General features: G+C 43.9%; 60 protein-coding genes and 1 tRNA gene (2 of these 61 only partly in view). 26 read left to right on the top strand and 35 right to left on the bottom strand.

From position 1 onward, the window contains the following. Together pepQ and BM528_RS02790 are read right to left on the bottom strand one after the other, a co-directional pair. On the bottom strand, positions 1-522 hold the beginning of the coding sequence (gene pepQ / locus BM528_RS02795) for a Xaa-Pro dipeptidase (protein WP_071978565.1). It extends 798 nt beyond the left edge of the window; only the first 522 of its 1320 coding nucleotides appear in the window; it begins with the start codon at positions 520-522; its stop codon lies off the left edge, out of view. A gap of 288 nt (positions 523-810) precedes the next feature. Beyond that, complete coding sequence (locus tag BM528_RS02790) at positions 811-2847, bottom strand: transglycosylase SLT domain-containing protein (RefSeq protein ID WP_232230559.1); 2037 nt, start codon at positions 2845-2847, stop codon at positions 811-813. 516 nt (positions 2848-3363) lie between these two features. Between BM528_RS02790 and fadB the strand changes: the two genes are divergently transcribed. After that, positions 3364-5514 carry a fatty acid oxidation complex subunit alpha FadB gene (gene fadB, locus BM528_RS02785; RefSeq protein WP_071978564.1) on the top strand — a complete coding sequence of 717 codons (2151 nt, stop codon included), beginning with the start codon at positions 3364-3366 and terminating at the stop codon, positions 5512-5514. 18 nt (positions 5515-5532) lie between these two features. Then, on the top strand, positions 5533-6696 hold the full coding sequence (gene fadA, locus BM528_RS02780) for an acetyl-CoA C-acyltransferase FadA (RefSeq protein ID WP_071978563.1): 1164 nt from the start codon (positions 5533-5535) through the stop codon (positions 6694-6696). Positions 6697-6785: 89 nt separating this feature from the next. Here fadA and BM528_RS02775 read toward each other — a convergent pair whose 3' ends face one another. Next, positions 6786-7754, bottom strand: a complete 969-nt coding sequence (locus tag BM528_RS02775; RefSeq protein WP_071978562.1) for an integron integrase — start codon at positions 7752-7754, stop codon at positions 6786-6788. Between the two features lie 266 nt (positions 7755-8020). Beyond that, a complete protein-coding gene (locus BM528_RS02770) occupies positions 8021-8215 on the bottom strand; it encodes a hypothetical protein (protein WP_071978561.1) in 195 nt (64 codons plus the stop codon). A 2151-nt stretch (positions 8216-10366) separates the two neighbouring features. On the opposite strand from BM528_RS02770, the gene BM528_RS02760 reads away from it, so the two are divergent. The 5 genes from BM528_RS02760 to BM528_RS02740 all read left to right on the top strand — a co-directional run bounded on the left by BM528_RS02760 (position 10367) and on the right by BM528_RS02740 (position 12749). Beyond that, the gene (locus BM528_RS02760) at positions 10367-10768 is read left to right on the top strand and encodes a hypothetical protein (RefSeq protein ID WP_071981120.1); all 402 of its coding nucleotides are present in this window, start codon (positions 10367-10369) and stop codon (positions 10766-10768) included. A gap of 107 nt (positions 10769-10875) precedes the next feature. Further along, positions 10876-11226 (top strand): hypothetical protein, encoded by a 351-nt coding sequence (locus tag BM528_RS02755; protein ID WP_071978559.1) that lies wholly within the window; start codon positions 10876-10878, stop codon positions 11224-11226. 151 nt (positions 11227-11377) lie between these two features. Next, entirely contained in the window at positions 11378-11872 is a 495-nt protein-coding gene (locus BM528_RS02750; protein WP_071978558.1) for a GNAT family N-acetyltransferase, read from the top strand. A gap of 393 nt (positions 11873-12265) precedes the next feature. Then, the gene (locus BM528_RS02745) at positions 12266-12499 is read left to right on the top strand and encodes a ribbon-helix-helix domain-containing protein (RefSeq protein ID WP_012517122.1); all 234 of its coding nucleotides are present in this window, start codon (positions 12266-12268) and stop codon (positions 12497-12499) included. Then, a complete protein-coding gene (locus BM528_RS02740; RefSeq protein WP_071978557.1) occupies positions 12486-12749 on the top strand; it encodes a type II toxin-antitoxin system RelE family toxin in 264 nt (87 codons plus the stop codon). Before BM528_RS02745 ends, BM528_RS02740 begins: the two co-directional genes overlap by 14 nt. 96 nt (positions 12750-12845) lie before the next feature. Here BM528_RS02740 and BM528_RS02735 read toward each other — a convergent pair whose 3' ends face one another. Next, positions 12846-13067: a toxin-antitoxin system HicB family antitoxin gene (locus BM528_RS02735; protein WP_012517112.1), complete on the bottom strand. Its 222-nt coding sequence runs from the start codon at positions 13065-13067 to the stop codon at positions 12846-12848. A gap of 1 nt (position 13068) precedes the next feature. Further along, positions 13069-13491: a putative toxin-antitoxin system toxin component, PIN family gene (locus BM528_RS02730; protein WP_071978556.1), complete on the bottom strand. Its 423-nt coding sequence runs from the start codon at positions 13489-13491 to the stop codon at positions 13069-13071. 196 nt (positions 13492-13687) lie between these two features. Here BM528_RS02730 and BM528_RS02725 point away from each other — a divergent pair, with 196 nt between their 5' ends. Next, positions 13688-13924: a DUF4160 domain-containing protein gene (locus BM528_RS02725; protein ID WP_071978555.1), complete on the top strand. Its 237-nt coding sequence runs from the start codon at positions 13688-13690 to the stop codon at positions 13922-13924. Next, positions 13905-14159: a DUF2442 domain-containing protein gene (locus tag BM528_RS02720; protein WP_071978554.1), complete on the top strand. Its 255-nt coding sequence runs from the start codon at positions 13905-13907 to the stop codon at positions 14157-14159. Before BM528_RS02725 ends, BM528_RS02720 begins: the two co-directional genes overlap by 20 nt. A gap of 77 nt (positions 14160-14236) precedes the next feature. Here the strand turns inward: BM528_RS02720 and BM528_RS02715 are convergent, their stop codons facing one another. The 4 genes from BM528_RS02715 to BM528_RS02700 all read right to left on the bottom strand — a co-directional run bounded on the left by BM528_RS02715 (position 14237) and on the right by BM528_RS02700 (position 15470). Beyond that, complete coding sequence (locus BM528_RS02715) at positions 14237-14539, bottom strand: type II toxin-antitoxin system RelE/ParE family toxin (RefSeq protein WP_071978553.1); 303 nt, start codon at positions 14537-14539, stop codon at positions 14237-14239. Continuing rightward, positions 14536-14778, bottom strand: coding sequence for a type II toxin-antitoxin system ParD family antitoxin (locus tag BM528_RS02710; RefSeq protein WP_020745298.1), 243 nt, complete (start codon positions 14776-14778; stop codon positions 14536-14538). Before BM528_RS02710 ends, BM528_RS02715 begins: the two co-directional genes overlap by 4 nt. 187 nt (positions 14779-14965) lie before the next feature. Then, the gene (locus BM528_RS02705) at positions 14966-15256 is read right to left on the bottom strand and encodes a type II toxin-antitoxin system RelE/ParE family toxin (protein WP_071978552.1); all 291 of its coding nucleotides are present in this window, start codon (positions 15254-15256) and stop codon (positions 14966-14968) included. Further along, on the bottom strand, positions 15249-15470 hold the full coding sequence (locus BM528_RS02700; RefSeq protein WP_071978551.1) for a TA system antitoxin ParD family protein: 222 nt from the start codon (positions 15468-15470) through the stop codon (positions 15249-15251). Before BM528_RS02700 ends, BM528_RS02705 begins: the two co-directional genes overlap by 8 nt. Before the next feature lie 203 nt (positions 15471-15673). Between BM528_RS02700 and BM528_RS02695 the strand changes: the two genes are divergently transcribed. Continuing rightward, entirely contained in the window at positions 15674-16333 is a 660-nt protein-coding gene (locus tag BM528_RS02695) for a hypothetical protein (RefSeq protein WP_071978550.1), read from the top strand. Between the two features lie 103 nt (positions 16334-16436). On the opposite strand, the gene BM528_RS02690 is transcribed toward BM528_RS02695, so the two are convergent. From BM528_RS02690 to BM528_RS02680, 3 genes are all read right to left on the bottom strand, one after another. Beyond that, a complete protein-coding gene (locus BM528_RS02690; RefSeq protein ID WP_071978549.1) occupies positions 16437-16754 on the bottom strand; it encodes a CcdB family protein in 318 nt (105 codons plus the stop codon). Continuing rightward, positions 16754-16999 (bottom strand): type II toxin-antitoxin system CcdA family antitoxin, encoded by a 246-nt coding sequence (locus BM528_RS02685; RefSeq protein ID WP_071817742.1) that lies wholly within the window; start codon positions 16997-16999, stop codon positions 16754-16756. The genes BM528_RS02690 and BM528_RS02685 overlap by 1 nt, the downstream gene beginning before the upstream one ends. Before the next feature lie 485 nt (positions 17000-17484). Further along, positions 17485-18639 carry an IS110 family transposase gene (locus BM528_RS02680; RefSeq protein WP_071978548.1) on the bottom strand — a complete coding sequence of 385 codons (1155 nt, stop codon included), beginning with the start codon at positions 18637-18639 and terminating at the stop codon, positions 17485-17487. Positions 18640-18897: 258 nt separating this feature from the next. Between BM528_RS02680 and BM528_RS02675 the strand changes: the two genes are divergently transcribed. The 7 genes from BM528_RS02675 (at position 18898) to BM528_RS02645 (ending at position 23299) form a co-directional block, all read left to right on the top strand. Next, complete coding sequence (locus tag BM528_RS02675) at positions 18898-19494, top strand: glutathione S-transferase family protein (protein ID WP_071978547.1); 597 nt, start codon at positions 18898-18900, stop codon at positions 19492-19494. A 400-nt stretch (positions 19495-19894) separates the two neighbouring features. Next, positions 19895-20068 (top strand): hypothetical protein, encoded by a 174-nt coding sequence (locus tag BM528_RS18740; protein WP_232230558.1) that lies wholly within the window; start codon positions 19895-19897, stop codon positions 20066-20068. 52 nt (positions 20069-20120) lie between these two features. Next, positions 20121-20492 (top strand): DUF3703 domain-containing protein, encoded by a 372-nt coding sequence (locus tag BM528_RS02665; protein WP_071978546.1) that lies wholly within the window; start codon positions 20121-20123, stop codon positions 20490-20492. A 42-nt stretch (positions 20493-20534) separates the two neighbouring features. Then, complete coding sequence (locus BM528_RS02660; protein ID WP_071978545.1) at positions 20535-20834, top strand: YciI-like protein; 300 nt, start codon at positions 20535-20537, stop codon at positions 20832-20834. Then, positions 20831-21379 (top strand): histidine phosphatase family protein, encoded by a 549-nt coding sequence (locus BM528_RS02655; RefSeq protein ID WP_071978544.1) that lies wholly within the window; start codon positions 20831-20833, stop codon positions 21377-21379. Before BM528_RS02660 ends, BM528_RS02655 begins: the two co-directional genes overlap by 4 nt. Positions 21380-21517: 138 nt before the next feature. Further along, the gene (locus BM528_RS02650) at positions 21518-21697 is read left to right on the top strand and encodes a hypothetical protein (protein ID WP_071978543.1); all 180 of its coding nucleotides are present in this window, start codon (positions 21518-21520) and stop codon (positions 21695-21697) included. A 123-nt stretch (positions 21698-21820) separates the two neighbouring features. After that, entirely contained in the window at positions 21821-23299 is a 1479-nt protein-coding gene (locus BM528_RS02645; RefSeq protein ID WP_071978542.1) for a hypothetical protein, read from the top strand. A 49-nt stretch (positions 23300-23348) separates the two neighbouring features. On the opposite strand, the gene BM528_RS02640 is transcribed toward BM528_RS02645, so the two are convergent. The 5 genes from BM528_RS02640 to BM528_RS18730 form a co-directional block, all read right to left on the bottom strand. Further along, positions 23349-24638, bottom strand: coding sequence for an NRAMP family divalent metal transporter (locus BM528_RS02640; RefSeq protein WP_071978541.1), 1290 nt, complete (start codon positions 24636-24638; stop codon positions 23349-23351). A 58-nt stretch (positions 24639-24696) separates the two neighbouring features. After that, positions 24697-26127 carry an alginate export family protein gene (locus BM528_RS02635; RefSeq protein ID WP_071978540.1) on the bottom strand — a complete coding sequence of 477 codons (1431 nt, stop codon included), beginning with the start codon at positions 26125-26127 and terminating at the stop codon, positions 24697-24699. A gap of 200 nt (positions 26128-26327) precedes the next feature. Then, positions 26328-27125: a substrate-binding periplasmic protein gene (locus BM528_RS02630; RefSeq protein WP_071978539.1), complete on the bottom strand. Its 798-nt coding sequence runs from the start codon at positions 27123-27125 to the stop codon at positions 26328-26330. A gap of 18 nt (positions 27126-27143) precedes the next feature. Next, complete coding sequence (locus tag BM528_RS18735) at positions 27144-27596, bottom strand: hypothetical protein (RefSeq protein WP_232230556.1); 453 nt, start codon at positions 27594-27596, stop codon at positions 27144-27146. A gap of 20 nt (positions 27597-27616) precedes the next feature. Continuing rightward, positions 27617-28264, bottom strand: a complete 648-nt coding sequence (locus tag BM528_RS18730) for a hypothetical protein (RefSeq protein WP_232230555.1) — start codon at positions 28262-28264, stop codon at positions 27617-27619. A gap of 394 nt (positions 28265-28658) precedes the next feature. On the opposite strand from BM528_RS18730, the gene BM528_RS02620 reads away from it, so the two are divergent. Further along, the gene (locus BM528_RS02620; protein WP_071978538.1) at positions 28659-28970 is read left to right on the top strand and encodes a hypothetical protein; all 312 of its coding nucleotides are present in this window, start codon (positions 28659-28661) and stop codon (positions 28968-28970) included. 189 nt (positions 28971-29159) lie between these two features. Further along, a complete protein-coding gene (locus BM528_RS02615) occupies positions 29160-29864 on the top strand; it encodes a YitT family protein (protein WP_071978537.1) in 705 nt (234 codons plus the stop codon). A gap of 395 nt (positions 29865-30259) precedes the next feature. On the opposite strand, the gene alr is transcribed toward BM528_RS02615, so the two are convergent. Continuing rightward, complete coding sequence (gene alr / locus BM528_RS02610; protein WP_071978536.1) at positions 30260-31357, bottom strand: alanine racemase; 1098 nt, start codon at positions 31355-31357, stop codon at positions 30260-30262. A 205-nt stretch (positions 31358-31562) separates the two neighbouring features. Between alr and murQ the strand changes: the two genes are divergently transcribed. Both murQ and BM528_RS02600 read left to right on the top strand, forming a co-directional pair. Beyond that, complete coding sequence (murQ, locus tag BM528_RS02605) at positions 31563-32513, top strand: N-acetylmuramic acid 6-phosphate etherase (protein WP_071978535.1); 951 nt, start codon at positions 31563-31565, stop codon at positions 32511-32513. Continuing rightward, a complete protein-coding gene (locus BM528_RS02600) occupies positions 32497-33834 on the top strand; it encodes an exo-beta-N-acetylmuramidase NamZ family protein (protein WP_083595178.1) in 1338 nt (445 codons plus the stop codon). The genes murQ and BM528_RS02600 overlap by 17 nt, the downstream gene beginning before the upstream one ends. A 262-nt stretch (positions 33835-34096) precedes the next feature. Here the strand turns inward: BM528_RS02600 and BM528_RS02595 are convergent, their stop codons facing one another. Continuing rightward, complete coding sequence (locus BM528_RS02595) at positions 34097-36151, bottom strand: glycoside hydrolase family 3 N-terminal domain-containing protein (RefSeq protein ID WP_071978534.1); 2055 nt, start codon at positions 36149-36151, stop codon at positions 34097-34099. 176 nt (positions 36152-36327) lie between these two features. Here BM528_RS02595 and BM528_RS02590 point away from each other — a divergent pair, with 176 nt between their 5' ends. Both BM528_RS02590 and ggt read left to right on the top strand, forming a co-directional pair. Beyond that, positions 36328-37704, top strand: coding sequence for a Na+/H+ antiporter NhaC family protein (locus tag BM528_RS02590; protein ID WP_071978533.1), 1377 nt, complete (start codon positions 36328-36330; stop codon positions 37702-37704). A 41-nt stretch (positions 37705-37745) separates the two neighbouring features. Continuing rightward, positions 37746-39461 carry a gamma-glutamyltransferase gene (gene ggt, locus BM528_RS02585; protein WP_071978532.1) on the top strand — a complete coding sequence of 572 codons (1716 nt, stop codon included), beginning with the start codon at positions 37746-37748 and terminating at the stop codon, positions 39459-39461. A gap of 54 nt (positions 39462-39515) precedes the next feature. On the opposite strand, the gene BM528_RS02580 is transcribed toward ggt, so the two are convergent. The 6 genes from BM528_RS02580 to BM528_RS02555 form a co-directional block, all read right to left on the bottom strand. Beyond that, positions 39516-39986, bottom strand: coding sequence for a LabA-like NYN domain-containing protein (locus BM528_RS02580; protein WP_071978531.1), 471 nt, complete (start codon positions 39984-39986; stop codon positions 39516-39518). Positions 39987-40090: 104 nt separating this feature from the next. Beyond that, positions 40091-40507 (bottom strand): VOC family protein, encoded by a 417-nt coding sequence (locus BM528_RS02575; protein WP_071978530.1) that lies wholly within the window; start codon positions 40505-40507, stop codon positions 40091-40093. Positions 40508-40519: 12 nt separating this feature from the next. Then, the gene (locus BM528_RS02570) at positions 40520-41926 is read right to left on the bottom strand and encodes an aldehyde dehydrogenase family protein (protein WP_071978529.1); all 1407 of its coding nucleotides are present in this window, start codon (positions 41924-41926) and stop codon (positions 40520-40522) included. A 223-nt stretch (positions 41927-42149) separates the two neighbouring features. After that, the gene (locus tag BM528_RS02565) at positions 42150-43448 is read right to left on the bottom strand and encodes an adenylosuccinate synthase (protein WP_071978528.1); all 1299 of its coding nucleotides are present in this window, start codon (positions 43446-43448) and stop codon (positions 42150-42152) included. A gap of 258 nt (positions 43449-43706) precedes the next feature. Continuing rightward, positions 43707-43889: a DUF2065 domain-containing protein gene (locus BM528_RS02560; RefSeq protein ID WP_071978527.1), complete on the bottom strand. Its 183-nt coding sequence runs from the start codon at positions 43887-43889 to the stop codon at positions 43707-43709. A gap of 52 nt (positions 43890-43941) precedes the next feature. Next, complete coding sequence (locus BM528_RS02555; protein WP_071978526.1) at positions 43942-45117, bottom strand: aminotransferase class V-fold PLP-dependent enzyme; 1176 nt, start codon at positions 45115-45117, stop codon at positions 43942-43944. A 217-nt stretch (positions 45118-45334) separates the two neighbouring features. On the opposite strand from BM528_RS02555, the gene BM528_RS02550 reads away from it, so the two are divergent. Continuing rightward, the gene (locus BM528_RS02550; RefSeq protein WP_071978525.1) at positions 45335-45766 is read left to right on the top strand and encodes a hypothetical protein; all 432 of its coding nucleotides are present in this window, start codon (positions 45335-45337) and stop codon (positions 45764-45766) included. A 131-nt stretch (positions 45767-45897) separates the two neighbouring features. Here the strand turns inward: BM528_RS02550 and trxA are convergent, their stop codons facing one another. Then, positions 45898-46767, bottom strand: a complete 870-nt coding sequence (trxA, locus tag BM528_RS02545; RefSeq protein WP_071978524.1) for a thioredoxin — start codon at positions 46765-46767, stop codon at positions 45898-45900. Between the two features lie 208 nt (positions 46768-46975). On the opposite strand from trxA, the gene BM528_RS02540 reads away from it, so the two are divergent. Both BM528_RS02540 and BM528_RS02535 read left to right on the top strand, forming a co-directional pair. Then, the gene (locus tag BM528_RS02540) at positions 46976-47305 is read left to right on the top strand and encodes a DUF962 domain-containing protein (RefSeq protein ID WP_071978523.1); all 330 of its coding nucleotides are present in this window, start codon (positions 46976-46978) and stop codon (positions 47303-47305) included. Positions 47306-47581: 276 nt separating this feature from the next. Beyond that, positions 47582-49615, top strand: a complete 2034-nt coding sequence (locus BM528_RS02535; protein ID WP_232230627.1) for a S9 family peptidase — start codon at positions 47582-47584, stop codon at positions 49613-49615. Between the two features lie 157 nt (positions 49616-49772). Here the strand turns inward: BM528_RS02535 and BM528_RS02530 are convergent, their stop codons facing one another. From BM528_RS02530 to BM528_RS02495, 8 genes are all read right to left on the bottom strand, one after another. Continuing rightward, a complete protein-coding gene (locus BM528_RS02530; protein ID WP_071981117.1) occupies positions 49773-50903 on the bottom strand; it encodes a PQQ-dependent sugar dehydrogenase in 1131 nt (376 codons plus the stop codon). Positions 50904-51181: 278 nt separating this feature from the next. After that, a complete protein-coding gene (locus tag BM528_RS02525; protein ID WP_071978522.1) occupies positions 51182-51655 on the bottom strand; it encodes a Dps family protein in 474 nt (157 codons plus the stop codon). A gap of 160 nt (positions 51656-51815) precedes the next feature. Beyond that, on the bottom strand, positions 51816-52346 hold the full coding sequence (locus BM528_RS02520; RefSeq protein WP_083595176.1) for a copper chaperone PCu(A)C: 531 nt from the start codon (positions 52344-52346) through the stop codon (positions 51816-51818). Between the two features lie 67 nt (positions 52347-52413). Next, positions 52414-52489, bottom strand: a tRNA-Thr gene (locus tag BM528_RS02515). 61 nt (positions 52490-52550) lie between these two features. After that, the gene (locus BM528_RS02510; protein ID WP_071978521.1) at positions 52551-53687 is read right to left on the bottom strand and encodes a 5-(carboxyamino)imidazole ribonucleotide synthase; all 1137 of its coding nucleotides are present in this window, start codon (positions 53685-53687) and stop codon (positions 52551-52553) included. Beyond that, a complete protein-coding gene (gene purE / locus BM528_RS02505; protein ID WP_071978520.1) occupies positions 53684-54178 on the bottom strand; it encodes a 5-(carboxyamino)imidazole ribonucleotide mutase in 495 nt (164 codons plus the stop codon). Before purE ends, BM528_RS02510 begins: the two co-directional genes overlap by 4 nt. A 178-nt stretch (positions 54179-54356) precedes the next feature. Further along, positions 54357-57167: a hybrid sensor histidine kinase/response regulator gene (locus BM528_RS02500; RefSeq protein ID WP_071978519.1), complete on the bottom strand. Its 2811-nt coding sequence runs from the start codon at positions 57165-57167 to the stop codon at positions 54357-54359. A gap of 20 nt (positions 57168-57187) precedes the next feature. Continuing rightward, positions 57188-57671: the 3' end of an amidohydrolase gene (locus tag BM528_RS02495; RefSeq protein ID WP_071978518.1), read on the bottom strand. It continues 833 nt past the right edge of the window; 484 of the gene's 1317 nt are visible here — the last part of the coding sequence; its start codon lies beyond the right edge, outside the window; it ends in the stop codon at positions 57188-57190.

Here is a 57671-nt window from a genome sequence, read left to right as displayed (position 1 = left end):
CAGCTTATTTGCCTCACGCATGCAGTCGAGTTCGTAGTCTGTTTTGTAAGCACGCTGATAGTGCAAATAGTGTAGTACTCTATCTGGGTTTACATTGTCGAACCCGAGCGCTTTAGCAACTTCAATATACTCGCCAATATAGGCCATGCGCGACTTATCGTAAGGAAGGTGTTTTTCAACTGCATCAGCTTGTTTAAGCAGGATGATATTAAAACTGTCTGTCCAGAAATCGTTAGGCTCTGGTGGTACTTTGTGCCAAAAGTCTTCAGGACGATAAAAGATAAGTGTGGGCTTGTCTTCGCCGTTGACTACCAGCCAACAGTTGGGGTTGTCGATGACCGGCACCCACGCTTTGAATTGCGGGTTCACCTTAAAAGGATAGTGATTGTCATCTAAAAATAGTCGTTTTCCCTGACCCGAATGAATAACCAAGCCATCGAGCCCTTCACGCTGCAAAGCCTCGCGAGTTCTCGCCTGTAATTCTTCTATATGCTGTTCGTAGGTTGCTTTATGGTGCGACATAGCCCCTCTTATCTTTCTCGTTAATTGTTCTATTTGCGTTGCTTTTCTATTTGTACTTTCCACTCGACGTTAAGTATAACATGAGCCGTTGCGCATATTTATCCTGCCACGATAAACTGCAGTTTTGAGATGCCAACTTGCTTAAAATCTCTCTGCATTGATGGCTCTCAAAGTACTTATTTTTGAATCTCAAATTTCTAATATGCACATAAAACACGCCTATTACTCACCTTAAATAAGCGTCAACTCGCAGTAAATTAAGTGCTATTTTAAATGATACTAACTAGGCTACTTTGGTGCCAACTGCACTATGCCTGTTACAGGGTGTGTACTTACAGCCTCTGCCGAGGGGATCAGATCGGAAGTAAGTTGGGGAAATATATTATTATTACCCCCTAATTGTTGTTCGTATATATGTTGATATGCCATTACAGCTTTCACATAAGCTCGGGTTTCTTTGTAAGGTATATTCTCAATCCAAATATCGACAGGAAGGGCTTCATTTTCTGGTAGCCATTCCAGCACTTTTCTCCAACCAGCATTGTAAGATGCAGAAACCAACACCGGATTGTTATTCAGTTTATCCATAAGGTAACGAAGGTACTGGACGCCAAATTCAACGTTTTCGTTAACATTGAAAAGTTGGCTTTGACTCACTTTGGTTTGCGCAACGTATTTTGCAGTACCTGGCATAAGCTGCATTAACCCCGCCGCGCCTACCGGTGAAATGGCATCGCTTCTAAATGAGCTTTCTCTTCGAGCAATGGCCATTGCGAAAGAGGTAGGAATATTATGCAGCTGCGCTTTTTCACTAAATACCTCGTTAAACGCAAGTGGGAAGCGTCTTCCTACATCGTCCCTGTAGCCACTGCGAGCAAAGCTACTGATTGCTTGGTCGTAAAGCCCCCATTCATAGGCCAAAATTCCCGCGTCGGTAACCTGTTCATTCGGAATATGCGTGAGTAAGTAGTACCACTCCCTCCTCGCCTCGGTAGCACGGTTTAAACGAAAAAACTCAACCGCCCTAAGTGTGGCTGGTGTGGTTGCTAACTTCGCGATTGTGGCAACATCTTTGGGTGCAGGGTTATTTTTAAGAGAAGGAAAGGCGTTAATACGAGCACTTGCCATAAAACCATAGTAGTGGCGCTCTTGTGCTAACTGACGATACAACACGGTGGCCTGCATAGGTTGGCCAGTTTGTTCTAGCGCCCTGGCCAACCAATAACGATAGTTTGCTTTGTTTTTCAGAGACACGGGCGCCTGCTCGATAATGCGAATGACCTCATCGAACTGCTGTGTGCGCAACAGGTGAGAAACATGCCATAGCTTTATATCGTCACTGGCACCCGGTATGTCGGCGTATTCTAACCACTCATGCGCCTGCGGAAGCTTTTCAAGGGTAAAGCTAAGTGCAATAGCTCGATTGATAGCGTGGCGCTGTGCATCAGAAAATACGCCTTGGCGCTGATATCTTTGATAAACCTTTTCTGCCAAAGCGGGCTTTTGCCAGGCCAATTTTTCAAGAGCCCAAACCATTGCTTCTACTTCACTTGGTTTGTTTTTTAACGGGAATAACCCTCTTTTCTGCACATTGCTAACGTTGCGAGTAACGGCTAACCAGATATCTGCAATATATTGATATTTAGCGGGTAACTGGCGCTTTAGGTAGTGAATAATACGGCGATTCTTTTCTTTCGCTGCAATTTCAATGCGCTTTATCACCATGGTAGATGTCATTAGGCCAGCTTTCTTCCACTTAGAGAAAAGCGGGTCGCACTCATCGGGTTGAGACTGCCCGCTTAGCCACAGCGCATCAACCTCTCGCAGTACTTTAGCCACTGGCTCTGCTCCTTGCAGGCGGTAGTTAAGTGCAACACAAGTGAGCCTTGCCCCCATTCCGCTGCGGTAGCTATCTAAAAATGCGTTTCGGTGATTATGCTTCGCCAAATAACTAAGCCATTTGTAACGTAACCCATAGCTCACAGGCTGACCGCGGTAGTCCTCTAAAAATTGATTCACTTCGCGCTTAGTAGCAATTGACATTGTGCGCTCTAATTTCAAACGCAAAAGGTAGGGGTATAGTGGGTAGTCGGCTAACGCATATATTTCACCATCAAAGTCATTCACGCGACGTCGAGAATAAGTGCGTAACTTCTCTTCTAAATTAAGAAAATGCTGACGCTCCTGTGCATATTCATCTTGAGGAAGCGTTAATGTATGGCCTGGAAGTGGCTGAGCGACGGTATGGGGTATTACCACTACTGAGAATAATAGATAAACTAACAATGCTGGTGCATGTTTAGATAAATGAATGGCTTTAGACACAAAAAGTCTCCTACCCTTTATTGAATTCAAACTGGCCGATGACTTACTCGACCGCCTGAATTGCTTATTGTATATCGCCAATATAGACGACATATTTTGCTGTTTAGGCTCTCACAATGTGAACGTACAGCTTGGCTCCGTGCCAATGAAGATGTTGTGTCGACCGCTATAAACTGTGTACTAATACGGTAGTGAAACTCTAACCGTTAGATATGCGTTACAGCTAAAACAGCCTTATTGCTTATTATTCGTATATTGGATTGGCGCTTTGCGCTAATAATGCTCATTATACAACCACCAATACCGAAATGAAGCTTGAATTCGATATTTGCACTTGAATTTAAGTCATCGGACCACTACCTTAGACAAATTGAAACGCTTGTTTGATTTTTTGTTGAAATTTTGTGTGGCTTTGTAAAGAATCTAGCCACCCTAACGCGTTAGTGAATGCATACGACCCTACAAATTAGTTGGATTACTTCACTAACATCCTGGCCAATGCCGAAGGAGATGATAATGATATACACAGGCAAAAGTCTTTCCGTCAGCCTGTTAGATGACGGCTTTGCTGAGCTGGTATTCGACGCCGAAGGTTCAGTAAACAAGTTCGACCGCCAAACAGTGAGCGAACTTGACGAAGCAACCCAAGCCCTACTTGCTAAAGGCGATGTAAAAGGCTTATTAGTACGCAGTGCAAAACCTGCATTTATCGTAGGTGCAGATATCACCGAGTTCACTGGTCTTTTCACTATGGACGATGCTGAAGTACTACAGTGGGTTGCCAATACTTCTCAAGTATTCGACCGCTTCGAAGACTTACCTTTTCCTACTATAGCTGCAGTTAACGGCTTTGCCCTAGGCGGTGGTTGTGAAATGACATTGGCATGTGACATGCGTATTGCAGACACCACAGCGGCTATTGGCTTACCAGAAGTTAAACTAGGCCTTATGCCTGGATTTGGTGGTACGGTTCGCCTACCTCGCCTAATTGGTGCAGATAACGCCCTTGAGTGGATGACCACTGGTCGCGACAGAAAAGGTGCAAAAGCCCTTGCTGAAGGCGCAGTTGATGCAGTAGTAGCACCAGAAGCACTTATTGAAGGTGCGCTTTCAATGGTGAAAGACGCAGCTGACGGTAAGCTTGACTGGCAAGCACGTCGTGCGGTTAAGAAAGCTCCACTACAGCTAAACAAAAACGAAGCTATGATGAGCTTCTCTACTGCTCAAGCCATGGTATTTGCACAAGCTGGTAAACATTACCCAGCACCGCACAAAATGGTTGAGACAGTACAAAAAGCAGCGGGTCTAGACCGTGACGGCGCACTTAAGCTTGAAAACGAAGGCTTTGTAGCGCTAGCGAAAACCGACGCTGCGAAAGCACAAATTGGTATCTTCCTTGCCGACCAGCTAGTTAAGAGCAAAGGTAAGAAGCAAGCGAAAGCGGCAACTAAGCAGTCTAAGCTTAACGCTGTACTAGGTGCAGGCATCATGGGTGGCGGTATTGCATACCAAAGCGCTGTGAAAGGCACACCGGTAGTCATGAAAGACATTAACCAAGGTGCACTAGACCTTGGCCTTTCAGAAGCAGCGAAAATTCTTGGCAAAGGTATGAAGCGCGGTAAAGTTGATGCGACTAAAATGGCGCAAACGCTTAACGCGATTACACCTACCCTTGAGTACAGCACACTTAAAGATGCAGACCTTGTAATTGAAGCGGTTGTAGAAAACCCGAAAGTGAAAGGTATTGTACTTAAAGAAGTAGAAGACAATGTAGCAGACGACGCTATCATCACTTCAAACACTTCGACTATCTCTATCAACCAGCTAGCTGAAAGCTTAGACAAGCCTGAGCGCTTCTGTGGTATGCACTTCTTCAACCCAGTGCATCGCATGCCGCTTGTTGAGATTATTCGTGGCGAAAAAACGTCAGAAGAGACCATCAATGCAGTAGTAGCCGCTACCCTTAAAATGGGCAAAACCCCTATTGTGGTTAACGACTGCCCAGGGTTCTTAGTAAACCGCGTATTGTTCCCATACTTTGCGGGCTTCAGTAAGCTACTTATCGACGGCGCAGACTTTGTTGCGGTTGATAAAGTAATGGAAAAAATCTTCGGCTGGCCAATGGGCCCAGCTTACCTAATGGACGTTGTAGGTATCGACACGGGCGACCACGCAGCAGACGTTATGGCAGCAGGTATTCCAGAGCGTATGGCTCGCCTAGACAACGACCCTGTAACCTTGTTCTACAAAGAAGAGCGTTTAGGTCAGAAGAACGGTAAAGGTTTCTACAACTACGGTGTTGATAAGCGCGGTAAGCCGTCTAAAACACCTGCTGAAGAAGCATACGCACTAATGGCGCCGCACGTAGCTGACAAGACAGACTTTGAAGCAGACGACATTATTGCACGCCTCATGATCCCTATGGCAAACGAAGCAATTCGCTGCCTAGAAGAAGGCATTGTAGATAGCGCAGCTGAAGCAGATATGGCGCTACTTTACGGCTTAGGTTTCCCTCCATTCCGCGGTGGTATTTTCCGTTGGATTGAAACCATTGGCTTGGCGAACTTCGTTGCTATGGCAGACAAGTACGCTGAACTTGGTCCAATTTATCAGATCTCAGACGGCGTTCGTGAAATGGCCGCTGCTGGTAAATCCTATTTCGCATAAGACCCGGAGGAAAATCTAATGAAAGAAGTGGTCGTAATCGATTGCGTACGTACCCCTATGGGTCGTTCAAAAAACGGTGTTTTCAGAAATGTGCGTGCAGAAGACCTATCTGCAGCGCTAATGACCGCGCTACTAGAGCGTAACCCTGGCGTAAACCCAGCGGAAATTGAAGACATCATTTGGGGCTGTGTTCAGCAAACTAAAGAACAAGGCTTCAACGTTGCACGTAACGCGCAACTATTAACACAAATTCCACGCACAACTGGCGCGGTAACGGTAAACCGTTTATGTGGTTCATCAATGCAGGCCCTTCACGATGCAACAAGCGGCATCATGAGCGGCCGTGGTGACATTTACATGATTGGTGGTGTTGAGCACATGGGTCACGTACCGATGAACTACAACATAGACTTCCACCCAGGCCTTGCTAAATACACAGCAAAAGCGTCGGGTATGATGGGTATGACAGCTGAGCTGCTTGGCCGCCAAAACGGTATTACTCGTGAGCAACAAGATGCCTTTGGCGCGCGCTCGCACCAGCTAGCGCACAAAGCACACCTTGAAGGCCGCTGGGCTAACGAGATTGTGCCTGTTGAAGGTCACGATGAAAACGGCGTATTAAAGCTTATTGACTATGATGAAGTTGTACGCCCAGAAAGCACTGCTGAGAGCATGGCGGCACTTCGCCCAGTGTTTGACCCAGTAAACGGCACGGTTACTGCGGGTACGTCTTCTGCGCTGTCTGACGGTGCATCGGCTATGGTGCTTATGTCGGCAGACCGTGCGAAAGAGCTTGGCCTAACACCACGTGCGAAAATTCGCTCGATGGCTGTGGCTGGTTGTGATGCAGCAATTATGGGTTACGGCCCAGTGCCAGCCACACAAAAAGCCCTTAAGCGCGCAGGCCTTACTATGGACGACATTGAACTTGCTGAGTTTAACGAAGCGTTTGCAGCACAGGCCCTCTCGTGCATTAAGCAACTAGGTTGGATGGACCACCTTGATACTAAGATTAATCTTAACGGTGGTGCAATTGCACTTGGTCACCCACTAGGTTGTTCTGGTTCACGTATCTCAGGTACGCTTATCAATCTAATGGAATCACAAGACGTAAGCCTAGGCTTAGCAACAATGTGTATTGGTTTAGGCCAAGGTATTGCTACTGTATTTGAGCGTGTGTAAGCGTTTAAATAAAAGCTTGAATTAGCGCTTGAACAGATAAGTTTTGAAAAGGGCCTTCGGGCCCTTTTTTGTTTCTTTGACGATAAAGCTTAAAACGCTAAATTAGAAAGCGGACTGACTACCCCATTTGCTCCTTGCTGAAGTATGTGTGTATATATTTGAGTAGTTCTAACATCGGCATGCCCTAATTGGTCTTGCACCGTTCTAATGTCTGCACCTGATTGCAACAAATGCGTGGCAAATGAATGACGCAGTGTGTGAGGTGTAACATGCTTAATTATTCCAGCATCAGATGAAGCCCGACTTACAGCCCGCTGTATTTGCTTCTCATCGATGTGGTGTCGTCGTAACAATTTGCTTTCTGGGTCAATACTTAGTTTTGATGCGGGGAATAAATACTGCCATTCCAGCGTTTTATTACGCTGTTGATATTTTTTCCTCAACCCATGTGGAATCCAAGCTCCAGCAAAGTCTGATACCATCAAATCTCGTTGCAAAAGCTTTTCACTTTCACTGATATGGTTCTTCAAAAGTGGAATTAGTGATTCTGATAACGTAACTACACGGTGCTTTCCACCTTTTCCAAACCAAATCCGCACACACTTATAATCAAAATCTATATCTCCCGTTCTAAGACGAACGCACTCCATTAATCGAAGACCACTTCCATAAAGAAGCGCTACCGCCAAATAATGATGGGTAGGCACTCTTCCAAGTAATGTCTTTACTTCTAACCGAGTAAGCACCACCGGCAGTTTTCTTTCTCTGCCGCTCCCCACAAAATTCATGTCGGAAGGTAACGGCTGATCTAAATATTTATTGTAAAGAAAAACTAAAGCATTTAGCGCGGTAGCTTGTGTAGCGCGAGCATTTTTACGCTTAATAGATAAATGCGTAAGGTATGCTTCAACGTGCAGAACATCGAGGTCTTTCGGGTGCTGGAATTTGTAAAAGCGAATGTAATCTGAAATCCAGTTTATATAGGTTTGTATAGTGCGTTTTGCATAGCGTTTGAGCATCATGTGCTCGTATAGGGATTTAATAAACTGAGACTTCATGTTCGACTCCGAAATAAAAGAAGTCTATTTAAAAAATCACAAAGAAATAACTGAATTTAGTACCTGTTTTATTGCAAAGCTATTCACGAAATACCCCAAATTCACCTGCAACCCGATTTGGTATTTTTAGCTTTTGAGCAAAATACACCAAAAACGTATTTTACTAATTCTAACGATAGGTTATGGTTTAACCATATTTAAAACCTAACGGACAAAAACCCCGTTCTGGTTCGTTAAATCGCCCCGTTTAGGGAACGATTAAATTGTTATGCCCTTTTCATTCCACTTAAAACGTCAAGCTGTCTAGCGTGCTCTTGTCTTTGGTCGCTCTGCCCCTGCCACCCAGCAACACAGCAAGCTATAAGCTCATCCCTTGTCATTTCTTCAATAGGCACACCGAAAAACAACGAGCCTTTTGCTTTCTCTAAATTACTTTCTACAAAACTTTTAGGTATAGCCATAATCTTTGCCCTCCAAAGGCATAACAAATATATCAAGCGGATTGCTTACGCAACGCGCTTATAAAGGGGTTATAAGGCGTCAGCCTAAACTCCGTTTGGCTTTATAAAAATCCCAGTACAACTACCCTCACCTGTTTTCATTAACATCGCTCTAGCTTGTGGTAGGTGAAAATCCGCCGCTTTCAATTCAAAGGTGGTGTAATAGGCGCTTTATCGCCAAGTGCTTATTTTAAGTCAGTAAGCGCCATTACACTCGATAGCTCGGATGGCGGCTAGCTTCTGTCAAATCAAAAACATCGCTGCACAGTCGTTTTTCTTGTTTGTGTTAACAATCAATCGTATGCTGGCTTCAACAGTTTTTAAAAAGACCAAAGGAACTGGCTCTGCTTATAACAAGGCGCTTAAGACCACTCCCTTCGGTCGCTCGGACGCATTTACGCGGGGCGGCTTCGCCATTATGCCCCACGCAACTGCGCCGCTTAGCTTAATGTTAGGCGTCATTTACTTACAGCACTAAAAAGTGGGTTCAACCGTGACATTCCAGCATCAAGGTTGTTTCTCTAGGCTGTCTTTACGGCTTACTTTTTTCGGTTGTTTCAACGGCTTTAGCAACGCGCTTTTCATCAACATCGCAACGCCAACATTCAACATCACCAGCTTTCTAAACTCGCTCTTTTATCCACCAATGCCGTTAACATCTGGCTTTTCGCACAGGGTTGTTTTATCTTAAATTCAATAATTTAAACAAGCTGGCTAATTGGTTAGTGGTGGCAGCAAAGCTGCGTACTTTCAGTTGTACGCCTAACAAAACGCTCAAGCCACTCCCTCCGGTCGCTGGGACGCTAACATGTGGGCTGACTCACTTCGTTCGGATTTTAGCCCACATGCTAGCGCCCCTTAGCTTAAAGTTAGGCGTCATTTACTTACAGCACTAAAAAGTGGGTTCAACCGTGACATTCCAGCATCAAGGTTGTTTCGCTAGGTTGTCTTTACGGCTTACTTTTCGGTAGTTTCAACGGCATTAGCAACGCGCTTTTCCTCAGTATCGTAACGCCAACATCCAACATCACCAGCTTTCTAAACTCGCTCTTTTATCCAGCATTAACGTTAACATCTGGCATTTCGCACAGGGTTGTTTTATCTTAAATTCAACAATTTAAACACGCGGTCTAATTGGCTAGTGGTGGCAGCAAAGCTGCGTACTTTCAGTTGTACGCCTAACAATACGCTGTTGGCACTCCCTTCGGTCGCTGGGACGCTAACATGGGGCCGCTTCGCGATTATAGCCCCATGCTAGCGCCCCAAAGCTTAGTGTTAGGCGTCATTTACTTACAGCATAAAAAGGTGGGTTTAACCGTGACATTACAGCATCAAGGTTGTTTCGCTAGGTTGTCTTTACAGCTTGCTTTTTCTGTAGTTTCGACGGCTTTAGCAACGCGCTTTTTATCAAAAAAAGCAACGCCAACATTTAACATCATCCGTATTCTAAACTCGCTCTTTTATCCAGCATTACCGTTAACATCTGGCTTTTCGCACAGGGTTGTTTTATCTTAAATTCAATAATTTAAACACGCGATCTAATTGGCTAGTGGTAGCAGCAAAGCTGCGTACATTTCGGTGTACGCCTAACAAAACGCTGTTGGCACTCCCTTCGGTCGCTGGGACGCTAACACGGGGCCGCTTCGCGATTATAGCCCCATGTTAGCGCCCCAAAGCTTAGTGTTAGGCGTCATTTACTTACAGCATTAAAATGTGGGTTCAAACGTGACATTCCAGCATCAAGGTTGTTTCGCTAGGTCGTGTTCGCGGCTAGCTTTCTCGGTTGTTTCAACGGCTTTAGCAACGGGCTTTTCATCAACATCGCAACGCCAACATTCAACATCACCAGCTTTCTAAACTCGCTCTTTTATCCAGCAATGCCGTTAACATCTGGCTTTTCGCACAGGGTTGTTTTATCTTATTTTCAATAATTTAAACAAGCTGGCTAATCGGCTAGTGGTGGCAGCAAAGCTGCGTACTTTCAGTTGTACGCCTAACAAAACGCTCAAGCCACTCCCTTCGGTCGCTGGGACGCTAACATGTAGGCTGACTCACTTCGTTCGGATTTTAGCCCACATGCTAGCGCCCCTTAGCTTAAAGTTATACCTTCTTATGAATTATTTGAATTTATTGGTTTTAATTCTTGGTTTAAGCGCATGCTCCTATGGTGAAGTAGAAGCCCCGTCCTTAAATTTTGATTACGCAAAAGAGCCAATTAAATTCGTCGAGTATGTTAATGGAAACTGGGATAAAGTTTGTTTTCTCGGCCCTTACTCCAATAATGAAGCTGCAAGTGAATTGCTCGGCTTTGAATGGCCATTAGAATCATTAACGTCAGTGTGGATTAATGACGGAGTAACCTTATTGGTATTCGTTGAAAATGAGTCAGTGCTATCTTACTACGAGGTTTCTAGAGCACCATATGATTTCAACGTTTTTTCAAATTCTTGTGTTAGCCGTGCTTTAAGCTCATTTATAAAAAGCGGTTCCAAGGTTGTAGAAACACAGGTATAACAAACAAATTAAGTTCGCCCGCTGGCGCAGGCTGGGACGCAAACACATGGGCGGCTTCGCCATTATCGCCCACGTGTCTGCGCCCCTTATTTGGAAGTTATGTGCTAATGAATATTCGAACATTTTTAGTTTTAATTTTACTTGGCGGCTGTTCAAGCATAGACAACAAGATTGGCTATGGAGTGAACTTCGAAGTACCAATTGAGGCAGCATGTCTTGTAAGTGTGGTAGCAGAATATGAGCCTTTTAGTCCTGTTACAGTTCTGAATTCATCTCTGGAATTCACACATTTTGAAAACAGTATTATCTTAAGTCTTCATTCTCAAAACTTAATCGGCGGTTATCAGCTAACCATAGACGGCATGTTTCTGGGCAAGAGTTACCAGCAGTTTGTTCAAGAGGCTGAGCAAACCTCTAAAATGGTTCAACGTATCATAAATCAGGGTTGTTCAAAGTGAACGCACATAACAAAAAAATAAAGTCGCCTGCTGCGCAGGCTGGGACGCATACACGTGGGCTGCTTCGCATTTTAGCCCACGCGCCTGCGCCCCTTATTTAAAAGTTAGATTCTTTGGAAACTTATTTATTCTGAACAGCAAAAGGACTTACATGGTTTCTCTTCGAGACTTCACGGAAAATGATGTCGATAGCATTGTTACTATTTTAAATAACGACTCCGTTACACAGTTTCTGTCTACTAAAATCCCTACTCCGTACACGCTAGAAGACGCCAAATGGTGGGTAAGCGAAGGAAGTAAAGGCGATTTAATTAAAGCCATATCAGTTAATGGTCAATTGGCCGGCTGTATTGGCGTTACCCGTGGGGATTTCGAATATCAAAAGTCTGGAGAAATCGGATATTGGATTGCACAAAAGTTCTGGCGTAAAGGTGTCGCGTCTTCAGCTTTAGACCAAATGTCAGAATACGTTTTTTCAAACACCGATATTGTTCGCCTTTTTGCCTCTGTTTTTTCTAGCAATGCTGCATCAATGGGCTTACTTTTAAAATATGGCTTTACTCAAGAAGCAATATTGCAAAAGGCCATATTTAAGAACGGACAGTTCTACGATAATCATATCTTCGCTAAACTGAGGTCGTTTTAGAGTGCGAGAAAAATCTAATCGGGTAGCCGGAGGTATCTAGCCTCCAGCCCCCACAACACCCTGCATGCGGCTCCGCACAGGGCGTTTCATTTAGGATAGTGAAGCGCAACCCACTAGTAGTTCGCGTTGAATAACAGTGTGTTAAACAACGGTGATCTTCCTACAGAGGACTTTCACCTCATTAGTTCATGCCCATGCTGGGCGTACACAAAACGCTGTTGGCACTCCCTTCGGTCGCTGGGACGCTAACACGTGGGCTGGCTCGCTTCGCTCGGATTTTAGCCCACGTGCTAGCGCCCCAAAGCTTAGCGTTACGTACTCTTGAGTAAAAATTAGCCCAACTGACATTTTAACGCTATAATGTTTTAATGTTACATAAATGGAGGCTTATTCATGAGTACTTTATCAAAACGATCTACCGTCTACTTCGAACCAGCAATTCATAATGCTTTGAAACTGCGGGCGGCATCATCAGATACCTCAATATCAGAACTGATTGATGAAGCAGTAAGACTCCTTATGAAAGAAGATCAAGAAGATTTGGCTGCGGTAAGACAAAGGGCCAAAGAGCCCGAAATCTCCTATGAGGACTTGCTAAACACTTTGGAAGCTGATGGAAAAATATAGCGTCACTTTCAAGAAGTCAGTAGCAAAAGATTTTAGGGCAATTCCCAAGTCGGACGTTAAAAAGATCCTCGCCAAAATTGACTTATTAGCTGAAAACCCACGAAGGGATGGAGCAATTAAACTTAGTGGACTCGACTTGTATCGTATCCGACAAGGTCTTTATAGAATAATTTATGAAATCCGAGAAAACGAGCTTGTTGTACAGGTGATAAAAGTCGGGCATCGCTCCGATGTTTATAGACGTACCTAATAACCCAATTAACACACTCACTGCGTTCGCTGGGACGCATACACGCGGCGCGGCTTCGCCATTATGCCCCACATGTCTGCGCCCGTTATTGGAAAGTTAGCTGCCAAAGTGTGAATCAAGCTTATCTAGAAGTTCCAAACCTTTCTTTTTGTCTCCAGTAGCAGCAATCGCCTTAAATCTTACCTCAGTATCAAATTCAGCTATCGCTTGCGTAGACAATTCTTCTATCAATTTATTTAAGCTCAACTTTTTATGCGCAGCCAAAGCCTTCAATCGATTATGCTTATCGTCTGGTAGACGTACAGTTAAAGTGGACATATTAAACTCCTCTCAAATAATCTTCAGGCGCTAACACTTTCAAACCAGCAAATTGTAATTCCGCATTTTTCAGGTCTTTTAGGTTATTCGTAATAATGCTCTCGGCATTTCCTGCCACTGCAAGCTCTATAAGAAAGTTATCGCCTTCATCTTTTAAATTTGGCCGCCACAAATAATGTATCTGAACCCATTCGCAAACACTAAAAAATGCTGCTAGCAACTCGCTCACTTCGCCCTCGGTAAGCGGGCACAATTCTTTAATTTTGTCTCGCTTGCTTACTGCTTCGTACTCCAAGAATAAGGTCGTGCTAATCAGCGGCTTTAAATCCCCCATCAAGCATTGCCTTATCACTTCTCGGGCGGGGCCTGTTTTGCCAATCAGAGCGCTAATAAGTACACTGGTGTCAATAACTACTTTATTCATACTTTATATGCTAGCGTATATGCTATCACTTTTCAATTTGACAATGGCAGCTAACAACCCAATCAACATACTCACTGCGTTCGCTGGAACGCATACACGCGGGGCGGCTTCGCCATTATGCCCCACATGTCTGCGCCCGTTATTGGAAAGTTATCTTCTCGTTGGCATTCCCGCACTTTTCATATAACCTTTCAGCATTCCAACAGTATTAAAAATTGGGCCATATCGCTTTTTCTTTTACAGTAACGAAAATGGTGATCCGGCCCACATTCATATTCAACGCGAAAGAATGCCAGCTAAATTCTGGCTTCGTCCTGTCGCGTTAGCAAGTTCAACTCGCTTTGCTCCAAAAGAACTTAGAACTTTGGGAAAGCTTGTTGTCGAAAATAGAGATGCTTTTTTGGAGGCTTGGAATGGCTACTTTAGCAGTTGAACATCACCCACAAGCTGTGTCGTTGTCTTTCGACGAAAGTTCTTTAATTGTCGAGCTAATCGACGGTAGAACTATTTCTGTTCCTTTATCCTGGTTTCCTAGCCTTTCTCAAGCTAGCTCATCTCAATTGCAGGATTGGGAATTGTTAGGTGATGGTGAAGGTATTCACTGGCCGCAGCTTGATGAGGATCTAAGTGTAACCGGTCTACTTATCGGCAATCGCAGCAGAAGATAACAATCAAATGTTGGGGACACACACGTGGGCTCTGCTTCGCAGTATAGCCCACGTGTTTGTGCCGCCAAATTAGGGCGTTAGGCGCCAAAGCGTAATGGATTTACATCCATACTTTTATGAAGAATTCTTATAATCAGAATTTCCTGGCTACCAGTTTGCTTGTAGAAAATAACGTGACTACCTTGCGAAAACTTTCTGTATCCGTCTCTTATTTCGTCGCAGCTTTTACCGATATCAGGATTTTCAGACAACATCCAAAATGAATCGTCGAACTGTTTTAGGTACACATTACGCTGTTCCCGCCCCCATTTCCGTTGCGTAAATAACGCCATATCTTTTAAATCGGATTTTGCGAGTACAGTTAACTTAAATGGTTTCACTCTTTTAATTCACCATCTAGTTCTGATATCAAGTTCTCAAGGTCGTATTCAGCCTCGCCGCTTTCTTCACCTGCTACAAGTAATTGACGCAAAGTGTTTAATTTGGTCTCCTGTGTTTCTAGCAAGCGAAGAGCTGATCGAATTACTTCGCTCGCTGAACCATATCGACCAGTTTGAATTTGGCTAGCAATAAAGCCATCAAAATGGTCACCAAGGGTAATGCTGGTATTTTTAGCCATTTACTTTCTCCAAGTACCAATATATACCTAATTATGGTATTTGCGCACTGTAAGTCAATAGCGCATAACAAACGCATTAACACTCGCTGCGCTCGCTAGGGACAAAAACACGTAGGCTCCCTGCGCTTCGCTTGGTATTGTAGCTTACGTATTTTTGCCTGTTATGCGGGCCGTTATACGCAATTGGTCAGAATAACTTTTTAACGTCGCGGTAAAAGTTTTCATGAGAACCAAGAGCTATTAATTCAAGTATTACAGTGCCGTCCTCGTAGCTGTAACCTAGTAAGGTTAACTGTTTGGCCATCTTGAATTTGTACACGCGAAGAAAGGCTAGGTCGCCTTTTTTCTGCTCACCTAGAAGAGGATCGGCCATTAGTTCCTTAACGGCTTTATCCAAGTCTTTTTTCTGATTCTGATGTAACTTCTTTACTGCTCTCTTAAAATTAGCTGTCTGTAAAACATTGGTAATCTTAGCCAAAATCGTAAGGCTCCAATTTTCCAGCCTCTTTTTCAGCTTTAGAAATAATTGCCTGTTTCACAAATTCGTATGGCAATTCGGGATTATCTTCCATCATTTCACCTATCTTTGCCCAATGCTCAATCTGTTTTGGCATAGTTCGATTTAGTGCTTTGCCCATAATGGTAGCTTTCTCAACTAGATCTTGGTCTAGTCTTACGCTCGCGGTTGCCATAATATGTCTCCTAATAGTTCATTACCACATTGTAGCAATGCGCTACAACTGTGGCAAATTGCATATACCAAACGCATCAACACTCGCTGCGCTCGCTAGGGACAAAAGCACGTAGGCTCCCCGCGCTTCGCTTGGTATTCTAGCCTACGTATTTTTGCCCGTTATGCGGGCGTCTATACGGTTACCAAACATGGAGGTATATCATGAAAAATAAGTTTTTGGTTATTCTGTTTTCTTTTTTATTTACTTTTTGTCTGAAGGGGTTTGCACATGAGAATAGCTCAACAAAAGTAGCCCTTATACTAGGAGATACAATACACGGGACTGATCTGGAAATAGATCAGAGAGCTTTAAAGGGATATAAGCGCTCTTATCCTGATTTATCAGAAACGCAGATAATTGATAAAGTGAGAGCGGACAAATTAACTTCAATAATATGGGAACGAATTTTTCAAAAATTGTCGAATGAACATGATTTAGAACCAACAATCAAAGAAGTAAGAAGTTTTGCTGAATTTATTCGTCGTTCTAGTCCAAAGTCATCACCTGAGGAATTAACTTCGGAAATGGAAGAGGTTTCACTCGAGGTATATAAAAACTTCGTTAGAACTTACAAAATTAGTAAGTATCTGTATGAAACGTATGGAGGCACAGTTATTTTCCAACAGGGAAACCCTCAAGAACCTGTAGGTGCGTATCGCAAACTTTTAGAAGAGTATCAAGCCCAAGGGCATTTTAAAATATATAACCCAAAATATGAAAAAGCTTTTTGGGGGTATTATTTAAGAGAACATCCAATGGTTATTCCAGAAGACAAGGTCGATTTTTCTCAACCATGGTGGGGAAAATCAAAAGTTAATTAGTGTATAAACCGTATAACAAGCTGTTTAACAAGGACAAAAAAACGTTGGCTTTTGCTCCTTCGCCGCCATTTAAGCCAACTATTTTTTGCCTGTTAACAGGGCGTTATATTCCAGTGATAGCGAAGTCTATTGCATCTATCAGCAGTGCTCTGGATTGCTCCAACGAACCAATGCGATCGTGGAGCACGTCTTCGGGTATAGAACTAAGTTGTTGTGCTAGAAATAAATATGTTGTGTCCTCGAATTCTATTTCCGGCGTCAGCTTCTTCATGTAGAAACTGTTTTTAGTATTACTAGTTGTTAACGGTACAACCAGCCTTGTTGCCAATTGGTCGATTACAGAATTTTGAACATCAACAAGAAAAGGGTAAGCTTTGCTAGTTTTTTTGCTTGGGTTTCTGTAAACATCAAATTGCGCCATTAGAAGTTCCTGTACTCATCACCTATACAACCGTTCTCAGCAACAAACTCGTTGTATGCAGCTATGGCAGCTTTGTTTTCTTTTTTCCATTTCTCTGCTTCAATACTTTTTAGCTTGTCTCTGAGTGCTTGCTCTAATGTCGCAGAAAGGTTAACTTTTAAACTTCGAGCTTTTTGCAATAAGTCGCTATTTAAGCTTAGATTTGTCGCTTTCTTGGGGGCATGGACGTCATATAAATCTTGCATTTTATCACTCCAACTAATCTCACCATTAAGTATACGCATACAAATGCGCATTGCAAAGCATGGTTGGAATATAACAAACGCATTAACACTCGCTGCGCTCGCTAGGGACAAAAACACGTAGGCTCCCTGCGCTTCGCTTAGTATTGTAGCCTACGTACCTTTGCCCGTGATGCGGGTGTTGGTATGACTCCCTCTGTCAACCCTAAACGAGTGCTTTCCTGACACTCTTTCAGCCCATAATTAGTTGTCTTTATCACTCAAAATAAATGAGCTAACGCACCGGATGAGGCAGTAATGTCGTCGGTTATCATGCTGGTATTCGTGGATTATTCATTAATTACAATGAACAGCGCCTACCTTACTCACTCCGCCGTGGTCACCTTCTCATCAGTCTAGGCTCGTGGATCAATAACCGTTAAGTTATCGCCCGTAGGTTGTGCCACATTCCGCGGCCTGATCCGAATGCGTTAGCTCAAACTCGTTTATCATGCAGGTACTCGGCTCAGTCTTAGTTTTGGATTAACCGGCGTGAGTACCACTTCCTTTGCAATGACCCATATGTAAGCCGCCATTTCCCTGGCAATCGCCGTAATGATTAAATTGTAGTGTTTACCTTTTTTACTCATACGCTGATAGCGTTTGCACAGACGCAGTTGGGCCTTCCAGGCAATATCGACGATGTCTTTGGGTAAGCCTTCCTGTCTTAACTGTAATTCGGTAGAGACTTTTGCCGGATAACGATAGCTGTGCGCACCTTCAATCAGTAAACGCCGTGCTCGGCCATTCCCCGCTTTAGTAATAGCACCTAAGTGCCGCTTTCCGCCTGATGATTGTTCGCTGGGGACTAAACCTAAATACGCCATGAGTTTTCTTGGATGGTCGAAACGGTGTAAATCACCGAGCTCTGCCACCACACCAACAGCAACGAGCAATCGAACGCCTCGCATCGCCTGAACGGCTTTCACTACGGGATAATAGCGCCATTGGTGCACATGATGGGTTAACTCATTGTCGAGCCTTTCCAGTCGCCGGATACGTTCCTCAATGGTTTGCAGTTGTTCCTGCAAGACAATTTGCTGGGCTGGGTGAGGCAATATCAGTTCGGTGAGCCAGCGAAGGTGTTTCTTCGACCAGTTGGCAGTGCCTTCATAACGTATGTTGTTGCGAAGTAATAAGGCTTTGAGTTGATACTTGGCTTCTTTTAAATCCTTCATTGCCGCTTCACGAGCACGTGATAAATCACGAACCGCTTCATCTTCTGGCTCAGGCACATAGATAGGCGTGAGATCTTCGGACTTTAATGATTTAACGAGTTTAAGCGCGTCTCGGCGGTCGGTTTTAATTCGCTCTCCAGGCTTTTTAGGGATAAGAGATGGCGCCACGACGTAGCAACAATGTCCCAAGCTCGTAATCAGCCGATAAATCCAATAACCACACGGTCCAGCTTCATATACAACGTGAAGTGTTGCGCCAGGATACTTCGATTCAAATTGGCGAATTAGCTTTTTGACACTGACCTTAGACGAGGGAATACGCCCATAATGAACAGGCACAGCCCCACGCTGTTCTTCACAATAAGCTACCTCATGAAACTCTTTATGCGTATCCAACCCGATAAAAATCATGCTATGTTTGTTCATGCTAGCCTCCAAATGATTTAGTCTTAAGCAAACTAATTATGGCACTGGCTTTCAGCTAACCCACGAAAATGCGGAGGCTAGCATTTCACAGGGAGTCATTGTGTCTGGTTGCCCACAGAAAATTTTGGTTTTGGTGTAAAACTCGAAGAATGTGAATGACTTGGCATATGTTTGTTGATTGAAAAAAGTGCTCACAAATCGATTTAAACGCCTACTAATGCGCAGGTCGATTAAGACGCTTCATAACAAGGAAAAACTGTGAAAATTTACGGAGATATTCAATCTGGAAACTGCTACAAAATCAAATTGCTATGCTCATTACTAGCAATCGAGCACGAATGGATTCATATCGACATAATAGACGGTGATACATCGAATACGGAGTTTTTAGAGAAGAACCCTAATGGAAAAATTCCTCTCCTTGAGTTAGACAATGGCAAATGCCTGTCAGAATCCAATGCTATATTAAATTATCTGGCAGCGGGTAGTGAGCTGCTTCCAACAGATACTTTTGAGCTTGCAAAAGTACAGCAGTGGCAGTTTTTCGAGCAATACAGTCACGAACCATATATAGCGGTTGCGCGCTTTATCGCCAAGTACCTTGGCTTGCCCAAAGAGCGTAAAGAAGAATATGACGCTAAACAGGCTGGAGGGCATAAAGCACTGGCAGTGATGGAGCAACAACTTTCAACTACGCCATATCTAGCAGGTGAGTTGCTAACTACAGCAGATATAAGTTTATACGGTTACACTCATGTTGCACATGAAGGTGGCTTTAATCTAAAAGAGTATCCGTCAGTCTTAGCATGGATTAACAGAATACAAAAAAATCAGCATTACATTGGAATGCTATAATATTTGGCGTTGAAAAAGTTGCTGCACAAAAAAAACAGCTTATTGGCTCTCGCCCTTTTCGAGCGAGTATAACGTCACATACTCACCAGCATCGCAGACGAATTATGTCAGTCAGAATAGTAGCTGTATGCAAGCCAAAGGACGGAAAACAAGCTGAACGTGAAGCCCTTGTAGAATCACATCTTCCGACTCTTAGCGCCGAAAGTTTGGTTAACCGTTAGGCTAATTCGATGAGTATTGGCCCTTAACTCCTAAACAAAATAAAAGGATTTTTACATTGAAATTTCTATGGTTAATAACTTTATCCATCCCTTTTCTTTTCAGTTGTGTTGTTGTTCCTTAAACAGATACCTCAAACGTAACTAGATGTGAAATTTCATCAGATCGAAAAACGCTCAAAATGATTAACGGGTTTGAAGATACCAACACTTTTTATTCTATTAGTGGACTAGTACTCATTCCGCTATCTGGTATTGTTTCTGGTACCTATGTGGCGATAAACAATGTGTACCACCTAGGTGAAGAAAAAATTGTTTGTGGCGCTAATGATGGTAAGAATGAAGAAACGCGGTAACAATGAAAGTAAGCTCGCGTTATAGCTTACTTCCAATTTTAGGGTTTTCGATATGTTTGGCGCATTTTCTAAGAATATTGCTGGTAGCGTAAGTGCAGAGTTACGGCTTTCTAAAGAAAGAGAAAAAGATGGGCTTATTTCTCACTCTTTTCGTCATTTAGAAAATGCTCATGTGCTGGGTCAAGAGTCTACAAAGTGGCATGTAAAAGTGCACTTTTTAATGCTGCTATGGGCTATTCGGCAAAGGAATACTAAAGAGTGTTTAGGCCAAGTTCTTCGTATTATTGGTGCTTTTAGCAAAACGGCCATTGGGCTGATTCCTCATGGTAATACAGGTGGGTCGAACATTAGCCCATTTAAAACGCTTCCAATAAAAGCCGAGCACCAAATGCTTATCAATAATGCCAAACGCGCCGAAACCTAGAGAGCTATTCCATCTAAAAGCAAATTGCTGCGAGTTAACACCATGTATTTTTTATTAACCTACGAAGTAACTTCTAACTACGAACAAGCACGAGCCCCCTATCGTGAACAACATTTAGCACTGGCGAAGGCCGCTGCTGATGCTGGCGAGCTGTGTTTGGGCGGTGCTGTTGCTGACCCTGCAGACTCGGCAATATTAGTGTTTAAAGGGAGTTCAAAAGACGTAGCCGAGAAATTCGCACTCAACGATCCCTACGTTATCAATGGCGTAGTGACAAGGTGGGCGGTAAGGCAATGGAATGTAGTTATCGGCGCTTATACAGACATAACAACATCGCCATGAAGATAGTTTTAGTGCGACACGGAAGGCCAGCAAACTCTCAAAACCTTCGTTTAAACAGTGCCGGCTTCGCCAACTGGGTTAAAAATTACAATCATTCGTTGGTCGCCTCCGATAGTCGGCCTGCGTTTTCATTTAATGATATGTTTACCAACTACTATATTGTATCGAGCGACTTGCCTCGCGCCATACATAGCTGCAAAATTGCATTTAATAGGCCACCCGCAGTCACCTCCGCTTTGTTTCGTGAAATGGATATTCCACGCTTTAAACTGCCATTCACGTTAAACGCATGGACTTGGGTTTATTTAAATCGTGCGCTGTGGACCATAGGAAAGTCTGGCCCTTTTGAATCTTATACCAAGGCAAAAAGTCGAGCAGAAAGCGCCGCTGTCACACTCATTGATATTGCAAAAAAAGAAAGCAACGTTATTGTTTTTGCTCATGGCTATCTTAATTTGCACATGCGAAAGCATTTTCGGGCCTACGGGCTTAAACAGACAAGCAAATCTAGTGCATATTGGGGCGTAACCATGTTTGAAAGCTAACTTTCAGGTCATTTTACGGAAAGGGCTGAAATACTCGGTTACGTTTTTGAAGCCGTAGTTCTTGCAAAGAGCACTGTATTAAACCCATACTAAGTTTTTATTATACTCAATCTCTTGAATAATCCTTGGAGGGTGTTAATGCCAAAACTTCTCCGTATTACTTTATCGTTTTTGCTGCTATTTGCTGCGCTAGCGTCATATAGCGCAGGCTTTGATAGCGGGCTTTTTATTTTTATTCTACTGGGCTTTTTGTTAGAGGCCGGTTTTTGGTTCGGACTCTTTTCTATTAAGCGAACCAAAACAAAACAATCGGATTGATTCACACTGCCAAACTGTTGAAAAAACAACCAGCCCGTTTTATTCTCTTTAAAACGGGCGAACTCGCTAGAGCTGTTGTTTAATGTTATCGCCTTGCCTACCTACTCACATGGACGTTTTGCAATGACCAAGATTTTTACGATTGGCGATAGTATCTCTCAAGGTTTTATGTCGGGAAGCGCCGCCAACACTAGACTGAGTTACAGTACACTCCTAGCCGAAGCCTTGGGTGAAACTAACTATCGCTACTACCGTTGGGATGAGCGCTATAAAACAAAAATTGATTTAGAGCGTATTTTTCGTGCATTGGAAAGAAAGTTTGGTTCGAATATTCGAGGACTGGAATGGCTCAATGCTTTTTCAGTTATTAATGGCGTTTTAGATCAAGCCGAAGATTATTATGAACGCGGCGAAGGTATGCCTGGTCTTCCGGTGGGTAGCCCTTTTGACAGTACTGGGTTTCATAACGTTGCTGTAGAGGGCATGGATGTAGGTGATGCATTTATGGTAACGCCGCAATCTTGCCTTGATGCAATAGCAAAGGGAGATGCATCTGGCGATGGCTACCTTCACGCTGTGGGCAATCCGTTTTCCAGAAACGCTTATCGTATTCTCAACCCACTTGGCGATAAGGGAATGGCTGAGTTTGGCAACTTTACCGCCGTTGATTGGTTGAAGCGCTGCGCTAAAGAAGAAGGCGTAGAAAACCTCTTTTTATGGCTAGGCGCAAATAATGCCCTTGGTACTGTATTAAGCCTAAGTATTCAGCAAACTCCTAACGATCCTGAGCGAGTGTTAAAGGCGTCTCGTGAAGAGCGCAGTAAATGGAACCTGTGGCATCCCAACGACTTTAAAGCAGAATACACCGCATTGTTAGACAAGGTGGTAGATGCAATGCAAGAAAACAAGGAAGCTGATTGGAAAGTTTTTGTGGGGACAGTCCCCTTGGTAACCATAGCCCCTATTGCTAAAGGCATGGGCGAAAAAAGAGTGATTACCGACCCTTCTCGGCCTGAAAAAAAAGCACTATATTACGAGTTCTACTCTTACTTTCCTCTATCCGATTCAGCTGCAAAAGATTGTGGTAAATATCTCCCCTTTAGAGATGCACTGTTTATTGACAAAACCATTGTTGAATTTAACCGCATTATTACCACGCTTGTTGCAAAGAAGAATAAGGATTTAGGGCGTGAGCATTTTCACATTGTCGATATCGGTAGAGATCTCACCGATATGGCTTGGAAGCGAAACTTTGGCGAGCCTTCATACCCGTTCCCTGAAGCGTTACAGTTTATTTATCCGCCCATAGATACCAAATATTACGATACATCGCCTGACGGGGATATCGCGTCGGGGGGCATTTTCAGTTTAGATGGCGTACACCCCACTGCCATTGGCCAGGGCATTATTGCTGAAGAGTTTCTAAAAGCAGTTAAAGAAGCCCGCCCCGAGGAGAATGTTAAATCGCTAGATTGGCAAAAAATAATCGCCAGCGATTCATTGCGAGCCAAACCAATAACTCTGATGCGAGAGCTATATGAGCACGATAAATTGGTGAAATTTATTTGCTCGGTTGGGGATATTATTAATCTTAAGGACTAGGACCTGTTGCCATTATCGGCATTTCGTTTAACCAGTGACGCCATGGCTTTTAAGCCAGCCATTTCCACCATACAAACACGAGAAGAAAACCAAACAAGTACAGTAAGCCTAAATAGCTAACGGCGGTAACCCATGTACTCGGCGCTGCATTGGGATGCAGTTGACTGCGGGCAACCAACCTGTGATTAAGCCATGCAAATACAGGGGTTGTAGTAAAGGCCAGCGTCATGGCAAAGCCAAGCATGGCGAGTAATGCAGATTTAAAAAACAATACAATAACAAAGCTGACGGCAGCCATAACAAGTAGCACTCCAGTAACTAACCTGTTGCTCACGGCAGTCTTAGTAGGCGCATTGGGTTGAGACAAATCATTTTTGCCTGATAGCAACGACATACCTTCAGCAACAACTCGCGCATAGCCGTCGTAAACAGTCAGTGCTGAACCAAAAATACACAAAAAAGCCACCAGTGCGATAAGCCAATGCGCCCACTCGCCTATAGTGGTGGAATACATGCTAATTAGCTGATGAGAAAAACCTATACCGCTTGTTGCTAAGTTTTCCCCGCTAGAATGTAGTACCAACGCCCCTAAACCGAGAAACAAGATGGCAAGAAGCACTGTTACTGAGTATCCAAGGTTAAAATCGAACAGCGCGTTTTTAGGAGTAACTGTTTTATCTTTGCATTGTCGCTTAAGCCATAACGACGTTATTGATGATATTTCAATGGGAGCGGGCATCCACCCCATAGTAACCACTAAAAAACCTAGTGTCGCTAGAGTCCACGGTGAAGGTGAAGGTTCAGCGGGCTCTCCTAAATCGGTATTGGTATAGCGCAGTAAGGCGACGATAAAAACTGCAATAGTAGCTACCACCAGCACGCCCATGATGGCTTTAGCGATATTGTCTAATCCCTCAAAATGCCCCGCTAGTAAAATAACTAAAATAAGACTAAGTACTATAGAAGACGATGTCGTAATGGAGATGTCGAAGGGCATAAAGTACGAGAGCAAACTTGCTGCAAAGAGTAAAAGCGCGGCGGCATTAACCACACAAGCAATCATATTTAAACACATTGCTGACGCTAGATACCGCTTCCCCATACTCAAATAGCCTTGCTGTAGAGTATTTTGGGTACTAATGGTGTAACTAACCCCCGCTCTGAAAAAGGGGTATTTGAGAATGTTCACTACTAGGATAAGAATAGCCAGCTGCCAACCAAATTTTGCCCCAGCTTGCGTTGAAGCCACTAGGTGACTTCCGCCTACGGCCGCTGTTGCCATCAATACTCCAGGCCCTAAAAGCGATAGCAGTGCGCGAATGCGAGACATTAACAACATATAAAACGGAATACTCTAAGCATTAAATTAAAATTAATGGGCAAAGATAACAGGTAAATTAAAAGCTATACATAGCGCCCGTGAATAAAAAAGCACTGTTATCGCGATAGTCACCGCGCTCAAACCCCTGCCCTTTAAATAAGTAGGCACCGCCAATTGCTAAGCGTAAATTGGGCTGCACATTATAACGCCAGCGCGCTTCTAGTTGGTGACCAATGAAGTCATCTACATTCACTGGCGCTTTTTGATACCACAGAGCTTTATAACCTAGTAGCACATGATGAGCCGAACTCGGTTTGCTTATACTTCTTAATCCTACTGTTTTAAGGTTTCGTCTTGGCATGGCCTGATAAACATCGGTTGGGCCGAAGTCGAAGCGTCTTACCCCGAACAGACTGTCGAAGTTCTCAATGGTGTCATCCGACGCATTATTGTCTCCACTGATGTAGTCGAATTCTGCACGCACAAAGGTATTAGCGCTAACCTTTTTACCTAAGTAACCAAACAACATATAAGCTCGAACATCTTTGTCTAATGAGTCATTTACGGCGTTGGTTTCTCTCGCTGTTCCAGTTTGCCCTACTAGCTCAACATTTCCTTTCCAGCCATTTTCAAACGCTTTGGTGTAGTCGATAGAAAGGGTGTAAAGGTCTCTATTTGTCGTCGCTAACTCTTGTCCGTCGTCCTCTTTTAGCCAATAGCTCTGCAGCTTCAAGTTATTGTCGGGAGAAGTAATATATGCCCCAAACATACGTCTTTCACTAAAGCTTTTATCGAAGGCTCTTTCGTTACTGTCGATACTTTCCGCGTCGTTTGGAAATCGCGATACCGGCTGAATATAAAGCCCGCTAATATTCCAGTTTGAAAACGTGGCATCTACCACTATGCCATCGTAACTATTGGTTGCATTGCGATAGATGGTTTTTGCTAACAGACGTCGACTGCCATAGTCTAACTCCATACGCCCAACCTTTACCGCGTTAATATAAGATGAAGAAGTAGGCGTATACGATACAAATAGCTGAACTGGCTCAAGTGTGTTTACTTGGTTCGCTTTTAAGGTAGGGTCGTTATCATCAAGAAAAGCGCGAGAATCTCTCAGATCTAAAGTCGCGCTAACATTGTTATAACTTACCTGAGTATTCAAAATGACCCGTGTAGAAATACGCTCGTTATTTTGCTCTCGCTGTTCCCGTGTTGTGGGGAAAATAGGGTTGTGCAAAGATTCATAACGCACCCGAAATGAGCCAAAAAAATCGACATGTAATTGGTTATCAAAACTTTTCTTAGCGTTCCCTTTCAAACTGTTATGTGATTGAGACTTATCCGTTTCAGAGGCACTTGCAGTCAAAGTGAAGGTGATGGTAAAGATGAAGAATGCAAAAAGTGATACTAATAGCAGCGTTAATAGTGGCTGTGAAATAAAAGTCAGCGATGACAATACAGCTCGAGTAGAAAAATAAGGTAAAAAGCAACGTTGTGCGAGCATTAACTGCCCGAATAGCTTTAGCAGAAATGATAAACGGCAATTATACGCAATGCGCGTTTTAGCGCACTATTTGTGTGCTGCAAAACTATAATGATGAAACAGTCATTATATGTTTTTGATATAAGCGGCGGTGTTTCTATCGTCTTTCCAACACCGCCAACTACATTGTATAAGTTAAAAAGCGAGGGCAAGCCTGGTCTTTAACGTCTATCGTAATTCACCTTCTTTTGAGGGTGTTGATAGTAACCTTCTTTTAATAGGCGCTTAAATCTTGTCAACTTGCCTTCTAACGTCAGCTCTTCTATGCCTTTATTAAAAAGCGACAGAATTAACTGACTATCGGGCTTTCCTTTAGGCACTAAAAGATGAGTGGTTACAGTTGATATAAACGGCGTAATGCGCGCCACTTCATCCCGTTCCGCATCTGTGAACTCGCGCTCAAGTAAATACCAGCCTGTCAGCTCATCTATGGGAAATATATCAATATCTCCGTTAACTAATGCTTCTAGGTTTTCTTTATCTGTGGTTCGTTTTACAACATTTTTGTTGTTTTTAACGAAAGAGGCTAGCTCATCGTTGTAGAGATATCCCTCGGTAATGCCCATTTTCAAATCTGCAATATCGCTTAGCTTAGACCACTGTCGGTTTTCATATTTACTATTTACATAAAATATTAAACTTTCGGCACTTATTGGTTTGCTATGGAAAAACTCATCCTCTCTAGAGCGGATAAAATTGCCGTATGATAGCGCGTCAAACTCACCTGCGAGCGTGGCTTCTAAGGCTTTTTCCCACGGCATGGCCACATATTTCACTTCAACGCCGGTTTCTAACAGCGCATCGGTGATGATGTGGTTTATATAACCGTCATGTTGTAAATCGCTAGAGGTATAGGGTGCATACTCTGTTGTTGCAATTCTTAGTTTCAGCCACGCATGACCATGGCTTAACGATGGCACTAAGGCCAATAAAAAGATAATGGTGCTAACTATTCTCATGATAATTCCTCTTCGACCTTAGAAATAAATTCCAAGATTTATATTGAGTCTGTGCGTAGTGTCTTGAAGGCCGCCTATGTCGAGGCCAATGCCCGGACCACCTGAAAACCACATGTTCTTACCGCGAATACTATCGACATACATAAACAGCTTGTCCCAGCCTAAGCTGCAGCCGTTCACCCATTGAGAGGAGTTTTTGCCCGACGCATCCTCACCTTTCGCAAGGCTGAATTCTGAATAACAGGTAAGCGATTCAATGTGGTCAAAGTCGTACGGCACCGAATAAATAAGGTTAGCAGAATAAGTTTGTCCATTGGCTGCAGCAAGAAACGGAAAGGTAAACGAAGAAAGGGCGAGACGATCGTCGGCCTGCCCTTCTGGAGCCTCAAGATTGTATTCGTAATCGATATACTGAAGCTCAACCTTAATGTCGTTTTGCGTATGGCGCATATGCACAGCAAATGCATTCATATCACCGCTTCGCGATGTATCTAAGTTGAGAATATTGCCATACTGATAAGAGGCACCAATTTCCGTTGTCCCCCCCTAATAAAACGCCCGGTGTAATTAGCGCGAACGTTATACTGGCCATCCTCGGAGTTTCTGAACTCGCCGTCGTCGGCCACATCAAAAGAGTAACGGGCAAATTTTGCGGCATCGTTGTACTCATCATTCATAAAGTAGGCAGCTTGGAAATCCCAATTGCCTCGCTGATGATTAATTTTAACGCCGGCGTCGTAGTCGTCCTCAAAACCGAGGTAGTAGTTTACTGAAAACCAAAAACTATTACTGGCAAATGGCTGCAGGCCAAAAGGCGTTTGCGTGATCCCGCCGGTAATTTCGGTTCTTTCGTTAAAGTGGTAGGTTAAATCGGCAAAGCGAACCGTATTAAAATCGACATTTTCATACCAACGATATTCGGCTTTATAGCTAAATTGATCAGATTCTCCAGCTACACCTAGCTTGAAAGATTCAAACTCAAAGCCATCTCTAAAATCTGGAATAAGCCAATCTTGGTGTCCGTAGTTAACTCGCGCATGACCGGATAAAGTAAAAGGCAACTCGTCGGCCAATACAAGCCCACTGCTAGTGGCCACGCTACTAATAATAAGCAATAGCGATAGGGAAAGTTTTTTCATTGAAGTTCCTACACTTAGTGTTGGCGAAACAGTAAAGAAGAAGGCTTATGACTGGTATTTTATTACCTAGCTTTCAAAAAAATGGTTCTACGACTAAAGGATAAGACTATGGTATCAGTAACCTTACAAAATTATAACCTAACAACATAAACATTCCTTATGCTAACTGGCTATTGCGCTGGGTTGTAGTCAATATTTTGCCAGTTGGTTTGGCTGCTAGATGCGGTTATAAATACCCGACGTTCAAGCACTTCCTTACATCTCTTTAGCCGTGTTATGTTTAAACGCGAGTTAGGCATTTATTTTTTATCAATATTTTTACGCACTTTTATTAGGTTATGGTGTCTCACACTTCTCAACGTAGCCTGCTTACGCATAATGAAAGAGGTAACATATGCATGCGATGAAACGTTCAATACTTGCTGATATTGCTGCTATAGCTGCTATTGCACTATTAATAGCCATCACCTTTTATTGGATTGAAGCGCGCAGAGAAGTCATTATTTTTTGTGATAAGTTTTCTCCTGGTATATCGAAAGCAAGCGTTGAGAGGTATTTAAATACCGCAGAGTTACTTTCTTACCGCACAGAATTTGTGGCTAATGGCAGCAAAATTGAGGCCTACAGCCCGCTACACCTTGGCATAATGCAATGCAGAATAAGCTTTAACAAACAAGATATTGTGTTGAGTGCAGTGGTTGATTAATACTTTCATGTTACAAAATGGTGCAACATTTACACCCGCGCAACACGCTGTTTACCCAATAGATAAGAGTCGTAAAGGCATGCATACCATCTGCCTTTTTAGCACGTTCTAGATAACTCCTTCCCTCTATATTCCACTGTGCTGTAAACGTACAATTACGTTGTGTATTCTTAACGCAAGTTCCTTATCATGCAAAAACCAGATCACAGTGTCATCGAAGATGTATTTGCCTTAGTTAGCGCGGGTTTGTTTGTTGCGTTTGGCGTATTCTTGTTTCAATCTCAAGATCTTATGGTGGGCGGCGCTGCAGGGTTAGCCCTGTTAGGTACGTATGCGATAGATATTGATTTTGGCGTACTCTTTTTCTTAATCAATATCCCCTTTTACGCACTTGCTTGGACACAAATTAGCAAGCGATTCACAATCAATACCTTTATTTCTGTTACTACCGTATCGGTGTTAACAGAACAAATTCCTGCGTTTGTGGACATAAGCCATGTAAACCCCATTTTTGCAGCGGTATTTGGCGGCATTTTAATTGGTGTAGGCATGCTGATGATGTTCAGACACAGTTCTAGTTTGGGCGGCATTGGCATTATGGCGTTCTTTTTACAGCAGCGTTTTAATATAAGAGCCGGATTCTTTCAATTAACTGTAGATAGCATGATTCTTTTATGTGCGCTGCAGTTTATAGAATGGCATCTTGTATTGATTTCCATCTTAGCTGCATTCTGCTTGAATATGGTGATATCGCTTAATCATCGCCCAGAACGCTATTTACCAGCGTCGCAGAACAAAAACCAAGCAAACGATAGCGAGAACGAAAGCAGTGATACGTTTGATGACAATAACGACGATAGCATTGACGCAAACCTTCACCCGCAAAATAGCTAACTTTAAAGTCGCTATCGCACATAGCGGTTGAACAATGTGAGCAATAAAAAAGCCCAGATCATTATGCATCTGGGCTTTTGTGAGTTACTTATTTGTATCCTTTCTTACCGCGTAAAGCGATACCACCTGCTATTGCTTTTTCTGCACAGGTTTAGACGGCCGGCTTACCACGCCACGATTTACTCTTGGTCTTGAAAACGACGTACGCATACAAACCTCACTTAGTGTAAGTGCAGCGCTGCTGAGAATGAAACATTCACCTCACACGTTGCTGCCACTAAACAGTATAGGCTCAACTTGGGCTAAAACGCCTCATTCTTTTGTCGAATAGATGTTAATAACAATTTATGAAGTCAGGAGTTCAGAGAGCGACTTCAATGTCACCAAATTAACTGTTATTGATATCTGACGATGCGGGGGACACGGCTAGATATGCGAGTCATAAGTTCATAGTCGATGGTGCCTGCATGCTGTGCCACTTCACTTATGGAAATATTTTCTCCCCAAAGCTCCACCACATCGCCAACGCTAACGTTGTTAATATGGGTTACGTCTATGGTTATCATATCCATAGATACCCGCCCCACTAAAGAAGCGCGCTGACCTCTTATTAAAACTGGTGTGCCATTGGGGCAATGTCTTGGGTAGCCGTCGGCATAACCTATTGCCACGGTAGCTATTTTTGATGGCTTTGTTGCGCGCCATGTTTGACCATAACCTACACTCTCATTAGCAGGTATATCGCGCAGAGCAATTACGCTAGAACGCAGTGTCATTGCCGGAAGTAAGTGCTGCAGATGCGCGCTATCTGGAGATTCGCTAGGTTCAGCAGTAGTGACTTTACCACCGTAAATTCCTATTCCAAGTCGGTTCCATTGAGCCCGCGTGGATGGCCAGTTCACACTAGCGGGAGAGTTAGCGAGACTCACTGGCATAGATAACGACGCAACACTTTTTTTAAACGCAGACATTTGAGTTTGAGTAAAGTCATTGTCGGGGTCATCAGCACTGGCAAAGTGAGTCACCAATGTGGTTTCTTTCGTAATTAATACTTGGTGCTGCTCAACTATCTGAGCAATGTGTTCTAGCGGAAACCCTAATCGATGCATACCGCTGTCTACCTTAAGCCAAATGTGAGGGCGTTTATGCGCTTCACATTTTTGCATCCATTGCAGTTGCTCAGTGCAATGCATTACCAAAATGCAGTTATACTGCCATGCCATTTCACATTCTTTGGCTTGGTGAGCACCTTCAAGAACGACAATTGGTGCTGTTATTCCGGCTTCACGAAGTGCTACCGCTTCTTCCATAATGGCAACGGCAAACCGAGAAGATACGTGCTGAAGTATGCGCGCCACATTCACGGCTCCATGACCATACGCATCGGCTTTTATCACAGCCATTGACTGACTTTGCTTTGCCGTATAAGCCAAGGTTTTAAAGTTTTGCAGTAGTGCATCTGCATGAATAATGGCTTGAGTTTGACGACTCACAATAAAACACTCACAGCAAGAGTAATCCTTTTATAAAACAAACCACCTAATTGTATCATGAGATCAACGTCACCGTATTTGTCTTTGTGCCTAGGAAAAGCAAACGTATTGATAGGCGCTAAGAATAGCGAACAAACGTTTCGTCCAAATGCGATTGCCGTTATGCTTAACACGACGTAATCAACTGTTTAAAAGAGTTTTCTGCATGACACCGCGACCGCCTGTATCTTCTCACTCACTACTTAACGACTTGGAACGCATTGTGTCTGAAGGGCGAAACCCCGACACACTCGAACTCGATACCCTCTCCACCGTTGACGTGCTATCAAAAATTAACGCGGAAGATGCAAAAGTTGCGGCAAGCGTGGCAACTCAAATTCCTGCTATTGCACAAGCGGTAGATGCTGCTACGAAAAGCATTAAGGCTGGCGGCCGGCTCATTTATATCGGCGCTGGAACCAGCGGCAGACTGGGAATTCTAGATGCCGTTGAATGTCGCCCCACTTTTAGTGTGCCAGACTCATTGGTATTGGGCATTATTGCTGGCGGAGATAAGGCCATCGTGCATGCCGTTGAGGGCGCAGAGGATGATCGTGCGGCGGGCAAAACCGACCTATTGGCAATTTCACTAACAGCAAACGATACAGTAATAGGTATTTCCGCCAGTGGCCGTACGCCCTATGTAAGCGGTGCTTTAAGTTATGCAGCCAGCATTGGCTGTTCAACAGCAGCCATTGCATGCAGCCCAGATGCTGCAATATTTGAACCTGCGGCAATTTCTATCTGCCCGGTGGTGGGGCCTGAAGCACTAAGTGGCAGTACGCGAATGAAATCGGGTACTGCACAAAAAATGATTTTGAATATGATTAGTACCACTACCATGGTGAAGCTGGGTAAAACATACGAAAACCTAATGGTGGATGTGAACGCAACCAACGAAAAGCTCAAAGCGCGGGCTTGCCGTATTGTCATGCAGGCTACTGAGTGTGATGAGAATACCGCCATACAGGCACTTAACGCCTGTGATAACAAAGCAAAAGTGGCCATTCTAATGGTGCTTACCGGCAATGATGCCGAACAGGCAACTAAAATTTTAACCAAACACCAAGGTTACTTAAGGGAGGCTGTAAGCAGTGAAAATGAAGCGAAGCGCTAACTTGGTTTCTTGGGGTTTCGTATTCTGGATCATAGCGACCTGGCTTTCTGTCTCTAATGCTTCCCACGCTGAAAGTCTCAATACTGATGCGAGTAATGCCAATGCCAATGCCAATGCCAATGCCAAGACTACTTACCAAGAGAATGCTCATTTCAACTATGACTATTTCACTTATAACAACCATGACCTAAATGTAGGTGCAGAGCAGTTCGATAAATACCTTTCGCTATTGGCGGGTAAACGCGTGAGCCTAGTGGTAAATCAAAGCTCAGTGGTTAATTATCGCTCACATGAAACTCAACATTTGTTAGACGCCTTACTTGCTCGCAGCATCAATGTTGTAAGCATTATGTCGCCCGAACACGGGTTTCGAGGAAACAAAAGCGCAGGTGAAAAGGTAAGTAGTGAAGTAGATGCTAAAACCGGCCTGCCCATTCACTCTCTTTACGGAGCTTTGAAAAAACCTTCGCCAGACATGCTTAAAAATGTCGATATATTGGTTTTTGATATTCAAGATGTAGGCGTACGTTTTTATACTTATTTGAGTACGCTGCATTACGTTATTGAAGCAGCCTTCGAACATAATATCGATGTTATTGTACTCGACAGGCCTAACCCCAACATTGCCCATATTGATGGGCCAATTTTAGAACCGAAGTTTAGCTCTTTCATTGGCATGCATCCTATTCCTGTTTTACACGGCATGACGTTAGGAGAGCTTGCGAGAATGATAGTGGGTGAAAAATGGCTGGATACACATTCCCGCGCTGAACTTTCCGTTATCCCCGTGGCAAATTATACCAGAAGCACTTCCTACTCTCTTCCTATTGCACCTAGCCCTAATCTGCCTAATGACAATGCCATACGCTTGTACCCGACCCTATGCTTTTTTGAAGGCACCGCAGTAAGTATAGGTAGAGGTACTGATGTGCCCTTTCAGCTCATCGGTCACCCAGAAGTGAAATTAGGCGAGCATAAAATTGAGGTTAAACCCAATGCGGGAGCAAACAAACCGAAGCATAACGGCAAGACCATTTATGCCAATATCTTGAACGAAAACGATGTCGCATCAGCTAGCATTTCCGGCTTGAAATTACAGCCTTTGATAGACGTTTATCGCAAGATGAATGAGGCGCAAAAAACGTTTTTCACGCGCCCAGATTTCTTTGACAAACTTGCCGGAAATTCTTCACTTAGAAAGGCCATAATAATGGGCATCACTGCCAGCGAAATTAAAGCGTCTTGGCAGGCCGAATTGTCGCAATTTGAAAAACAGCGTGCCCCGTATCTTATTTATCCTTACAACGCTGCGAGCGATTAATATTTTGTGACCATGGGTATTACAAAAGGGCAAATGAATACAGGAGATAAGTCACTTAGGTCACATGTAAGTGAGCGCATACTTACAAAAAAATAAAAACAAAAACATGTAAAATATGAATTTTAATCGATAGTAAGCACTCACAACCAACTAAGCTTTTGGAAATTTTTCGTTCAGAAGAGCGAGCAAAAAAAGGGGTTTTAAGCGAGATAAAAACCTGGTGTGCAAGTACTTACTTCATTCGGTTTTATTTTTAATTTTGCTACTTCCATGTTACCGGCGACTGACCTTTCGCTTCTAATTTTCCAACCAAAACTTTTATCAGAGTGTGCAAGCTTTGACTGGAAATTCGAGTGTCTGTCTCTCTATTTTTTTCTTTATTTGAGGGTCTGTCTTTTCCATCGGCTTCTTCAGAAATAGTAATAGCGTAGTCGTAAGTGGCGATACCTATATCTGCAAATTCCATTGCAGCTTTTGCACTGTAGGGCATTCTCAGTGCAGCAAAAACTACTGGCTTACTGAGAGACTTTGCTGTTTGCATAGCCTGTATTGAGAAGGCTTTAATATCAGACTCATTGGCCCTTTGCTTAAGTAAAGACGGTTGATCTGCACCGCCAAGTTCATAGTTAGCGTGTAATGGTGTGATGTCGCCTATCACCATTAAATCGGTTTGCGCTATAAGTCGCTTAGTTAACGCCTTATTCGGCAATACGGTGAGCGGTAAGCAAGCATATTCTGCATCTGGGCGGCTGTCATATAGCGCCTTTTCGAAAGCTAAGCAGCGTGCCGCATCTGGCATAAGTGCTAACCACTTACTTTTATTCACTGGTAGTTTGTCTTTTCCAAAAAGTACCGTGACAGACGCCTCAGAAAGCGCTTTCTCGATTTGTTTTCCCTTTATAAACAAGGTGCTATTGCTCTTAGCCAATTGCTTAGATTTGTTAGTATTTGGCCCCGTTTCAGACAAGCCTTCACGGTTTGCCCCAACCTCTTGCAGCCACCACGACTTAGGCTTGCTTATAAAGCGCGCTAGTTGACTGTGTTGCTTCATTCTTAATATGCGCTGATAGGAAGCCTTTAAGTCTTTTACTTTCTCACCGCTCTCCATTGTTTGTATAGCAATGCGTTCTATCATCGCGCTGAACGCTTCTATGTCTTTACCATTGCGAATGGTGTAGGGCATAAGCGCAATGTCAGCACCGGCGTCAAATGCTCGTAAAACAGCGTCCTCTTCTGTGAAGAATTGAGAGATACCGGCCATATCAAGAGCATCGGTAATAATAAGGCCGTTAAACCGTAAACTGTTGCGTAAGGTATTGGTCAAAATACGCTTCGACAAGGTAGCCGGTACCACTTGCAGCTCACCTTTTTTATTTCTAATGGTTGTGTCGTCTAAAGCAGGATATTGAATATGCGCTGTCATCACCATTGCAGGTGGCATTGCACTATTGATGATATTTGCAAAAGGCAGTAAGTCACCAGATTGTGCTTCTTTTAGCGTGTGGTCTACGCGAGGTAAACCCGAGTGACTGTCCACATGGGTGTCTCCGTGGCCGGGAAAGTGCTTCACCGCACTTAACACACCAGCTTTTTGCATTGCCGACACAAACGCTTCGCCAAGCTCTGCAGTTTGTACGGGGTTTTCACCAAAACTTCTCACGTTAATAACTGGGTTTTTCGGTTCGCTGTTGATATCGATAGACGGTGCAAAATTCGTATTTATCCCCAAAGGCAATAAGGTTTTACCTATGTGCTCGCCCACATTTTTGGCGAAAATATTGCCATGTTGATGCGCTGATGCACCAATAGCGAGGTTTCCAGCAAAAGCTGGCAGTATAGAATGGGGTAAGCGTGCGACTCTTCCCCCTTCTTGATCAATGGCAATGAACAAAGGGCTTTGACCCGCTTTTTGCATGTGTGCTTGCAGTGAATAATTCAAACTAATCAGCTGTGATGCATTTTCTATGTTCTCGCTGAACAAAATAATGCCACCAATGTTTTGATTACTTAGTAACGTTAACAATGACTGGGGCATTGCAGTTACAGGCTTACGGCACTGTTTACTTGGCGTGTTGTCTTCACAAAAATAGCGAATGTCGAGAATTAACTTTTGCCCAATCATGTGTTTCACAGCGTTTAAGCTAATAGCATTACCTGACGGAATGCCTAACGCAGCGCTATGACTTGTTTGCGCGTAGCTTGGAAATGACGCGCAAGTGAAAAGCGTACTTGCAATGAAAAGCGTGTAGGTGAAAAACAATGAGCACGTTGTTTTGCTAGTGCGTAGAGTAACTTTTTTGAACGTAAAAAATGACAATGTTTATCTAATCCTTGGTAACAACGCACACAATACGGTAGGCTACTATAAATCAGTAAGCTAGCACAGTGTAAGCTATTCTGATCGCCGCTAAATACGCAGTTCCTCTGCGAGTTAGTCACGTTAGTAAGCGCCACCCACGCAATTTATAAGTACGTTAAGATTTGGAAAGTAGTATGGATTGGATGTCAGTCATCCCCCCTATTGTGGCTATTGCCGTTGTTTTTTGGAAAAAAGAAGTCATTCTTGCATTGGCACTTGCTGTGCTGTGCGCTGAAGCGCTAATACTCGTTAATACCAGTATTACAGAGAGCTACCTTGCTCCCATTAATGCTATTGAAAGAGTAGTAGGCACCGCCTCGAGTCCGGGTAATACCAGAGTATTACTTTTCTCAGTATTAGTTGGCGCGCTGTTAGCTTTTATACGCGATTCGGGTGGAGTAACCGCCACGGTAAATTTTTTGGTAGGGAAAGGCGTAGCAAAAACACGCAAGCAAGTTGGCGGACTTACTATGTTTACCGGCATTGCAGTCTTTATAGAGTCTAATTTAAGCGTATTAACCGCCGGTATTTTCGCCCGAGGTTTATACGATAGATTTGGCATGAGCCGAGCGCGGTTAGCCTATATTATCGATTCAACAAGTGCCCCTGTCTGTATTTTAATTTTACTCAATGGCTGGGGGGCATTCATTTTAAGCCTGCTCGACGCCTACGAACTGCCCGCCTCTTCTGCTTCTATTTTGTGGGGCAGCGTAGTATTTAATTTCTATGCTATTTTCACCTTGCTCATTGTGGCTTACACCATATCGGCCGACAAGGTGCACGGTCCCATGCTTGAAGAGGAAAAGGCTCTCTCACAAACCGATGTAACGCAACAATCGGCACCTGCAACAAAAGCGCGCTTTATGATACTGCCACTGTTGGTGATGGTGCTCAGTATGGTTGGTTTCATGTTTTGGACTGGTGATGGTGTACTTTCTCAAGGCAGTGGCAGTAAATCTGTACTTTATGCTACTGCGTTAGCAACCGCCGTTGCTTATGGTTTATTACTTGTTCACAAACGATTTACCCATAAGGAAGCGGTAGATATTGGCTTTAAAGGAATGGGAGAACTTCTTCCACTGGTTACTATAGTGTTGCTCTCGCTTACCCTTGGTAATAGTCTTAAAGATCTGGGAACCGGTGTGTTTGTTGCCGGTATTGTAGGCGAATACCTACCCATTGTTTTCATTGTTCCTATGTTGTTTATTGCAGGGGCGGTTATGTCCTTCACCACAGGAACATCATGGGGCACATTTGCCATACTGATCCCCATAGGGGTTCCCTTAATTCAAAGCTTAGGGTTACCGCCTTCACTGGTTATAGCAGCTATACTTGGTGGTGGTATTTTTGGCGATCATTGCTCTCCTATTTCAGACACGACCGCAGTTTCCTCATTAGCTGCGGGGTGTGATGTGTTAACTCACGTAAAAACACAAATACCTTATGCACTTTTTGCCGGTGTACTGACACTTATTGCGTACTTTATTGCCAGCGTTATTATGCTGGGTTAACTAACGCGCGTTGATCTTCAATTAGGATACAGGAGCTCCAAATGATACAAAGGATAATACTAGTAGCAGCCATTTTTCTCACCGCGAGCTGCACCTATACCGCAACTAATACCGCAACTAATACCGCAACTAATAATGCCGAGCAAATCCAAAACGCAAATAAGCAGCATGCTGTAGCCATGCCAGACAGCTATAGTGCCGACGCGGCGATGGCAGTATTGCAAGAAGGTGGAAACGCAATTGACGCCGCCATTGCAGCACAATTTGTACTTGCAGTAACGTTACCCGAGGCGGGCAATATTGGTGGCGGTGGCTTCATGACCATTAAGTTTGAAGACACCACAGATTTTCTCGACTATAGAGAAATGGCTCCTGAACGCGCTCATCGTGATATGTACCTGGATGCTAATGGCAATGTAAAACCTTATGAATCGCTATTTGGTGCTAAAGCGTCTGGCATTCCTGGCACAGTGGCAGGAATGTGGGCGGCCCATAAAAAATATGGCTCGCTAAGCTGGCAACGCTTACTTGCTCCGGCGGTACGTTTGGCAAAAGACGGTTTTATTGTTCACAGTAAGCTTGCCAACAATATTTCGAACTATATTAGCCGCACTCAAGAAAACAATATAAACAGCAACTTTGCGCAGTATTTTCAGCAAGCAAAGGCGGGAAGCCTGTTTAAACAACCTGAATTAGCGAACACGCTTCAAACAATACAAAAAGAAGGAGAGCGTGGATTTTATGAAGGTGATGTAGCTAACCTCATTGTAGGTTTTATGGCGCAAAATGGCGGCTTGATTAGTCACGATGACTTGGCAGCCTATAAAGCAGTGTGGCGCGATCCTCTTCAAATTAGCTGGCAAGGTTACGAGTTAGTTACTGCGCCCCCTCCTAGCTCAGGCGGTGTAGCTGTAGCACAGTGGATAGGCATGCTAGAAGCATTTACAGCCAATCGCGAACTCCCAGAGCAAAACAGCAGTGAATACATCCATATTATGTCAGAGATTGGTAAACGGGTGTTTGCCGATAGAGCGGAATATCTTGGCGACCCTGATTTTGTGAGCGTGCCGGTAACAGCGCTCACTCAGCCGCAATATATCGCCAACAGAGCAAAAGAGATTCAACCAAACAGGATTTCATCTACGCCAAATGTAAAACCTGGCTTACCTGAAAGTGAAGACACGACGCACTTTTCGATAATTGATAAGTGGGGGAATGCAATTGCCAATACCACAACCATTAACCTTACGTTCGGCAGTGGAGTGGTAGTTACAGGCGCAGGCTTTTTGTTAAACGATGAAATGGACGACTTTAGTGCCAAGCCAGGTGTACCAAACTTCTTCGGTGCCGTGGGTGGCGAAGCCAACGCCATTGAGCCGTATAAGCGCATGTTGTCGTCCATGACACCCACCCTAGTAACAAAAGACAATAGTGTGGTACTTGCAACGGGTTCACCAGGCGGAACTACCATTATATCGTCGGTAGCACAGTCGCTTTTAAATGCTCTGCTTTACGACATGAGTGCTGACGATGCAGTTAACACCCCGCGCTTTCATCATCAGTTATTCCCTAAAGACACAATACGAATGCATGATGGATTTAACGCTAACACAGTGCAAAAACTTAAAGACATGGGGTATGTGATTGATAACAGAAGATTTGGCGATGTTCATCTTATAAAGCGCACTGCTAAAGGGATTGATGCGGCCTCAGAAGCAAGTGGTCGTGGTAAAAGCATAGTGTTACCCGTCGAGTAAAAGCCAGGCGAAGCGCTTTGCCAGCAAGCCCCAAACACTGGCAAATGTAAGGTTTTAGAGCAGCAGTGCGGTATCGATGGAAATATATTCCGATGCCGCCTTTTGCAAACTTTGTGCAGTAAGTGCCGGTACGCCGTATACCTGTACGGTTTTGCCCTTGGCTTTCAGCGCCTCAACGAGTATGTCAAAGTCGCCGTCGCCAGACACTAAAACCACCTCGTCTACGCTGTCGGCGTGCTGCAGCGCATCTACCGTAATACCCACATCCCAATCACCTTTGGCCGAGCCGTCCGCTCGCTGTATAAAAGGTTTGAGCTTTATGTCAAAACCAATGGCTTTCAGTATATTTTGAAATTCGCGCTGCTTGATATCACCTCTGTCTATGGCATAGGCAAATGCTTTTACAATTTCACCGTTGGCGTTAATTCGCTGCCAAAAGCGATTGTAGTTAAAGTTACGCTTGTAAGCCTGACGACAGGTGTAATACACATTTTGGACATCGACTAAAATAAGAACTTTTTTCAAAATACACTCAAAAAATAAACCGGATTGCCCAGTGTAACAGGTAACTGCCTACCTTCATGCTCTAATTAAGGCAGTGAAATAGATAGTGACTTTGCTCACAATCATTAAGAAGCAAACAGCTGGATTATATCTGCAAATGCTTTGAATTCTAATGCATTACCAAAGGGGTCTTTGAAGAACATAGTGGCCTGCTCACCTGGCTGACCTTTGAAACGAACATAAGGCGAGATAATAAAGTCGATGTTCGCTGCTTTAGCTTTTTCGGCTAGTGCGTTCCAATCTTCCATTTTTAGCACCACACCAAAATGAGGAACGGGGACTGCGTGATCATCAACGCCGTTGTATGCCGGCGGTGAAGGCATTTCATTAACGCAGTGAGTTACCAACTGATGTCCGAAGAAATTCCAGTCTATCCATTGAGTATCGCTACGCCCCTTTTCACAGCCGAGAAGCTCGCCATAAAATGCATTAGCATCGTTTAGGTTCGTGACCGGTATAGCTAGGTGAAAAGGTTGTGGCATAGCGAGTCCTTATTATAAAAATTTCTTAAGCAGTTTGAGTTTGAATTTGGAAAACGGCGCATATCTAAAGGGCACATCAAGTGCAAAAGAGCGCTTCATCACCGTTTTTAAATGACTGAATGTATCGAAGCCTGCGCGCCCATGATAACTGCCCATTCCGCTATTGCCTACTCCGCCAAACGGAAGCTCTGGGTTTGTCATAAACAGCATAGTGTCGTTGGTACAAACGCTTCCTGAACTGGTTGAGCTAATAATCCGGTCGAGTACCTCGTCGTTATCACTGAATGCATATAGAGCAAGTGGCTTTGCCCTTTCGTTGACTAAGTTAATACCGTCATCGAGTGAAGGCACGGTAATTACGGGCAAAATAGGGCCGAAAATCTCTTCCTGCATAATGGCGCTATCAAGGGATGGTTCTAGCACCAAAGTGGGCTCCATCGCTGGGCGCTCTTCATTAAAATCGCCGCCGTACACAACGTTCGCGTTATCTAAATAACTGCGTAAGCGACTTAAGTGTCTTTGGTTAATTATGTTTCCATAATCCGGTGAAGCCAATGCCGATTTGCCGTATTGTTTTTTAAGTTCTTTTCTCAAGGCTTCTATAAGCGGCTGCTCAAAACCCTTTTCAACAATAATATAATCGGGCGCAACGCAGGTTTGCCCAGCGTTCATCCATTTTCCCCAAACAATTCGTCTGGCAGTTACTTTCAAATTGGTATTTTTGTCAACGAAACATGGACTTTTACCGCCAAGCTCTAAGGTAACTGGAGTTAAATGACGAGCGGCAGCACTCATTACCACCTTACCTACCGCTTCACCGCCAGTATAAAAAATGTGGTCCCATTTACAGGCCAGTAGCGCAGTGGACTCTTCTTTTCCACCCTCGATAACCTCGACACAAGACACATCCATATATTGAGGGATAAGCTTTGCAATTAATGCTGAGGTTTCAGCAGATAGCTCCGAAGGCTTTAATACCGCGCAATTGCCCGCGGCTAGCGCTGCAATGTAAGGCGCTAGTAATAGCTGTAATGGGTAATTCCACGCCCCAATAATTAATACCGTACCCAGTGACTCCGGTTGCTTATAGCTTTTCCCTGGCCAGGCCACCATAGGTGTAGACACCTTACGAGGTTTTACCCACTGGTCGAGATGCTTAAGCGTATGGTCTATATCTGACAATAAAAAGCCCTGCTCTGCCACCATAGCTTCCGTTTCACATTTTCCTAAGTCCTGCTTGAGCGCGTCTAGTAACGCCGCTTGATTGTCTTCCAGCATACGCTTTAATGCCAACAATTGCGTTTTGCGCCAGTCGAGTGATTGCGTTTTTCCAGAGCGGTAAGCGGCGTTTAGTTTCTTAACATTATCGATGTAACAGATACCTGGTTCGATGGCATGAAGAGTTGGTCTATTTGGCATATGAAGGCTCCACTGGCTTTGTCAGCTTGGAAAATAATAACTACTGTTACTACATTAATAGGTATGTTCTGCGTGAACGCAACTTAATTGTTAATTAATGTTGAGGTCGGCTGATATTTGAGGTGCGAATTTAAACCAATCCGCGTAGATCTAAAAAACTGTAGATTAAAAAAAACCTAGCAATTGCTAGGCTTTTTAAGAACTTTGTAAGCAGAACGAGTAATTATGCGTCGTATGGGTGGCGCAGAACCATAGTCTCTTTTCTGTCCGGGCCTGTAGAGACAATATCAATTGGCACGCCAGTTAGCTCTTCAAGGCGCTTAATGTAGTTCTTCGCGGCTTGAGGTAAGCTATCAAACTCAGTGACACCAAACGTAGTATCTGACCAACCGGGCATTTCTTCATAAACCGGTGTGATTTTGTCGTAGCCGTCGGCTGCCATAGGCGGTACGTCTTTTACAGTACCTTCGGCATCGCGATAACCCACACAAATTTGAAGTGATTCTAAACCATCAAGTACATCAAGTTTGGTTAAGCAGAAACCAGTAATTGAGTTAATTTGTACAGCGCGTTTCATTGCAACGGCATCAAACCAACCTGTGCGACGCTTGCGACCGGTAGTAGCGCCAAACTCGTGACCTTTAACGCCTAGGTGCTGCCCTACTTCGCAATCAAGCTCTGTCGGGAAAGGACCCGAGCCAACACGAGTGGTGTACGCTTTAACAATACCCAACACGTAGTCTAATTTAAGCGGACCAAAGCCTGCGCCAGTTGCTACACCACCAACCGTAGTGTTAGATGATGTGACGTAAGGATAAGTACCGTGATCGATATCTAACAGCGTACCTTGCGCACCTTCAAACATAATGGGCAAACCGTTCTTATCGGCTTTATCCAGCTCGTCAGTAACATCAACTACCATGGCCTTAAGAATATCTGCAACTTCCATCGCAGCTTTTAAGGTTTCGTCGAAATCAACCGCTTCTTCACCATAGTACTGAGTTAGCGTGAAGTTATGCACGTCTAGCACTTCTTTCAACTTGGCTGCGAAATCTTCCGCATTAAATAAGTCGCCAACACGTAGACCGCGACGGGCTACTTTATCTTCATACGCAGGGCCGATACCACGACCTGTTGTACCAATTGCTTTTGCACCGCGTGCTTTTTCACGCGCTACGTCTAGTGCAATATGATAAGGAAGAATAAGCGGACAAGCTTCACTGATCTTCAATCGTTCGCGCACAGGAACGCCACGCTCTTCAAGCATAGTCATTTCTTTCATAAGTGCGTCTGGGCTAAGCACAACACCGTTACCAATTATGCAGGTAACATTATCGCGTAGGATGCCTGATGGAATTAAGTGAAGTACGGTTTTTTCACCGTCGATTACTAGAGTGTGACCCGCATTGTGCCCGCCTTGGTAGCGAACAACATACTTTGCGCGATCTGTGAGTAGGTCTACGACCTTGCCTTTACCCTCGTCACCCCATTGAGTGCCGAGTACCACAACGTTCTTTGCCATGAATCATATGTGTAAGAAAATTAGGCGGGGATTCTACAAAATTCTACGCAAAGGATCATCTGTTTTTCGAACAAAAATACGTCACAGAGAACAAAGTGTCTTTAAGGAACCATAGTCAAAATCGTGCTTGTCGCATTTTACACTAACTAACCCTCTCTTTTATAAAGAGTTAGTATGTAGCTAACTACTATCTTGAAGGTTTAACCTGAACAAACGGTCAGCCTTTGAAAAAACCGCTTTTTCTGCGTCAAAAATATCCTATGCAAAAAATAATAAAAGCAACGCCCCCATTATCACCAATACCCCACCTATTCGACGCAACTCATTACTGGGCTGTTGGCTTAATTTCTGGAGATAGTTACGCCATTTGTTAGGGAATAAGAGCGGCCCAAGCCCCTCAATAATCAATACCATGGCCAGCGCGGGTAAGAACCATGACATAGGACCTCTCCTTTTTGTTAGTGCGTGTTTGTAACTGCGTATCAGTTAATCGTTAAATCTTGCTTGAGTGCTTAGACAGCGCGCTTAAATCAATATATTCAGGGGTATGATATAAACCAAAGCCAAAGCGCAAGCGACTTCCTCGGTAGTCGGTAAAAATATTATGCGCCTTGAGTGCGTTAGCTAGTTGCGCTGTTTCTTCTGCACTGCCTAGTTCAAATGTGAGGAAGTGGCCGCGCCGCGTTTCATCGCTCACCACCAGCGCTTTTCTGGTGAGCTGCTGATGGTCACAATTATCAAGCTTTGACAAAAAGTGACGCTGAATGGCCATAACATGCTTATCTATGGCCTCCACACTCAAGTTATTCTTTTCAAATAATCGCAAAACTGCTCTCAACCTATACAATGCGGTAAAGTCCATGGTGGCACCAGCGAAACGCATGCCGTCGGTGCTATATTGAACTTCTCCTGAACGAGGCTTATCTAGCGTGCCGAATTCAGCAAACCAGCCTGTATATCTCGGGCGTAAGGTGCACCCGTTTGGAATGTGGGCAAAACACGCTCCTTCGCCAGCTTGTGCATACTTATAACTACCAGATAAGTAAAAAGCGCGCTGCTCAATATTTCGAAGGCTGGTGGTCTTTGCCATAAATCCATGGTAACCATCTATCACTATAAGGGTATCTTCGTTTTCTACGCTCTCTACAATGCCATCTAGATCTTCTACCACGTAACCTGAATTAAAAAACACGTGACTAAAAAACACTAAATTAGGCTGATGCGCCGATATAGCGGCTTTAAATCGTTCATTGAACGATTCGAAAGGCTGCGTAGGTACGCTCACAATATTGATATTATCGTGCTCGGCTAGGCGCGTTATTTGACGTTGAAAACTATGAAACTCACTGTCGGTAGAAACAACCGTAATAGCGTCAGAAAGGTCTAAACAACTCATAATGCGATACAGTAATTCATGTGTGTTCGATGCAAATACAATCTGCTCGGGCAAGCTGGTGTCGATAATGTGGCTTATTTTACGTTGTAGCTCGGGTACTAATGTTTCGAAAAAATACCCCCACTTCGCGTCAACATAGCGCGCACTGTCGTCCCAGTATTCAATCGTGGCGTCTTTGGTGCAGTCTGGCCAAAAATAATGACTGTGGCACGTATACTGTTGCTTGCCTTCATTCGCCTCAAGAAAACCGGTATAAAATTGCTGATACGCCATAACAAATTTCTCTTTATTTAGTCGCACTTACCTTAGCAAAACCCATCGTCGCTAGCATACAAACACGAAACTAAAAGCGTTGAAGGTGTAAAATGTTTAATCCACAGTATAAAATTTTATACCTAATCGGATTTCCAACCGCCAAAAATGTGCTATAAAATTAAGGATAGGTATACGAAACAATACATTTTTAGCACAGAGCGGTAGTGAAGTAACAATGCAATTTCCCCCTTATGGCAATTACTCTGTCGATATTTCTGGCAACGTGTTAGAAGTATTTGCTGTGGGCGCTTGGAATTTGAAAACAACTCAGATTTTTGTAGAGGAAATGCACTCGCTTATAAAGCGTTTTGAGGGAAAACCTTGGGCCGCCCTAATGGACGGTAGGCGCTGGGTGTTGGCAACACCAGATTGTCAGACATGCCTATCGGAAGCCATAAAAACTAACATTACTATGGGATTATGCCGCTCTGCCTATGTATTAGACAGCGGAATGGTGAAAAAAGCGCACCTTGAGCGCACTCATCCGTCTAAACAACGAGACCTTGAGTTTCCTACATACGAAAGACAATATTTTGAGCGGTATTTTCAGGCCCTTAATTGGCTTCACCAAGAGGGCTTTTCCCCAATAAACAGCCCTATGAAATAGAGAAAACCACCCGCCTGTTACCTGCAAATGAAAGCAAAACACGCAGCGCCGGCTAAAATTAGTGCGCTGCGTACAGGGCCAAGCTATAACGCCAAACTATAGCACCAAGCTATAGCTATAGAAGACGTAGGTTAGTAAAGCAAGCTATAGACTTTACGACGATACTCAGATTTTAACGGATCGCCATCTGGAAGCGCGTTCATCATATCCATCATGAGTTGTCTTGCATTGCCAAAACTCAACTCTTTTTTCAATACCGTATATAGCAGCGCAAGAGCATCTTGTGATTTATTAGCCTGATGAAGCTGAACAGCTAAATCTACCTTTGCTTGTAAATCATCTGGATTAGCTTCAACCGTCGCCTGAAGCTGACGTATCTCCGGCGTATCAGCTGCCTGTTCTGCAAGCTCAACCTTTCCATTTAAGGTTTTAAAGCGAGAGTCCTGATCCACCAGCTTAATTTCGGACAGCAACTGCTTGGCAACATCGATAGAGCCGGTTTCTATAAAACAATCAATCAGCATGTACTTCGCATTCACGTTATCAGCGTTTAGATCAACAGCCTCTTTAGCCGCTGGTAATGCCGCTGCATAATCACCTTGTTGAATAGCTTTACCTGCTGTTGCAAGAAGCTCATCTTCTGGATTAGGTAAATACTTCTGCAACATTTCACGAATTTGTGGCTCGCCCTGCACGCCAGCAAAGCCATCTACAGGTTGACCGTTTTGAACCACCATAACGGTAGGTAAGTTACGAATACCAAACTGAGCGGCAACTTCTTGCTGCGCCTCGCAGTCTACCTTTGCGAGTATCATATGCTGACTGTATTCACCAGCAAGCTTTTCTAATATGGGTAGAAGGTCCTTACACGGCTCGCACCACGGGGCCCAAAAATCGATAAGCACCAGCTTCTCTTGTGATGCCTCAACTATAATTTGCTGAAAATTTTCTACTGTAATATCAACAATAGTTGCCTGTGTGTTAGCAATTATATTTTCCATCATGCGCGCCTTTTTCTTATCAAATTCATGACGAGGAATATGGGGTAGTTATTCTCAAAATACAAGGCTGTCTGCACTTTATAGCGTTAGCACTGCTCTTGCCTCTGTGAGCATTTGTCGTGCAAACGACATTGTTCACTATGGCAACATGTTAATTTAGTGTAAATTGAGATGCCGTTTTAACTTAATCACGATAGAGCGTAACACCATGAGCAATGAAATACCCACCGAGCAGCGTTTTAAATCGTTTGATGAATTTTATCCGTTTTATCTTGCGGAACATAGAGATGCAACGTGCAGAACCCTCCACTTTATTGGTTCTTGGTTGGTGCTTGCCATTATTGCGATAGCCGTATTTACTAATGCATTTATTTATCTTTGGTTAATTCCGCTTGTAGGCTATGGATTTGCTTGGGTGGGACATTTTTTCTTTGAGAAAAACAAACCCGCAACCTTCCAATATCCCCTTTACAGTTTTATAGGCGACTGGGTGATGTTTAAAGACATTTTAGTAGGAAAGATAAGCCTTAAAAACTGATGTGCTGCGTTGTTTATCACATCTCAATGTAACTTTGCCGCACACAGATGACACGAGTGAAAACAACAGGCTATGTTATGTTTAGAAGATAACGATACTTTGCTCAATGACGTATTTTGGCAAATTGGTGTGGTGTAACTGCCTCACTAATACGATATTTACGCCTTAAAATGCAGTAATAACAAAAAAGGATAATCTATGTCTGCTCACCCTTCTGAGGCTCGCAAACGTTCAACAGCAGCATGCGCTGTAATGACCGCCTTATGCGTTAGCATAATGCCCACATTCGCAGCCGATAACCCATCTGTTGATGGCGCCGATGCGAGTCATAACACATTAACCTACAATGACACTTTTAATTTAGAGTTTGTCTCAAACCCGCAATTTATCAACGATAATACGGTTATCTACAGCCGCCAAAGTTTAGACATTATGACTGACGGCAGGCAAGCCAGATTATGGCAAGTGGACATAAAGTCAGGAAAACATCGGCCATTTATTGCTCAAGATGAAAGCGTTTCTCAAGCAACGCTTTCCCCTAATGGCAATATTCTTGCGTACACGAAAGCTGTCGATGGCAGAACACAGCTGCATTTGTATTATCTCGATACTCAGCAGTCTGTTCGCCTTACTAATACCGACGAGGCCCCCGGGAATTTAACGTGGTCGCCTGACGGTGAAACGCTGGCCTTTAGCCTGTTTACTGAAGAGAAAAACACGCCAATATTCACCGCAATGCCACCAAAGCCTGAAGGGGCTAAGTGGGCTGAACAAGCAACGTACATTGATACTACGCAATACCGCGGCGATGGCAGAGGCTACCTGCGTGAAGGATATCATCAAATATACGTGCTGCCTGTTGAAGGTGGTACGCCACGACAATTAACTACAGGTAAATTCCCCAGTGGCGGCTCACTGTCGTTCTCAAAAGAGGGCGATTGGATTTATTTCGCAACACCTAATCGAGAAGATTACGCGTTGCATCCACTTTTTAGCGATATCTATAGAGTTAAGGTAACCACAGGTGAAACTGAGCAAGTGACCAGTATGGAAGGACCTGAAGGCTCTCCTTCCTTAAGCCCAGACGGAAAGTATCTCGCCTTTAGTCATGTCAATGATCGCAAGTTGTCATATCAAAATAGCGACTTAATGATTATGGAACTTAAAAGTGGCGATATCACGCGACTGACTGAGTCTTTGGATCGCGCTGTTGGAGACTTCAAATGGCGAAAAGATAGTCGCGGCCTTATTTTTTCTTATCTCGACGAAGGCCACAACAAGTTAGCTGCGGTAAATCTTAAAGGTGATGTTAATCCGCTAGATGTGTCTATGGGTGGTCAGTCTCTTGGCAGACCTTACACCTCAGGCGCATTTGCAGTTAGTGATGAAGGGACCATTGTTTACACAAGCGCCGCAAGGAGTATGCCTGGCGACCTTACCTTATATCGCAAACGCGGTGATGATAAGGCATTGACCAATCTTAATGAGGACGCGCTTGGTCACAAAGATCTCGCTGAAGTGATTGATTTAACCGTGGTTTCGAGTGTTGATGAAAGAGAAATTGACGCCTGGGTTGCACTACCTCCTGGCTTTGATAAGACCAAAAAGTACCCACTAATCTTAGAGATCCACGGCGGCCCTCATGCGGCTTATGGCCCGCATTTCGCCATGGAAATTCAATTGATGGCTGCTCAGGGGTACGTGGTGGTATGGTCTAATCCACGTGGAAGCAGCTCTTATGGCGAAGACTTTGGCAATTTAATACATCACAACTACCCTTCTGAAGACTACAACGACCTTATGGATGTGGTAGATGCCGTTATTGATAAGGGTTACGTAGACACAGACAACCTATTTATTACTGGCGGTTCAGGCGGCGGTGTGCTTACCGCTTGGTCTATTGGTAAAACAGATCGTTTCGCCGCTGCAGTGGTTGCAAAGCCAGTAATTAACTGGATGAGCTTTGCTTTAACCGCCGACGCATACCCGTTCTTTAGCCAATATTGGATGGCTGATATGCCCTGGAATATTGCAGATAAATTGTGGAAGCGCAGCCCTCTTTCCTTGGTGGGCAATGTGACTACGCCTACTATGTTGTTAACCGGAGAATCGGATTATCGCACACCCATCAGCGAGTCTGAACAATATTATCAAGCATTAAAACTTCAAGACGTCGATGCCGCCATGGTAAGAATACCCGGCGCATCTCATGGCATAGCCAGTCGGCCGTCTAGGCTAATACAAAAAGTCGGGAATATTCTTGCGTGGTTCGAGCGCTATAAAAGCGACGCACAGCACGAGGATAAATAGTAACGCGAGACGCGAATTTAACGCTTAAAGCTTAAACCGCCGTTTCATAAAAAGACAAAAGCCGAGATAACATTACGAGTTGTCTCGGCTTTTTTATTGCTTCAATAAGCTGGCGGAGTTAGCTACTCATTAGTTTCTTAGTTAGCTACTTAGTTACTTACTTAGTTAGTTTGAGTACTTTACCGTTCGGCGCATCGGTTAAAAGGTAAATTGCACCTTCACTATCAACATCAACGTCTCTAATACGCGCGCCATTCTCGCGCAAGTATTCGTGTTGCTTAGCAGGCTTTCCGTTTTCTATTTCCACTCTGCGAAAATGGGTGAATTTAAGCGAACCTACTAAAATGTCGCCTTGCCATTCTTTAAACATATCACCTGTGTAAAAAGTCAGCCCGCTTGGTGCGATAGAAGGGTCCCAATAAAGCCAAGGTTGCTCCATGCCCTCCATATGGGTTTTATCACTGATAATTTCACCGCTGTAGTCAATGCCGTAGGTGATTTCTGGCCAACCGTAATTGGCGGCTTTTTTGATAACATTGATTTCATCGCCACCTTTCGGCCCGTGCTCCATTGCCCAAACAGCACCGGTTTGCGGATGTACCGTTACCCCTTGAACATTTCGATGGCCATAACTAAATACTTCAGGAGCGTCGCCATCGATGAAGGGATTATCTTCAGGCACGCTTCCGTCACGATTTATGCGCACAATACTCCCAAAGTGATTGTTCGTATTTTGTGCCTCTTTCATGTATTTGTAGCGATCGCCAAGAGTAATGTAAAGCGACTTATCAGCATCGAACACAAGTCGACAGCCAAAGTGAAACCCATTATCTATAACAGGTGATGCACTAAAAATAACCTCAACGTTTTCAAGTTTATTATTAGCTAGCGTTGCTTTTGCCACACTACTGCTACTACCAGCTTGGCCATCGTCTGAGGGTTTGCTGTAGCAGAAGTACACAGTATTATTTTCGCTAAAGTCCGGATCAACAGTGATATCAAGCATTCCGCCCTGATTATTCGCAACCACCTCAGGCACATTTTCTAAACGTTCCGATAGCACGCCGTCTTTTGTCAAACGACGAATACCGCCAGCGCGTTCGGTCACTAACATGTCTCCGCTTGGTAGAAAAACCATTCCCCAAGGATGCTCAAGGCCCTCCGCGAGAGTGGTTACTGTTATAGCGTCTGTTGTTGGTGAGTCGTTGTGGCTATTGGCGTTTACGCTTTGGCTTACCGCTAAACTTATACTACATAGGCTTAGTAACCCAATTGCAGACTTTCTCATGTGTACCTCAATACTTGTTGGGGCTCGTTCACGAGCCATAAACCTAACTTCTCACGTCCACCAAGTTCGTCTCTATGGCAGGCGCTTTAAAAGTCAGGTTTTGAAAGTTTGTTGGAACAGAGTATACAAAAAAGGGTACAGCATAGCTGTACCCTTAGTTTTATTCGTCGCAGTTTATCTGGAAATACTCGCTTTTAACTAGTTTATGCATATTTCGCTACAAGCAAACCCGATGTATAGTCCCACTTAAAAGGGCTAACAAACTTCTACTAATCGCTTTATTTTGGAAGCGTTGCGCGAAGCATCCACGCTGTTTTTTCATGCACACGCATTCTGTCGCCAATGAGTGCAGCAGAAGACTCATCGTCGGCACCTTGGGCAAGCTTTAACGACTCTCGACAGGTTTTTACCACTTGCTCGTGACCGTGGGTTAGTAAACGCACCATTTCTGTAGCTTCAGGTACACCATCAACTTCCTCAATAGCGCTAAGCTCTGCAAACGCTTTATAGGTTCCTGGAGCAGCAACGCCTAATGTACGAATTCGCTCTGCAATTTCATCAACCGCTTCAGCAAGTTCGGTGTAGTGCTCTTCAAACATTAAATGCAATTCCCGAAACTGGGGTCCTTCTACGTTCCAATGAAAGTTATGCGTTTGAAGATATAGGGTATAAGAGTCGGCTAACAGCTTTTTAAGACCGTGTGCTACTTCGCTACGATCACTTTCTGAAATTCCAATGTCTATCTTGCTCATGTTTCGCTCCTTAACACTTTTGAAAAAGTCGTTAGCTATTTCGCTAACCGTATGAGTAAAGAATACGCTAAAGCTCAGTATAAATAACGCGTATTAATTTGATTGTGATCATCTAATTTATAGATGACCTAAAACCTTTTTCAATGATAATGTGTCATCGCTAATGGTGACCGTGATGCTGCATACCTTTATTCTCTTCTTTTACTGGTAACACCACATGCAGGTCTTCGAGAGAATCGAAGCTCAACGTAAGCTTCACTTCACTACCTGCTTGCAAACCGTTTTTAAGACCCATTAACATAATGTGATACCCACCAGGCGCGAAAGCTATATGCCCGTTTGCCGCCACACTGACTCCTTTGTCTACGTGGCGCATACGCATAACGTCGCCCTGCATCTCTGTAGTGTGAATTTGCGCCTCATCTGCTACTTCTTCATCGACACTTACGCTGACAAAGCGAACTTCATTTTCAGACATATTGTGAAGAGTAAAATACATTGCGGCAGTTTTCGCCATTGGAAATGTAGCTCGGGCATAGCCGTCTTTTAATACAATCTGAGCGTTGTCTTCAGCTGTTTCGTCATGGCTATTGCCACCGTGTGCAAAAGCTGTCACAGAGACGAACGACATCATGCAAATCAACAAGGTTGAGCGTTGTAGAAAACACAGCGAAAAAGAAATAGGGGACATTGAGATATTGCTCCGTTGAGGTTAACGGAACTAGTTTACGTAAGAATTACGTAATACAAAAGAAAAATGGTGCCGACTGCCGGAATCGAACTGGCGACCTACTGATTACAAGTCAGTTGCTCTACCAACTGAGCTAAGTCGGCACACTTTTCAAAACTGCTGCCTAAACAGCGGATGCGTATTCTAGCGATAAAAAGTTGACTGTCAACCTTTTAATCGCGTCGCTTCGGCAACTAATTTAGGAAAATATTCCAACGGCAGATATTGACCAAGTGCCATAAGCTTTTCACCAAGTTGCTGGTAGCTTTGTGTTGTCACATTAATGTGCCCCATCTTGCGCTTTTCTCGTACCGACTTGCCATACCAATGCAGATGACTGCCATCAATACTGAGCAATTCGCGAGAAAAGCTGCTGCATCCAATAATGTTGACCATGGCGCTAGGACCTAGTGGAGACGTGTCACCTAAAGGAAGCCCGCATACTGCTCTGAGGTGGTTTTCGAACTGGCTGGTGACGGCCCCTGATTGACTCCAGTGACCTGAGTTATGAACTCGAGGAGCTAATTCGTTTACTAGCAGGGTATTGTTAACCTGAAACAACTCAACGGCTAACACGCCTACATAATCCATACCCTCAGCCAGTTTGGTAAATATTGTATGAGCTTGCTCTTGAAGCTCAGTATCTACATTAGTAGCAGGAGCCACAGATACATGAAGTTGGCCTTGGTGGTGCAGATTCTCCGCTAGCGGATAGGTGCGAATATCTCCTTTCGCATTGCGTACCCCAATAAGCGAAAGCTCTCTGTCAAACTTCACCATTTTTTCAACCACTAAAGGCACCGCTTCTAAGTCTAAACCTTGCAGTGATTTTTTTAGGTCGGGGAACTCTGATTCATCGCTGAGGCGCCATTGACCGTAGCCATCATAGCCATCGCGACTTGCCTTTAAGATAAGCTTGTTGCCTAGTGCATCCACGCAAGCATCTAGCTGGTCTAAGTGTGTAACCACTTGATGTTCACAATTAGCTACGTCCATGGACTGCAGCAACTGCTTTTCACGCACTCTGTCAGCGCCAACTAAAATACTTTGAATGTTCGGCATCAGTTTATTTGTTTGTGCCGCTACTTCTAGTAAACGCTCGGGCACATGCTCGAACTCAACCGTTAACGCGTCGGCACCCTCTATGGCTTCATCAAGAGGAATATCTAACGGGGTTTTACTTACCGGATGAACTACTGTATCGCTGTTTACGTCTACAGCCTGAACATCAATACCTAAAGGGCTACCCGCTAGGTACATCATTTGTGCTAGTTGACCTGCACCGTAAACAACTACTCTCATTCATCTAACTCCAACGTATTACTTGACGCTAGCACTGTATCGGTCTGCGCTTGTCTAAATGCAATAATAGCATCGCGAACACTCTCATCTTGAAGTGCGACAACCTGAGCCGCTAGCAGCCCCGCATTAGCAGCGCCCGCTTCACCTATAGCAAGTGTACCTACAGCCACGCCTTTAGGCATTTGAACAATAGACAATAACGAATCTAAACCGCTTAAGGCTTTAGACTTTACTGGGCATCCGAACACGGGCAGATGCGTATGTGCCGCTATCATACCGGGTAAATGAGCAGCACCACCTGCACCTGCAATAATGGCACTAAAGCCTTCGTCTGCGGCACTTTCTGCGAACTCTACTAGTAGGTTGGGTGTTCTGTGGGCCGACACAACTTTGGCGTCAAACTCAACGTTGAAAGACTTCAGCATTTTTGCGGCCTGCTGCATGGTAGGCCAGTCTGAAGTAGAACCCATTACAATCGCGACTTTCGCCATCTAGTGATCCTCGGGTTAGGTAAAAGAGACATGATTTGAAAGCCCGCGATTGTAGCGCAACTTGCAATAAATTCCCACTTCAATTCCCTGGGGCATGTTGATCTTTGCTGTACATTTTTGCGGCTCACAGACGCTGCCCGAGGTCGACGTCATAAAAGCACCGTAGCAATAGAAAAAATCAACTTTTAGCTAGTTGGTTAGCCACTGTATTGTAGAGCATTCGCTTGCGTATAGGCTTACTTAAATAGGCATCCATTCCTGCGTTGAGGCACGCCTGTCTATCTTCTTCAAACGCGTTAGCCGTTAGCGCGATAATGCGAACTTCATCCTTATTTTTGCCCTGTTTTCGAATAAGAGATGTGGCGGTTAACCCATCCATCACCGGCATTTGGCAATCCATAATAATCACATCAAATGCATATTTTTTTGCCGCTTCAAGAGCGTCCAGTCCATTTCTGGTTCTAATACAGCGAACGTTTGCACCTTTCAGCATATCCATGACTATTTCAGCATTGATATCATTGTCTTCAGCTAGCAGCACATGAATATTTTCCGGCAGCGTAGCAATCTCTGCCATGGTTTTAACCGCACTACTTTCTCCCTCTTTACAAGGTATGAAGAATGTAAAAGTAGAGCCTTCATTAAGCGCACTCTCTACTTGTATTTCTCCGCCCATAAGCTCGACAAGCCCTTTGCTGATTGCCAAGCCAAGCCCGGTTCCGCCGTAATAGCGTGTTGTAGAAGCGTCGGCCTGTTCAAACTTTTCAAAAATGGTATTCAGTTTGTCTTCTGAAATGCCGATTCCCGTATCGCTTATAGCAATAATTAGGTGGTTATCACGATATTCGGCACCAATGGTAATAGTCCCCTCATCGGTAAATTTTATGGCATTGCTGAGTAAATTATTAACTACTTGGCTCACCTTGCCAGCATCGGTAATCAACGCACTTGGCACCGAAGAGTCAATATTAACATCCACTGCAATATCTTTTATATCGGCAGAATACAGATACAACTCACGGGCAGAGTGAAGTAGCTCATGTATCTGTGTGTCTCGATTATCGATCCCCATTTTTCCCGATTCTATTTTTGACCAGTCGAGGATACTGTCGAGAATAAGCAAGAGGTTAGTCGCTGAGCGAGAAATCGTTTTTGCTCTTGATGCGATATGCTCGGGCAGATTGTGTTCAAACATAAGTTCACAAGAGCCAATAATACCGTTCATTGGCGTTCGTATTTCGTGACTCATATTGGCCAGAAATTGCGTTTTCGCCGTGTTCGCCGCTTCCGCCGATTTAAGCGCGCTTTCTAAATGATGTGTTTTTTCCTCAATTCGCGCTTCAAGAGACTGATTCAGTTCGCCAAGTTCAACATTGAGCTGCTGTTCTTTTGCTCTGGTCTTATCTAAATCGTCGAAGGCTTTTAATAACCTTTGCTCTAACTTTACAAACTCGGCATTAACCGAGGTAAGCTCTTGAATATGGAGCGCTTGATGAGGAATTTTGCTTTCCCTGTTAGTAGAGGGATCAAAATTAGCAATGTAGCGAATAAGTTGCCTTAACGGCATACTTATCATTCTGGCAACCAAAAAGCCGGTTATTGTTCCAAGAAGAGATAGCAACAGCAGCAATAAAAGATCTTTAAGCAGATAGCTGCTCATAGAGCTAAGAAGGTACTCTTGCTTGAAGTAATAATTTACGGTCCAGTTGGCTTGAGCTATATCCCCTTTGTAGCGCAACCAGGTTTTGCCCTCTGGCCCATCCTGAATCTCATTACCACATTGTGGTTCGCACGGATAAGTTGGTGCCTTACTGAGCGGTCGTAAATTTAGTGTCTCTGAAGCATAGACAACCTCACCTTTTTGATCTTCTATGAGCAAAGAGAAACCGTTTAAACTGAGTTCATCGAAAATTGAAAAACTTTTCAACGAAAGTGAGCCTTCAATGATACCTATTGGCTTACCATCTTCAGATTTGATAGGCGCAGACATGGCAACAATCTGGTCGTTGCCGAAACCTCTTCCCTGGAAAACATTCGATAGATAAGGCTTCCCACTTTGCATGGCTTTGAAAAAGTAAGGTCTATAAGCAACGTTTGGTAAAACACCAGCTCTGACGTTTTCAATTAGATTAGGTGGGTAAGTATGGGTAATGTTGCCACTGCCATCGGTAACCAGAAATGTAAGAAAATTTGGGTAAAGTGATGCTGCTATTGATAATTGCTTCGTCGCCCGAGCATCGAGCTGCTCGGCCAGTTTATCACCCGACAAAGTTTGTGCTGTAGATGATATAACCCGCTGATGCTGACTAATAAAGTCTGATAACTGTTGCTGTAGTACGGCAACACGTTGCGCCATATACCCTTTGATTTGTCGCTCTTGTTGCTGCTGAAACAGGCTTACCGATAGGTAAATAACGGCCATAGAAGCCACAAAGAAACAGCCCGCAAAAAAATAGCTCAACAAAAAATTTAGCTTAACCTTTTCAGGTTCATAAGATAGCTTTCGCCGTAACCCGTGAGTGGTGAGATAAGCAAAGTGTCCTGACACAAGCCCTAAAACGCCGCTTATCCAAGTCACTAAAACACCCGATAAAAGCAAATTGAGATTTTCAGTATCGTATAAAGCGTGTTCTAAAAATAATATTGGCACAAAAACAATGGACCAAAATCCACCGCCGATTTTAATTATCTGTCTCAACGACTTTTGATACCCAAAGAAGCTTAAAACAATGGGTAAAAGTGTAAGGCTTTCTTTTCCGACGACACTTCCGTTGCTGAACCAAATAGGCGCACTAATGACCAATGCCATGGGAATAGAAAGCAGGGGCGGGAAGCGCAGCGCTGCATAAACAGCAGCACCGCAGCCAAATACAGCAATACCAGCACTATCAAAAGGTGCAGGTATTGAATTAAGACCTGCACCTAATAAGCAAACAAGAAAAACGTTTAGCGCTAAAGACCAACTCAAATGAAAATCAGGTTTTCGCAAGAAACGTCTCCATCGTCATATTAATGCTGTTCCATATAGTCGAGAGTAAAGTTCGTTAATAGCTTAACGCCTAGTTTCATTCCAGAGTCATCAACATAAAACTCTGGAGTGTGGTGAGCAGGGCTATCTTTCTCTGATACATCAAGTGGCTTTCCACCAACCCAAACATAAAGTCCAGGCACTTTTTCTTGAAAGAAAGAGAAATCTTCTGCACCGGTTACTGGGTTAGACAACAAGGTGTTCTCTGCTCCAGCAGTTCGCTGCATGGTAGGTAGCATCGCTTGCGTTAACTCAGGGTCGTTAAACGTTATTGGATAAGAATAATCAAGGGGCAAAGTAAGCTCAGCCTTCGCTCCCATACTTTCTGCAATACCTTTCACTTTGCGAGGCAGCGCTTCATAGATATGCTCACGTGCCGCTTTGTTGAGGGTTCTGATGGTACCCACTAATTCGACTTCGTTAGGAATAATATTTGACCTATTGCCGCCATGAATAGAGCCCACC

Origin of the sequence: Alteromonas sp. RW2A1 (genome assembly GCF_001886475.1) — a bacterium.
GTDB classification, from domain to species: Bacteria; Pseudomonadota; Gammaproteobacteria; order Enterobacterales; family Alteromonadaceae; genus Alteromonas; species Alteromonas hispanica.
The sequence above is the reverse complement of the archived record's forward strand: the minus strand, read 5'-3'. Positions and strand labels throughout refer to the sequence as shown.

Coding starts and splice junctions, on each gene's coding strand:
- BM528_RS02530 (WP_071981117.1), bottom strand. CDS start 50,903: ATGAGAAAGTCTGCAATTGGGTTACTAAGCCTATGTAGTATAAGTTTA.
- BM528_RS02600 (WP_083595178.1), top strand. CDS start 32,497: ATGAAGCGAAGCGCTAACTTGGTTTCTTGGGGTTTCGTATTCTGGATC.
- purE (WP_071978520.1), bottom strand. CDS start 54,178: ATGGCGAAAGTCGCGATTGTAATGGGTTCTACTTCAGACTGGCCTACC.
- BM528_RS02570 (WP_071978529.1), bottom strand. CDS start 41,926: ATGCCAAATAGACCAACTCTTCATGCCATCGAACCAGGTATCTGTTAC.
- BM528_RS02690 (WP_071978549.1), bottom strand. CDS start 16,754: ATGGCGCAATTTGATGTTTACAGAAACCCAAGCAAAAAAACTAGCAAA.
- BM528_RS02695 (WP_071978550.1), top strand. CDS start 15,674: ATGAAAAATAAGTTTTTGGTTATTCTGTTTTCTTTTTTATTTACTTTT.
- BM528_RS02590 (WP_071978533.1), top strand. CDS start 36,328: ATGGATTGGATGTCAGTCATCCCCCCTATTGTGGCTATTGCCGTTGTT.
- BM528_RS02680 (WP_071978548.1), bottom strand. CDS start 18,639: ATGAACAAACATAGCATGATTTTTATCGGGTTGGATACGCATAAAGAG.
- BM528_RS02560 (WP_071978527.1), bottom strand. CDS start 43,889: ATGTCATGGTTCTTACCCGCGCTGGCCATGGTATTGATTATTGAGGGG.
- BM528_RS02750 (WP_071978558.1), top strand. CDS start 11,378: ATGGTTTCTCTTCGAGACTTCACGGAAAATGATGTCGATAGCATTGTT.
- BM528_RS02550 (WP_071978525.1), top strand. CDS start 45,335: ATGCAATTTCCCCCTTATGGCAATTACTCTGTCGATATTTCTGGCAAC.
- BM528_RS02620 (WP_071978538.1), top strand. CDS start 28,659: ATGCATGCGATGAAACGTTCAATACTTGCTGATATTGCTGCTATAGCT.
- BM528_RS02565 (WP_071978528.1), bottom strand. CDS start 43,448: ATGGCAAAGAACGTTGTGGTACTCGGCACTCAATGGGGTGACGAGGGT.
- BM528_RS02630 (WP_071978539.1), bottom strand. CDS start 27,125: ATGAGAATAGTTAGCACCATTATCTTTTTATTGGCCTTAGTGCCATCG.
- BM528_RS02575 (WP_071978530.1), bottom strand. CDS start 40,507: ATGCCACAACCTTTTCACCTAGCTATACCGGTCACGAACCTAAACGAT.
- BM528_RS02665 (WP_071978546.1), top strand. CDS start 20,121: ATGTTTGGCGCATTTTCTAAGAATATTGCTGGTAGCGTAAGTGCAGAG.
- BM528_RS02760 (WP_071981120.1), top strand. CDS start 10,367: ATGAATTATTTGAATTTATTGGTTTTAATTCTTGGTTTAAGCGCATGC.
- ggt (WP_071978532.1), top strand. CDS start 37,746: ATGATACAAAGGATAATACTAGTAGCAGCCATTTTTCTCACCGCGAGC.
- BM528_RS02735 (WP_012517112.1), bottom strand. CDS start 13,067: ATGTCCACTTTAACTGTACGTCTACCAGACGATAAGCATAATCGATTG.
- BM528_RS02740 (WP_071978557.1), top strand. CDS start 12,486: ATGGAAAAATATAGCGTCACTTTCAAGAAGTCAGTAGCAAAAGATTTT.
- BM528_RS02645 (WP_071978542.1), top strand. CDS start 21,821: ATGACCAAGATTTTTACGATTGGCGATAGTATCTCTCAAGGTTTTATG.
- BM528_RS02700 (WP_071978551.1), bottom strand. CDS start 15,470: ATGGCAACCGCGAGCGTAAGACTAGACCAAGATCTAGTTGAGAAAGCT.
- BM528_RS02685 (WP_071817742.1), bottom strand. CDS start 16,999: ATGCAAGATTTATATGACGTCCATGCCCCCAAGAAAGCGACAAATCTA.
- BM528_RS02770 (WP_071978561.1), bottom strand. CDS start 8,215: ATGGCTATACCTAAAAGTTTTGTAGAAAGTAATTTAGAGAAAGCAAAA.
- BM528_RS02655 (WP_071978544.1), top strand. CDS start 20,831: ATGAAGATAGTTTTAGTGCGACACGGAAGGCCAGCAAACTCTCAAAAC.
- BM528_RS02720 (WP_071978554.1), top strand. CDS start 13,905: ATGGCTACTTTAGCAGTTGAACATCACCCACAAGCTGTGTCGTTGTCT.
- BM528_RS02775 (WP_071978562.1), bottom strand. CDS start 7,754: ATGAAGTCTCAGTTTATTAAATCCCTATACGAGCACATGATGCTCAAA.
- BM528_RS02730 (WP_071978556.1), bottom strand. CDS start 13,491: ATGAATAAAGTAGTTATTGACACCAGTGTACTTATTAGCGCTCTGATT.
- BM528_RS02660 (WP_071978545.1), top strand. CDS start 20,535: ATGTATTTTTTATTAACCTACGAAGTAACTTCTAACTACGAACAAGCA.
- BM528_RS02745 (WP_012517122.1), top strand. CDS start 12,266: ATGAGTACTTTATCAAAACGATCTACCGTCTACTTCGAACCAGCAATT.
- BM528_RS02535 (WP_232230627.1), top strand. CDS start 47,582: ATGCCCACATTCGCAGCCGATAACCCATCTGTTGATGGCGCCGATGCG.
- BM528_RS18740 (WP_232230558.1), top strand. CDS start 19,895: ATGATTAACGGGTTTGAAGATACCAACACTTTTTATTCTATTAGTGGA.
- BM528_RS02540 (WP_071978523.1), top strand. CDS start 46,976: ATGAGCAATGAAATACCCACCGAGCAGCGTTTTAAATCGTTTGATGAA.
- BM528_RS02555 (WP_071978526.1), bottom strand. CDS start 45,117: ATGGCGTATCAGCAATTTTATACCGGTTTTCTTGAGGCGAATGAAGGC.
- BM528_RS02650 (WP_071978543.1), top strand. CDS start 21,518: ATGCCAAAACTTCTCCGTATTACTTTATCGTTTTTGCTGCTATTTGCT.
- BM528_RS02615 (WP_071978537.1), top strand. CDS start 29,160: ATGCAAAAACCAGATCACAGTGTCATCGAAGATGTATTTGCCTTAGTT.
- BM528_RS02525 (WP_071978522.1), bottom strand. CDS start 51,655: ATGAGCAAGATAGACATTGGAATTTCAGAAAGTGATCGTAGCGAAGTA.
- BM528_RS18730 (WP_232230555.1), bottom strand. CDS start 28,264: ATGAAAAAACTTTCCCTATCGCTATTGCTTATTATTAGTAGCGTGGCC.
- BM528_RS18735 (WP_232230556.1), bottom strand. CDS start 27,596: ATGAATGCATTTGCTGTGCATATGCGCCATACGCAAAACGACATTAAG.
- murQ (WP_071978535.1), top strand. CDS start 31,563: ATGACACCGCGACCGCCTGTATCTTCTCACTCACTACTTAACGACTTG.
- BM528_RS02755 (WP_071978559.1), top strand. CDS start 10,876: ATGAATATTCGAACATTTTTAGTTTTAATTTTACTTGGCGGCTGTTCA.
- BM528_RS02710 (WP_020745298.1), bottom strand. CDS start 14,778: ATGGCTAAAAATACCAGCATTACCCTTGGTGACCATTTTGATGGCTTT.
- BM528_RS02640 (WP_071978541.1), bottom strand. CDS start 24,638: ATGTTGTTAATGTCTCGCATTCGCGCACTGCTATCGCTTTTAGGGCCT.
- BM528_RS02520 (WP_083595176.1), bottom strand. CDS start 52,346: ATGTCCCCTATTTCTTTTTCGCTGTGTTTTCTACAACGCTCAACCTTG.
- fadA (WP_071978563.1), top strand. CDS start 5,533: ATGAAAGAAGTGGTCGTAATCGATTGCGTACGTACCCCTATGGGTCGT.
- BM528_RS02635 (WP_071978540.1), bottom strand. CDS start 26,127: ATGCTCGCACAACGTTGCTTTTTACCTTATTTTTCTACTCGAGCTGTA.
- trxA (WP_071978524.1), bottom strand. CDS start 46,767: ATGGAAAATATAATTGCTAACACACAGGCAACTATTGTTGATATTACA.
- BM528_RS02510 (WP_071978521.1), bottom strand. CDS start 53,687: ATGAGAGTAGTTGTTTACGGTGCAGGTCAACTAGCACAAATGATGTAC.
- fadB (WP_071978564.1), top strand. CDS start 3,364: ATGATATACACAGGCAAAAGTCTTTCCGTCAGCCTGTTAGATGACGGC.